The following is a 57,671-nucleotide window of genomic DNA, read 5'->3' as shown; positions in this document are numbered from 1 at the left end:
AATCCTTTACTTCCTTATTTTTAAAAGAATCTTCGTCGACCTTTTTCTTTCGGTAATGCCATAACAGGTGCAATTGTCCAAGGCTATACAAAAAAATAAAGAATAGTACCGTAAGGTATACTCCTAAGATAATCCAATCCATGTTTGTTGTTAGTGATTAGTGTTTTGTGATTAGTGAATAGTAGTGATATCCACAATCCCCCAGTACTTATTTCAGCGCTTATGTTATCGCAAACTGTATTTAAAAATAGTCCAAAGAATTTTGTATCCCGCCATAATCGTCCCTTTCACTGTACCTGAAACCTTAGAATAGCCAATACGTTGTCGGTAGGTAACAGGAACTTCTGTACTTTTCATTCCTAGTTTGGCTGCCTTTACCTGCATTTCTACCGTCCATCCATACGTTTTATCAATCATATTCATCGCTAGTAATTTCTCATAACGGATTGCTCGAAATGGTCCCAAGTCAGAGAAGCGAACCCCATAGAACCACCGCAATAAAGTAGTTGCTAGCCAATTCCCAAAGATTTGAGGGATTGTCATAGAGCCAGCTTCCCGCTGCCCCAAAGCACGGGAACCTATCACCATATCCACTCCATTCTCTATAATAGGCGCAATCACTTTGGGTAGTTCTTCCGGATAATCCGAATAATCTCCATCCATAAATACAATAATATCTGGATGAGTATCTTGTGCTTTTACGTACTCAATCCCTTTCAAACAGGCATACCCATATCCAGCACGATCTTCCTGCAGTACTGTAGCTCCTGCTTTTTTTGCTTCAGCAGCCGTATGGTCTGTCGATCGGTTGTTCACCACAATCACCTCCTTTACCATAGAAGGGATATCCTTTACTACCTTTCCAATTGATTTTTCCTCATTCATCGCAGGGATAATCACCTTGATGATGGGAGATTCTTTAGCGTTCATTCGTTTATGTTTTTCTCTTCGTTGATGGTGTTCATGGTGTTTAGGTGAGCTTCGCTCGTTCATAGTGTTTAGGTGTTTGCAAGAGTCTACAGTCAACAACTAAACATCATGAACGAGCGAAGCTCACCTAAACAATATGAACAAAACCCAAACGGGATATTTTTCCTTAGAGGTCATGTACCACAGTAAAAACTTCCTTGAGAGCAAAATAATATAGTTATTTCACATAATCCTTGTTTTTCGTCCTTGAATAATCCTACCAAAGAAGTAATTTCACATATTGACAACAAGCAAACGCCTACAAATTCATCCTAAAAATCTTAGCACAGGACATGACTAAACTAAAAGAAAAAATTATCCAAAAAACGGGGAATATCTTACTTTATGGACTGACTCCCCCAAAAAAGACCAATACTCCTGAACGCATACAAGAGATTGCCCAAAGACAGCTTCAGCAGGTAGAAGATTTACCCTTGGACGGTATTATTCTTTATGACATCCAAGACGAAGCAGACCGCACAGATGAGAAACGCCCTTTTCCCTTTATGGAGTCTGTAGATCCTAGAGTATATGCCGATGAGTACCTAAAAGACAGCACCTTACCTAAGGTGGTTTACCGTTGTGTTGGTAAGTATACTCCAGATGATTTTCATACTATTCTATCAGACCGAAAAGGACTTGATACATTCAATGTATTTGTAGGAGCTGCCTCTCAAAACCAGATTGTCAACATCAAGCTTCCGGAAGCTTATACCATGAGAAAAAAGGTGAACCCTGAGGTAATTCTAGGTGGTGTAGCCATTCCTGAGCGCCATTTGAGCAAACATAATGAGCACTTGCGTATTGTAGAAAAAATGGAGCAGGGTTGTTCTTATTTTGTTTCCCAGGCAGTGTATAATGTAGGAGCTTCCAAGGATTTCTTATCCGACTATTATTATCACTGCAAGAAGAATAATATTTCATTAGCCCCTATCATCTTTACCTTTGCACCTTGCGGCTCAGAGAAGACCCTGAACTTTATGAAATGGTTGGGAGTGAATATTCCAAAGTGGCTAGAAAATGACCTGTTGCACTCGGAAAACATCTTGGAGGAATCTGTAGCCTTCTGTATCCGCAATGCAAAATTACTTCATAATTATGCTCGTGAAAAAGGTATTCCAATTGGGTTTAATGTGGAGAGTGTTTCTATTCGAAAAGCGGAGATTGAAGCTTCTCTGGAACTGGTCAAAGAATTTGATAAAATATTAAACTCATAAATGGAAAAAATTCAAGCCACCCTAAAAACAACAACTGGGTATTGCTTACTTACCACTGAGCGTATCTATTGCAGTAAAGGAGCATCCTTACAAGATGCTCCCGACACTCAGTCGTATCGCCTTACACGCAAGCGTATTGCCCTTATAGTCCTTGCACTTACATTTATGTGTGTAGGCTTCAATAGTATTGTATGGGTAAGTATTCCCTCTTTTCTACTGTTTTTAGGTTGTCTTTTACTATTAGGGTATTACTATACTTTTCAAGCAGCATACACTATTCCTCTATCAGCTATATATAAAATTGAGAAAGGTATTGGTCAGCACCGTGTGGTGATTTATTTCCAGTCACCTAAGCGCCCTACTAAATGTGAGGTATTTCTCAGTAGCCAGTCTGATGAAGAACAACTCTGTAGCTTAAACCCATTCTCTGTTTAAAGATCAACTTTTTTGTCCTGTCTCGGGAACCCTTCAAATGACAATCATCCATCATGTTTCTTTTTTTTAAGTTCTTCTACCTTTTCTAATGACAGATGAAACAACTCTGCAATCTGTTGCTCATTCATTCCTGCCTGAAGGCATTGGTGAACAACTTTAATCATCCTCCTTTCTTCTCCAATCTCAATTCCTTCTTCTCTTGCAGTATCCAAACTGTTCTTCAGGTCTCTATATTGTTTTAAACTATCTTCATACATGATATATTCTTCTTTTAACATCTTTGCAATCTCCAATACCTCAAAGACTTCTTCAAATACCCTTTCTCTTAATGAAACAGGTATTCTATCCAATCGGTTTAGGTTTTTGAGCAAATACATCCACTTGTCGAAATGCGTTTGTAACTCCTCTAATGCTTTAGTAAACTTAGGCATTTCCAAGAAAATATAAGAGAGCTTACGGTAAAAGACTTTGCCAGTTTTTACATTACAAAGGGCTATTTCATGATAATAATCCTCTTTGGGTAAATCTGTATCATTCAATTCAAAATCAAGGATAGCAATAGAGTACACTGCTTTCAATTGATAATCCCAATTTCCTTTTTTGGCTTGTGCTTGAATAGGAAACGTAGAGTAATACACCATACGGCCCTTAAAATAAGTCTGCTTTGCCTTCTGTAATTCTACAATAAAACGTTCTCCCTCTTCATTTTCGCAAAAAATGTCAAAAATAGCTTTTCGATCCTCCTCTCCTGCACCCTCTTGTTCATTCTTCAAATAAGTAATGTCCTTGATGTTAGACTCCTTACCTATCAGTAATTCATTAAGAAAATCGATCAGGAGGTTTTTATGTCGCTCTGAAGCAAATAGCTTTTTAAAGCCATAATCTGTGAATGGGTTAATATACTTTCCTATATCCATAAGGTTTTAAGTTGATTGGACCTCAAAGGAAAAGGCTGAAAAGCTTATATATTGGAACCCTTGTCAATAACATTTAATACCTATCAAAAAAAGGGATCCATTTCTGGACCCCTTCTTTAAAACCATTTCAATTACTCACTTATTTCAGACGTACTGTGATAGTTCCTGCATAGCCATCAGCCGCTAGGTCTACCTCTGCTTCATCAGTACCTCCTGTATAGTCTAAATAGTACACATCTAATGTTATTGTACCTTCTGTAAGATTATACGTTCCTGTACCTTCAATCCAATAATCATCTCCATCAGAAAGATAGATTTGCTTTGGAACACTAACGCTACCTGATGTTTCATCAATTTGAATATCAAATGCGCCACTTACCCAGTTCAAGGCATCACCAACAATACGCAATCCATCACAAGCAGCATCTGAAGGTTTCCCTACTGTACCGTCATTATCACCATCATAAGCACCATCTCTATACTCCAGTACTACGTCCTTTCCAAAGAACGCCGCTCCTACATCTCCACAAGGGTTAAACTCATCATCCAACACCATCAATCCCATTGTTTTGAATGACTCCGATCCACCCAATCCAATGATCGCATTTCCATTCGTAACCTCCGTTAGGTTTAAAGCAAACTCCTGGTCACCATCTTGGTCACTATTGTCCAACACTTTTAGGTTGATCGTAGCCAAGTATTCTCCCGCAGGAATAGTTACACTTCCTCCCGATAAATCCTGTACACGATTTTGCCAGCCTTCCCCTTCAATTGAATAGGCTACTGTAATATCCTCCTGTACTGCCTCGCCGGCAGTCAAACGTACCTCAATCGATACGTTTTGCTCTTCAGGACTTTCAGATAACTCAATACTACCTCCTTCTACCAGAGATACAGAAATTGGTCCAGTATAGATAGCATCCTGATGCTCCTCACAAGCAGCCAGTCCCACCATTAGGAACAAAGACGCTATGATATATTTCAAGTTTTTCATTGTATAGCTCACTTTAGTTTGTTTGAAAGATTTTGATTATTCCCAAACAGCCGATTGCTGTAAGTTAGGATTGACCACGATTTCTCTACGAGGAATCGGATAGATCCAACGTCTATCTCCTGCAGGCAAGGTTACCACCTCTACTTTTGGTTGGTCTGCCATTGCTGAACGATCCAAGTCCAATCCCAAACGCTTAAGGTCATAGAATCGCTGTCCTTCGAAAGCCAACTCTCTTCTACGCTCCTCTAACAAAGTAGCCTCAGTCAAAGCAGTCCATTCTGCCACTCCTCTGCTTGTTCTCAACGCATTCACTAGCTCCAGTGCACGTCCGGAGTTATTCGTGCGTAGGTAAGCTTCTGCCAGGTTAAGGTATATCTCTCCCATACGAATCACTTCGATAGAGCGAGACTCATTGCCATCATCCTTGAATTTCACGACAATCTCTCCCAAATCCGCATCCTGGCTGATATACGCCTCCTTACGGATATCACCATCCTCATATAGATTAAATAACTCTGGAGAAGGACGTTTCTTGATACTAGCAAACTCATTATTAAAATAACCAGAGAAGAACACAGTTCCTTCTTGAGCAAATACCTTTAGCAAAACATCTGCGTCCGTATTCGCTATCCATGTTTGTAAAAAGTCTGTTGGTGTTGCCAAAGCAGCTGACTTGATCACAGGATCAGCATAAGTCACTACGGCTGCATAGTCTCCAGCATAAAGTGCTACTCTGGATGCCAATGCACGAACACTGTTCACGTTAAAACGATATACATTATCAGCAGGAGCACCTTGCAGTAAAGTAATTGCCTTATCCAGATCAGCAAATACTTGATCGTAGACCTGTTTTACCGAAGCTCTCTCCGGGTAAGTCACTTCTGAAGTCAAAATAACCGGTACCCCTGAATGTGCCTCATCAAAATCTCTGTCCAATGATGTTCCAAAGTTTTTCAGAAGATCAAAGTGTGCCATGGCTCTCAATGCTAAGGCCTCTCCTTCGATTTGAGCCTCCAAAGCTGTATCTTCTCCTCTGAATTGCTCCAGCTGCTCCAACGTAAAATTGGCCCTATTGATCGTAATGTATCCATCTTGCCAAGTAGCAGTTAATCCTGCAGAAGTCACGGTGAATTGGAAATTTGCAAACTCTGTCAATGATCCTCCTCCCGTACTTGGTGTATTGAACAGGTTGTCACTCATCAACTCAGGAATTTCCATATTACGGAATAAGTAATCTCCCGCAGCCTCCGCTAAAGAGTTATATCCTCCGATCAATACAGTTTCCACATCATTGATTGAAGTAATGCTCAGTTCTGTTTGCACCTCTATAGGTTCTTCATCCAAAAAGCCTTCGCAACTTCCTAAGAATGGCGCTGCAGCCAACAGGGCAATAATTGTTTTATATCTTAGTCTCATGTTTATTCTCTTTTACTGGTTCTTAGAATGTCAAATCCAATCCAACGGTGAAAGTTTTGCTCAACGGATAAGCGTTACTCACTCCTCCAGAAGTAGACGCGTTGTTGGTCGACTGATAAGGTGCCGACATCTCCGGATCAATACCCGAGAATGACGTCCACGTCATCATGTTTTGTGCCATTGTATAAATTCTAGCCTTGCTAAGTCCTGCAGACTTAATCCAAGTCAACGGCAGCTCATACGCTAATGTCACGTTCTTCAAACGCAAGAAAGAGGCATCTTCCCAGTGGTCTGTAGTAGCAAAGAACGGTTGGAATGAACCTGCTTCAGGGTAAGCAGTGATATCTCCCGGTTCTTTCCAAGAATCCAATAGTTTCACGGAGTGGTTCTGATCGGCGTAATATACACGCTCAATCTCTACACGGTCCCAGTTCAGCTTCGTAGCACCTTGCTCCCAGTTAAACTGCGCAGACAATGAAAGACCTTTCCATGCAGCAGTAGCTCCAAAACCACCAAACCAAGGGGCTTCTGTAGTTCCTAGAATAATTTTATCTGCTTGCGTAAAGTCATCGACGATACTTCCATCTTCGTTACGGAAAAGGAAACGGCCTGTTGCTGGGTCAACACCAATTTTGTTGATGCTTTTAGCCAAGAACAACTGCTCTCCTTCAATATTTACCAATTCATCAATTTCCAGCTTTCCGTACCCTCTATTTTCTATACCTTCTTCATTTAGCTCTAGTGCTTTAGACTTATTGTAAGCAACATTGGCAAACAAATTCAGTCTAAACCCTGCCACAGTATTCCACTCACTATTCAAAGACAATTCGACCCCTTGGTTCTGTAGCTTGGCAGCATTTTGCGTTTGCCCTGAGAAACCTGAAGTATATGGAAGTGGCTTATAGATAAATGAATCCTCAGAAATATTATTATAGTAGTTAGCACTACCAGTCAGCTTACCATCAAAGAATCCAAAGTCCAAACCAGTATTCAACTGATAAGACGTTTCCCATTGCAAGTCAGGGTTTGCAGGCTTGTTGCTATATACCCCTGGCATTCCTGCGTAACTGATATTCGCCAACGTAGCCAATGAACCGTAGCGAGATACAGCCCCTTGGTTACCTACAGTACCATAAGAAGCTCTCAATTTTAGGTTATCGATTGCCGATGCATTGCTCAAGAACGCTTCATCCGAAATCACCCATCCAGCTCCTACCGTATAGAAGTTACCCCAACGCTTATTGGCACCAAACTTAGACGTTCCATCACGACGATAAGTAGCTCTCAAGATATATTTACCCAAGTAATCATAGTCCATACTCGTGAAGTAAGACAATTGTGTCTGTCTTCTATCATAGCTACCTCTCACTACAGGTACTTGTACATCTGGTGATGATAATGTTGGTGTTACGGCATCCGCAAAACCATAAGCGGTGAACCCTTGGTTATATCCATTTTCCAGAATATACTCTTGGTATACGCCCACATTTAGTCCGTGATCTCCAAACGCCTTATTGTATTGCAATGCGTTAGTTCCTACTACTCGATAATCCATATAGGTTGTCGTAGACAAGCTACCTTTGCCATCAGGCGTTAGATTTTTACCATACAATGAATTAGGAGAAACAATATCCTTTGTCAGTTCCTGATCATAGTTCGTCGATGTTCTTGACCATATTTTTAGACCATCTGCCAACTCATACTCCAAGCGTAAGCTTGCGATAATTCCTAACAACTGATTTGACAACTCTCCTTTATCGATACGCTCAAATGGGTTACTACCATTGTAATCCAATGGCAAGTACTCTCCGTTCTCATCTTGCATGCTGTAGTAAGGAAGCATGGTCAATACGTTATACGCATCGTTTTTATAAACATTGTCAATCTTTGCTGTTGAAAGGGACGTTTTCAGATCCATAGAGAAGCGATCGTATTTTTGAGAAAGGTTCGCTCTCAAGGTTCCTCTTTCCATTCCTGTCTTTCTTACAATACCATCTTCTTTATAGTAGTTTCCAGACACGTAAAACTTGCTGTTCTCGTTACCACCAGAAATACTTACCTGATGAGACTGTGTTACTCCTTGACGGAAAAACTCTCCAAACCAGTCTGAAGTAATATCTGTATTTGGCTCCTGCCCCATATAACCGTACCATTGTGGTTGGCTTGTAGGACCATCCTGAATCAAGTCTTCAAACTCCGCTCTCTGCTTAGAGTTCATCATATCAAAGCCTTTGAAGGTAGACTCTGAGATACCCATATAAGAGTTCACATTGATCACCGGCTTACCACTTTCTCCTGCTTTTGTCGTAATCACGACAACACCATTGGCACCTCTAGAACCATAAATGGCTACGGCAGAAGCATCTTTCAGTACTTGTATTGACGCAAAATCATTCGGGTTAAGCGTTGCAAAAGCACGTCCATCTACTGGCACACCGTCAACGATAAATAATGCTTGGTTAGCTCCTGCCAATGAACCTGTACCCCTGATTTTCACAGAAGCAGAGCTTCCTGGTGCCTTATTATTCAAACTAACCTGAACACCCGCTGCTTGCCCTTGTAATGCTTGATCAAATGTTGCCATCGGACGTTGCTGAAGATTAGCTGCATCGACTACTGCTACGGTAGAAGTCATCTTCTTCATATCCTGTGTAGAGTATCCATCCACTACAATTTCTTGTAGTTGTACGGCATCTTCTGACAAAGCAATAGAGAATTTCGTTTGTCCATTCAATGGAACCACTATAGTCTTATACCCCACAAATCTTGCCTCAATAGTTTTAGCATTCGCTGGAACTGTCAAGTTAAACTGTCCATCAATATTGGTCACTGTTCCTTGAGTTGTTCCTGTCACCAAAACTGTTACCCCAGGAAGTGGATTGCTCCCGTCGGTCACTGTCCCAGAGATCATTCGCTCCTGAGCGAACGTTGTTACCACTATGCATAACATAATAGCAACGAATGAGAGTAGCCTTTTCATCATAGAAAAATTAGAGTTGAAATAATTATAAATAATTGTGTAGGTCTTGTACAAACAATCTTTAGGCAATAGGGTAACACTTACAAAAACAGCCTTTTTCAAACTATTTTCGGATTTTTTTAAGACTCCACATATGACACCTCATCAAAATTTGCACCTTCACTAACGACAATACAAATCTGACACTACAGTGTTCAGTAGCGTAAATCCATGTTCCAGAAATTCCCTGTTAGAAGTTTGTATTATTTCTAAAGAATAGAGTAAATTGAATTATTCAAAGCAAAAGTTACACTGATTCTACCCGCCAAGATATCAGATCAGTGGTTTTAATCTTGAGTATTTCGTCTCCCTATCCCCCTATTGCCAGTGGCTAGCAATCGAAGATAGGCTGCAGTCCCATCAGTTGGAGTGATTTGCAGTCAGTACTTTGTAGTATCACAGCTATTTTCATCTTTAAACATTGATATTGTTTATTCGAATTACCCCAATATTAACGATCGTTTACAAAAAATGCAATAGGTGAACGAATTTTTTAATAAACGTCACATTAACACCTTGAATATTTAGCTTTTTACAAGCATATCAGAATATTCAATAAGTATATTGAAATATGAACAAATTTATCTCTTATATATTCCTATTTTCCATTTTGATGGGATGTCAAAATAAAGCTGAAAAAACCACATTACTACAAGCAGGTAAACAGCCTGAGGTACAAGGCAAATTATTTATTATTGGAGGAGGCAAGCGGCCTGTTTCACTTATACAATCACTCATCAAGGAAGCAAATATCTCCCAAGAAGACAGCATTGCTATTCTGCCGCTATCCAGTAGTGAGCCTGACACCGCATTCTTTTATGCCAAAAAGCAGTTTGTTGAACTAGGGATCACCAATGTTCATAACTTTTATGCTGGAGATACCTTACCAACAGCGGAAGTGCTTCAAACCCTCAAAAGTTATCCATTGATCTATTTATCAGGGGGAGACCAAAACCGTTTTATGGAACGTATCCAAGGGAGTAATCTGAAGAATATTTTACAGGAAGCCTACCAAAAAGGAAGTACTATTGCCGGAACTAGTGCGGGAGCTGCTTTGATGAGTGAGCAAATGATTACCGGTAATGAAAAAAATTATTCGGAGTATCGCTCTACCCCTGCTGCTATTGAAAAAGATAATATAGAACTAGCAGAAGGTCTGGGATTCTTGCCACAAGCCATCATTGATCAGCACTTTGTCGCCAGAAGCCGATACAACCGAATCATCAGTACTGCCATTGAGTACCCTCAGTTACATTCTATCGGTATTGATGAGTCCACTGCCATTTGTATTTCCAAGGGGAATCAAGCCAAAGTATACGGAAAAGCACAAGTAGTCTGTATCAGTAATCCCTCCAACGCAAAAGCAACGACAGGGAACAAACTTGGAGCAAGGGGGCTGAAATTAGATATTTATCTTCCAGGAGACACCTTTGAGTTGTTGAGGCAGCTTGTGCCGTTGGTTGAGTAGCACTGCGTGCTGTTGAGTGAAGCTTCGCTTCGTTGAGTTTCACCTTCGGTGAGTTGAGTTTTGTTGGATTGTTGATTGATTTTGACTGAAAATACAGCTATTGGATCGATTACTAAGTATTTTTATAGTTCAGTGTGTATTTGCTCTAAGAGCGTTTCGCCTTGCTCGTACGGGGTCACCCCAGACCTCACAGGCTACACTGAACTCTTAGAGCAGATACCTTTTTCTGTAAAGAAACTTAGCAATCAGTTCACTAGACAAACTCAACTCTCCAAAGGTGAAACTCAACAGCACGAAGTGCTCCTCAACCAGCCGCGCAAGTGGCCTCAACAAAACGTTGGTTATTCTTCATTACAAATGATTTATATATGAAATTTAAGTTACCTGAAACACTGGTGATTGTCAGCAGCATCCTGCTACTATTTATTGGATTGACATGGGTTGTTCCCGCCGGTGAATTTGATCGAACTATGGTGAATGGAAGGAGTCTACTGGTTCCAGGATCCTATCAGGAGGTGGCCCCTTCTCCCCAATCACTGCTTTCTTTTTTTACGGCTCCATTAAGAGGATTTGCTTCCGCTTCTGAGGTGATTGCCTTTATTTTTATTGTAGGCGGAGCCTTTGGAATGCTGAATGCCACAGGAGCAATTAACGCAGGTTTGCAGAAACTCGTACAGTTTAGCAGCCAACATCCGGTATATAAATGGATTATCATCCCTTTCATTATGCTTATTTTCTCCTTTGCAGGTGCAACATTTGGCATGAGTGAGGAGGTTTTAGTTTTTATTCTAATCACCATTCCGTTAGCCCATGCCATGCAATTGGATACGGTAGTAGGAGTAGCGATTCCTTTTGTAGGAGCTGGAGCTGGATTTGCCGGAGCCTTTTACAATCCATTTACGATAGGCATCGCCCAAGGAATTGCTGAGATTCCTACCTTTAGTGGTTTACAGTATCGCCTGGTCGTATGGACGGTGATGACCTTTCTTGCGATTAGCTTTGTGATGCTTTATGCCTTGCGCATCTCCAAATCTCCTTCCAAAAGCGTACTGTATGGTCAAGATGCTCTACTTCAGGAAGAAAATAGTAAGCTGAAAGCTGAGAATATCCCTTTGACGACATCACGTATCCTTATTTTATTTGGGTTTGGAGGCGCATTGCTACTTCTGGCTTGGGGCGTGAAAGTACATGGATGGTATATGGTAGAAATTGGCGCTTTGTTTCTTGGGTTGGGAATAATCTCTGCCCTTATCGGTCAGATGGGTAGCGGAGCGATGGTCAAAGCCTTCACCGAAGGTGCCAAGGAGATGATGACCGCCTGCCTGGTGGTCGCTTTCTGTAAGGGTATATTATTGATTGCCGAGGATGGAAAAATCATTGACAGTCTTTTGTATTATATTTCTGAGCCTGTCAAAAAAATGCCGAAAGGCTTATCCGTAGAGGTAATGTTTATGGTACAAAGTGCCCTAAACTTCTTCTTGCCCTCTGGCTCTGGACAAGCAGCATTAACGATGCCTATTATGGCCCCTTTGAGTGACTTGCTTGGTGTAAGCCGACAAACGGCTGTACTAGCCTTTCAATTGGGAGATGGTCTAACCAATATGATTATTCCTACGAGTGGCGTGACGATGGGAGTCTTAGCGATAGGTAAGATCCCTTATGATAAATGGTTGCGATTTATGCTTCCTCTGTTCGTTTTACTCACTGTGGCTGGAATGTTATTATTGCTAGGGCCTGTGCTATTCTTCGAGTGGCAATAACTGTTGAGGCGGCTTATTAAGAACCATTATACTGCCAAACAGCGTTGTTGAATCGTTGAATCGTTGAATTGAGCTTTGCTCGTTGATTCGAGTTGATTTGTTGACTGAGACATGTACTAGACTCATTCAACAAATCAACTCGAATCAACTCACCGAAGGTGAAATTCAACGATTCAACGATTCAACAACACTGTCACTGCTTCTTTTGGAAAGTAGACAACACTTGCTGTGCAATAGGAGACAGCATTTCACTTTCCTGATATTTGACAACACTTTGAGACCAATTATGCTCAATTTGCTTGGAAAGAAAATAGAAGCGATAATTATTCAAACCTATTACACTAAAATATTGAATAGGAGGCCACTCAAAAGGCAATGGCTCTCCCTCTTGTTTCAGGTTGGTCTTGATTCCTGTAGAGCCTATAAAGTGATTGCGGAGATGTTTAGCAATCTGTGTAGCCCTCGTTTCATTGGCGATTTGTGCCACTAAAGGGAAAATAGTTGCTGCAGTAAATCGATTTACCGGATACTGTTTATCAATATGAAAATCACTATAAATTTTAGCCACCTTGTTCCAGCAATAGACATTGATCGCTCTTCTTCTTTTCTTGGCAAGCCCTTGCAAATACTTCGCTTTTTCATAGGATTTTTGGTGCCAATACAAAGTCGCCAACGTTTTCTCCATCACATATAACAGGCAATTTAAATCTACGGGAACCAACCTACTTATTTCTAAACGTTCCGTCTCATCCTGTTCATCGGTCCAACGCCCTTGACTATGCCACCCAGAAAGTTGCATCGCTCGCTCATTTTGGATAGAATCCAACTCCCCTTCTATATAGTGTTTCCCTTCTTGTTCTACATTTTCCCAATAACGATTTAAAATACTACCATCGGGCATTCTCACCAAGCGTTTAAAACTAACTTTATCCTTAGGAAACTGTCCCATCCCTTCCATCCAGTAACGATACTCTTTTTCTAATAGAGGTAACCAATTCATCAGCTTTTCATGATGCTCCAGTGAAAACAATGGAAGTGTCAGTCCTAAATGAGGGAGCTGTTGAAGTAATACCTTTCTGGAAACACTGTCTTCCTGTAATTGCATCAATGCAAAAGTAGCTTCCCAATAGTTACCGGTAAACAACGGTTGTGATAGCGTCGGAGAAACTCCAATACACCTACTTTCCTTCACTACCTCCATGGATTGGGGAATACTGTCTAGCTGCTCCTCTTGTAAGTTTTGGGCATATACTCCCAACAAACAAGTAGTAGTCATCAAGAGCGTTAATAGATAGTTTTTCATGGCTTGAGATTATTTTTAGCATGGTTGAGCTGGAAAAGTAATAAACATTACATGCAGATGAAGCGGAGGATTTTCATAAAACATATGTAGGGAAGCTGTTTAGGATATATTATCACTTCTTCCTGAACTATTTATTGTTGAAGTATTAAAGAAAAGAAGGGGATTAGCACTCATCCGCAATTATTCAAACCAATCTTTTGTTCATACATTACTGAAAACTTATTCAATAGACTTTTACAGATTCTCTGAATGGATATAGATATTGCGTTACATAAGTGGATTGTACTATTCACCTTAGCCATTGCGATTCTTTTGTTGATATGGGGAAAACGGAGGCCTTCTCATATCTTTATAGGAGCGGTAGCGCTACTGCTTTCTTTACATATTATCTCTTTTGAAACCGTGGTGGCAGGTTTAGCCAATGAACAGTTGCTTACCGTATTTATGGTCATTATGCTTTCAGCAGTCGTCCAAAAAAAGTTCAATCCCTATCAATCGCTGGATAAGTGTTTTAAAAGCTGTATGACACCCCGTTCCTTTCTTCTTCGGTTGAGCGGAATTGTCTCTGTATTCTCTTCCTGCTTCAACAACACTCCCATTGTAGCTATGCTTATGCCTTATGTATATGAAAAAGCAAAAGACTACAATGTGGCTCCTTCCAAGTTTCTGATGCCGCTCTCTTTTGTTGCGATTATGGGGGGGATGATTACCCTTATTGGCACCTCCACCAACCTGGTTCTCAATGGACTGATGGAAAGCAACGGCGTAGAGGTATTGAAATTCACTGACTTCTTATTCCCTGGAATATTGGTCACCCTGGTAGGAATTGCCTATTTCTATTTTATAGGCTATGACCTGCTCGACAGTAATACGATGATACTGGAAAAGGCAGAAATGAAAGTTCGTGCTTATTTTATAGAAACTATCCTCACAGAGGAGTCACACTATATTGGTCGGACGATGCGAGAGATGGGGCTTCGTGATATTAAGGGAGTAAACCCTGTACGAATTATCCGAAGAGGTGAAAGCATTAACGTCGTAATGAATACCTCTATACGACTAGAGAAGGAGGATCGTATTATTTTCTCCGGACAAAAGGAGGATATTATCACCCTATTGGAAAACAATGAGGATCTTCGGGTAGCCAAACATCCACAGTTCCAACTGAAAAGGGCCTCTAATATCTTAGAGATCAGTATTCCTGTTAATTCAGAATTTGAGCGTATACAGGTAAGGGATATTGATTTCAAAACCACCTATAACTCTACCATTATTGCTATACATCGAAATGGAGCAACCTTTAAGGGACGTATAGGAGATATCGTACTGAGGAGTGGTGATGTATTGCTTATTGCCTCCAGTGACCTGGTTTCTATCACCCAGTTGCGTAGGGATTTTTATCTTCTATCCCATGATAACTATGAGGAAATTGTTCGAAGAGGACCTGATAACTGGTTCATCGGCTCTGTGGCCATTATTTTAGGAATGACGATCATTGGACACCTGAGCCTTTTCAAGGGATTATTTCTCACGGTATTGATGTCCTTATTTTTCCGATTGATCACCTTGAGGGAATTACAAAAAACCATCGATCGGGAATTATTCTTTGTTCTAGTACTCGCCTTGGCCATTGGGAATGTATTTATTACTTCTGGAGCCTCCCAAATGATTTCTGAGTATACCCTGGAATGGCTGTTGCCTTTAGGGACTATAGGTATATTAATTGGTTTAATGCTTCTTACCATATTCCTTACCTCTTTTGTCACCAACGTAGCCGCCGTATCTGTCGCTTTCCCCTTGGCCTATACCATTTCCCAGCAAGCCGGAATTGATGGGGAAGTGTTATACCTGGGAGTAGCCTATGCTGCTTCTGCCGCTTTCCTCACTCCTATCAGTTACCAAACAAATATGATTGTGGCCAGCCCCGGTGGGTATACCATCAAAGATTTTCTTAAAGTAGGGTCTCCTTTGTTGGTACTATACCTGATCACAATCATAACATATCTGATTATCCGTTACGAGTTATTTTAACCTAGCCAAGGTTTTGTTCATGATGTTTAATTGAGCTTGGCTCGTTCATGATGTTTAGTTGTTGAATCGTTGAATCGTTGAATTGAGCTTCGCTCGTTGATTCGAGTTGATATGTTCTATGAGTCTCAACTCAAACTTCAATCAACAATTAATTCAAATCAAGACGCCATGCAATAGAGCGAAGCTCAATTAAACATCATGAACAACCGCTTTATTTGTGTAGCCTGTCCCAACAACTTCCTGCTATGAACAATATTGAAAAAGGAAAAAAGCAGGAAGAGCTCGCCTCTCAATACCTAGAGCAAAAAGGGCATGAAATTATTGATAAAAACTATCGCTTTGGCCGAAATGAAATTGACCTAATCACCCACTTGAATGATATTCTAATCTTCGTAGAGGTAAAAAGTAGGAAGTCTGCTATCTATGGCTACCCAGAGTCCAGTGTAACCAAACGAAAGCAAAAAGGAATACAACGTGCTGCCGATGCCTACCTACAGCAATCCGATTATCAAGGAAGGGTTCGATTTGACATTATTGCCATTATTGATACAGGAAAGTCTGTGGCCATTGAGCATTTTGAAGATGCCTTCTGATGGGAGTGTGGAGTGTGGAGTGTGGAGTGTGGAGTGTGGAGTGTGGAAAATTATTTTGGTTCTAGAGGAGAAGCAACTATCATCCATAAACATTTTTTAAACGATAGGCAATCAACAAAGTAATTGTACGGCTTGGACGTGTTCGTAGGACATTTCTACCCAACAAAATATACCGCTGGATCCTGTACCTTTAATGTTTCTTGCAAAAAGTGTTTCATCAGCTTCATATCTCCCGTAGTATAAAACTCTCGTCTAAGCTTGGGGGATACATACTGAGGGAGTTGCTGATACAAGGTAATGACTCTTTTGGCTACAGAAGGAGCTGGATCTACCAACTGTACCGTAGGGCCTACTATAGACTCCAATACAGGAATCAAAAAAGGATAATGGGTACACCCTAAAACGATATGATCTGCTCTAGCATCCAGCATAGGGGCGATATAACTGTGAATCAAGGCATGTGCTTTAGGCGTATAAATTTCCTGCTGCTCTACCAACTCTACCAAGCCATCCCCTGCCCTGGTAATCACCGTAACTCCTTCAGCATATTGCTCTTTGGTCTTTTTGAAATGTCCCCCCTGAAAGGTTCCTCTGGTCGCTAGCACTCCAATCGTTCCTGTTTTCGTTGCAATAGCAGCAGGCTTGACGGCAGGTTCCATGCCTACAAAGGGAATATGAGGGTACTTCTCTCTTAGATAATGGATTGCTGCTGCCGTAGCCGTATTACAAGCGATCACAATCAATCGACAACCTTTTTCCAATAAAAAATCAACGGCTGTACTTGTCAACGCTCGAACCTCTTCCTCTGTCTTCCCACCATATGGACAATGGGCAGAATCGGCATAATATAGTATGGACTCATGCTGGATTTCTTTAGCCAACACTCTCCAAACCGATAATCCTCCTAAGCCAGAATCAAATACACCCACCATGGTTTTATCTAATTTATGTTCATGTTGTTTAGTTGAGCTTCGCTCGTTCATGGTGTTTAGTTGTTGAGTCCATTACATGATATTCGAATTTCAATACTTCGTATTGAGTTGAATTGTCTATTGCTATCAGTCAATAAACTAATGCTATTCGAGATGCTGTATAATGGAGCGAAGCTCAACTCAGAGATTCAACAACTAAACATTATGAACGAGCGAAGCTCAACTAAACATTATGAACAACTTATCTATTTCCTTTTTCAACTGTGGCATCAAACAGCGACGGTACCACTAAAACATCTTGCATTTGCTGGAAATTCACTTCCATTACCTGACCTTTTTCCTCTTCCCAGACATATACTTCCTGAGGTCCCATAGGATAAACCTTTAAGGTTCTTTTTCCAGAATATAAGTCTTCTAAGTATAAGGTGCTGAAAGGGGTGTAATTCCTTAAAGAATCCTTAAGAGAGGTACGTTCCACCGCTTTTTCATACTCTAGTAACTGCAACCCCCTCACATATTCATAAAGCATTAAGGAGTCCAACTGCTCTACCTGTTTTACCTGATAAAAACGGCTTTCTGGGTTATAGGCGATATGGTAATCATTTTGACTGGCTGCTCCCGAATACCTTACGGCAAGTTCTTTCATGCTACCCCAGTTAGTGGGTAGTACTCTTCGATCCTGCCAATAATGTGCTGAGGTACTAAAGATCTGTTCCAGCTTCAACTGATTGCCCCCTATACTGATTTCTTTGACAGCAGTATCATTTTTTCCGAGCCATAAGGTACGCTCATCCTTTTGCACCACCTGATAAGTCTCTGTTCCTTTTTCTCCCTTGATCGAGACTGTCAGTCCATTTTGTTGCAGGCGAGTCAAAGCCTCTTCCTTATGCTCTGGAGAAAGCAAACGTTCCTGCCATTGTGTAAGGATATATAAGGTACTATTAATCTTCAATGGGTTGATCGCTTGCTGAGTAGCTTCTAATATCCATCCACTTTTTTGATGCTGTAACGTAACACCTTCGATTTGAATAGACTGTATCGCACTCGTATCCCTTGGCATCCAGCGTTCCAAATCACTCACCTCGGTAGTATTGGTAGATACAGGTCCATCCCATAACGATAGCCCTATTGCCACTACCAAGAATATATTTAATAGGATTAATCCTTTCAGTTTCATTGCTGTTTTGATTTTATGTTGATCTCATACCCCAACGTATCTCGGACGCGTTTGTAGCGCGTCCCTACAGATTAATGGCGACGTTGTCCGTACTGTTTACGTCTCCAATACGTACGTCCAATTCCAAAAATAATTACAAGCATCACCGGCCCTGCAATATTCAATAACTGCCAGAAAAGCTTATCCTCTGTTACTTTGAAGGGATCCAATGGTCTCAACGTAACCTGTCTACTTCGAGCACTAATCAGGCCACTATCGTCCGTCAGGTAAGCCAAGGAGTTCATAAAGAACTCTGTATTGGACAAGCGCTGCTGACGATAAGGATCAAAATCAATCGGATCTAATTTTCCTGTTCTCCAGTTTCGCTCGTTACGAATAATATCGGCATCTCCTACCACAATTAGTTTTGTTTGAGGACTCTTTCCGATCACCTTTCGGTCAGTCAAGCCCAATGGAGGGTAACGATTGGCGTATAAGGAAGTAAACGCTCCTTCCAGCAAATAGGCTACCGGCAAATGAGACTGATCAAATAATTCCTTATCCCTATCCCTTCTGATCTCATCCAAGGAAACCATCCCCGGCATTTGCTTTATCCTACTATACTGGGACGAAAACATCAATGGTGTTTTCTTAATCTCCTTCGTTTTTACCGTGTCCAACGTAGTGACAAACTTTCCGTAGACCACATCCAGATTACGCACGATAGGGTGCTTACCAAACTTATTCAAATAAATATAATAAGGCCATGGCAGGGGTTGTACCTGCTGCTGGTTTCCTACATTTCCGGTCACCACTTCCAATACTCCGGCCTGCTGATCTTGTACTAAATTAGTATTTAGACGGATGCCATATCGAAAAATCAATTCTTCCCATCTCAAGTCATACCCAAAACCATAGGTCCCTCCCATCGGGATACTATCCTTATTCATCTGAATAGGATCGGCCATCAGAATGGCTTTTCCTCCTTGCATCAGGTACTGATCCAGAAAGAATTTATCCGACGGAGAAAAGGTTGTTTTAGGCTGAGCCACAACTATTGCATCATACTCCTTCATTTTTTCTGGAGGAAGAATAGGAACATAATCCAACAAATAGGTTTCACGTATTTCTGCCGCTATTCCTTGTGTTTCTTCAGGAGTTAACTCTCCGTGTCCTTGTATAAACGCTATTCGCTTTTTGTCAGTAGCTGTTAACGTATGTAACGTACTTGCCAACTCATACTCAATCCCCTCAATAGATTGGTTAATCTGCTCTTGGGCCGAACTGCCTTTATTTCCTTTCAGTAAAAGCACCCCTTTTTCTTTTCCCGCATATCGAATAATCGCTCCCGGAAAAATCATTTTCTGGATACGTTCTCCACTTTCGGTAATGTCAAAAAGATTGGTTTGTGGAATACCGCTATTGACCAAATAGGTGATCAGCTCCTGCTTTTCTCGTCCTTTCGTCGCATTAGGGTCGACAAAGCGATAGGAAAGTTTCCCGGCAGAATGCATACGAAACTGCTCCAAGGTCTCCCGAATACCCTCTTGCAATCGCTTGAAATCGGCATTCATCTCTCCATCCAAATATACTTCTATGCTTGCCTCCTGTGGCAGTTCTTCAAGCATCTGCTGCGTCGCCTGACGCATTGTAAATCGCTTTTCCTCGGTGAGATCCCAACGAACAATCCATCGGTGGGCATGCATATTCAGCAAAACTGCTGTAAGCACCAACGCCGAAAAAGCGAGTAAGTCTTCCCATTTTTTGTTTGACATAACTGAAATGATTACATGAAACCTCCCAAAATTACAAATTTCACGCAAAACTCCTTTGAATGGGAAAAGTTAATCAGGAAAAGGTACTGATCATATAAAAACAAGCCGATCTAACAATGAAACCTCCCAAGCACCGACATACCTCCTTTAAATAGCGAAAAAGTTTTACTACTTTTGCCGGAATATTGGCATAGGCTTTTCCATTTTTAAGGACCAAAGCCATTTATAATCTGTTTACTAGGGTAAACAAAGGATCAAACCGCCGGATAATGAATTTTGCAGATACACTGAAAGAAAACGATATATTTGAACGAATAGGCCGAAGCGCAAAACAGCTTCAGGTGCCTGCGTATGTGGTAGGAGGATATGTGAGAGACCTTATTTTAGAAAGACCTTCTAAAGATATTGATGTCGTTTGTGTAGGCAGCGGTATTGCGCTAGCTGAAGAGGTTGCCGGCAGTCTTGGAGACCATGTACAAGTGAACTCCTTTAAAAACTTTGGCACAGCAATGATCAAGGTAGGAGAATGGGAAGTAGAGTTCGTAGGTGCCCGCAAAGAATCCTATAGAAGAGATTCCCGCAAGCCTATCGTAGAAGATGGCACTTTGGAGGACGATCAAAATCGCAGAGATTTTACCATCAATGCCATGGCCATTGATCTTTCGGAGGAAAACTTCGGGAAAGTAGTCGATCCTTTTGGAGGAATCGATGACCTGAAAAGTAAAACCATTCGTACGCCTCTGGATCCTGATATTACCTTCTCAGACGATCCACTAAGAATGATGCGTGCCATACGATTTGCTTCTCAACTGGACTTCGATATAGAGCCTGATACTTATGACGCTATTAACCGTAATAAGGAGCGTATCGGCATTGTCAGCAAAGAGCGTATCATGGATGAGTTGAACAAAATCATCCTGTCTAAAAAGCCCTCTTACGGCTTCCTACTGTTGGAGCAATCCGGTTTACTGGAATATATCTTCCCTGAAATGGTTCGCCTTAAAGGAGTAGATGTAAAGAATGGGAAAAAGCACAAAGACAACTTCTACCATACCCTAAAGGTACTGGACAATACGGCAGAGCGTTCGGACGACCTATGGCTTCGTTGGGCCGCGATCTTACACGATATCGCCAAACCTGCGACCAAGCGCTTTAACAACAAAGTAGGTTGGACCTTCCACGGACACGAAGAAAAAGGAGCCAGAATGGTCCCGGGTATCTTCCGTCGTCTAAAACTACCAATGAATGAGAAGATGAAGTTCGTACAAAAGCTGGTACGTCTACACCTTCGTCCTATCGCATTAGTCAAAAGAGAAATTACGGATTCAGCGATTCGTCGTCTGCTTTTTGAAGCCGGGGATGATATTGAAGCCCTAATGATTCTTTGCCGGGCAGATATTACCTCCAAGGATCATAAAAGAGTCGCTCGATACCTTCACAACTTTGATATTGTCGAAGAGAAAATGGCCATTGTGGAAGAAAAGGATAAGCTCCGCAACTTCCAACCGGTGATTACCGGGGAGATTATTATGAAGACCTTTGACCTCAAGCCATCCAGAGAAGTGGGGGATATCAAGGTGCGTATTCGTGAAGCTATTCTTGATGGCAAGATCAGAAATGAATATGAAGAAGCACACGCCTATATGGTGGAGATCGCCAAAGAAATGGGGATAGAAGGTAATAAGTAAGAGGTAAAAGGTAGGGGCGACCCTTGTGGTCGCCCTAACCAAAGTTTATGATAATAGGTAGGAATGATCCCACGTGATCGCCCTTATATATCCAAAATTTATACAAACAATGAAAAATGATTTGATTCTGCGGGCTGCCAGAGGCGAAGAAACTGAGCGCACCCCGGTATGGTTAATGCGTCAAGCGGGCCGTATTCTTCCTGAATATAGAGCGGTAAGAAATAGTCTTAGCGGATTTATTGAACTGTGTACCACTCCTGAACTTGCAGCCGAGGTTACTATACAGCCTGTTGATCTACTGGACGTAGATGCAGCGATTATCTTTTCTGACATCTTAGTAGTACCAGAGGCTATGGGCCTTCCTTACGAGATGATCGAGAAAAGAGGTCCCCTTTTCCCAGAAACGGTAAAGAGCGCCGCAGATATCGAAAAATTGCGTGTTGCAGATCCACACGAGCATTTGCAGTATGTGATGGATGCTATCAGCATTACCAAAAAAGAACTGAATGACCGAGTACCTTTGATCGGCTTTGCAGGGGCACCTTTTACGATCCTTTGTTATATGGTAGAGGGAAGTGGTTCTAAGACCTTCTCTAAAGCGAAAAAAATGCTTTATACAGAGCCTGCCCTAGCACACAAGCTATTGCAAAAAATCACCGACACTACGATCGCTTACCTGAAAGCACAAATTGCTACAGGAGCGGATATGATTCAGGTATTCGATTCTTGGGCAGGAATTCTTTCTCCAGCACAGTACTCAGAATTTGCCACTCCTTATATCGGACAAATCTGTGATGCGATTACAGAAGTACCAAAAACGGTATTTGCAAAAGGTGCCTTCTATGCTCGTAAAGAGTTGGCAGCGTTGAACTGTAACACCATCGGTCTAGACTGGAACATGGATGCCAAAGAATCCAGAGAGATTATCGGATGGGATCGCACCCTTCAAGGAAACCTTGACCCTTGTGCGCTGTACGGCTCTCATGAGGAAGTAGAAGCCGCTACGAAAGCCATGCTAGACTCCTTCGGAAAGAAACGTCACATTGCCAACCTTGGACACGGGGTATACCCGGATATTGATCCTGATAAGGTGAGAACTTTTGTGAAAACGGTGAAGGAATATTCTTCGACACTATAGCCTTTGAGATGAAGGATGAAGGATGAAGGATGAAGGATGAAGGATGAAGGATGAAGGAAAGTAAATCTTTTTCTTCATCCTTTTTTCTTTTGTTTATTAATTTGGTTGTCACAAGATTTTTTAATCTAATATCCTATAACCATGGAAATAACTGTTCTCATATTACTCATCATAGCCTACATTTTTCTAAACATATATGTTACCAAAAGAATTAATAAAGCTGTTTACTATAAAGAAGAGCGAAAGAAAATTCATAAAACCCTATTATGGGCCATACCTTTTCTAGGAGCCTGGATGAGTCGCTATTTTTGGAAGACCAATAATGAAACACTCGAAGTAATGACAAAAGGTAAGCGAACAGTAAAAACAGGTTCTTTTTATGAAAGTAATATTGGGATGGATACAGAGGATTAATCTTTTCTCTCCTAATCCCCTATTTGATGAATAAGAGCTTGTTTGGAATCCAGATTTTTAGAATAAAACTTCTATAAATTGACTGAAAGATGTGGTTCCAAACAAGCTCTAATACGTAAAGCTGCTTTTTATTACCAAATAACCATTTAATAATATTTACATTGTTATGATTAAAATATACTGAGTATTACCGCTAAGGCGATTAACGCTACTCATTATGCATCATAACAAAAGACATTTACACCTCAACGAAGTGTATGCTTACTGTACACTTCTGTTACTATTGTTGGGAATTGTCAGTTGTTCTCCCTCTAATAAGGAAACCACTAGCAATACTCCTCCCACAAATAAAATTGACAGAACAGTACTGCCCATTCAACCCCCTACTCAACCATCTATCACCACAATGGATGCCCGAGATGCACAAAAACCTGAAGCATTTAAAGTAAACGCTCCCGAAAACGCGCCCAATGTCGTGATTGTATTAATTGATGATATTGGTTTTGGGGCTACCAGTACTTTTGGCGGGGCTATCAATACACCTACCTTTGATAAACTTGCGGAAAATGGATTGCGTTTTAACCGTTTCCACACCACAGCCCTGTGCTCTCCTACCCGAGCATCCCTTTTGTCGGGGCGTAATCATCATAATGTAAATGTCGGTTCCGTGATGGAAATTGCCACTGGGTTTTATGGCAATCAGGGAATACGTCCTGACAATGCTAAATACTTTGCAGAAACGCTACGTCAGAATGGTTATAGTACGGCAGCCTTCGGGAAGTGGCATGAGACAGCTACTTGGGAAGTCTCTGTTTCCGGTCCTTATGATCGATGGCCCACCAGCTCTGGGTTTGATAAGTTTTATGGCTTTATCGGAGGGGAAACGAATCAATGGGATCCTGTTATTTTTGATGGTGTTACGAAGGTCAGTAAAAAAGATCATTCCGACTATCATTTTACTACGGACATGACTGATGAAGCTATTGAGTGGGTCAAGTTCCAACAAGCAATGACGCCAGATAAGCCTTTCATGATTTATTATGCCACAGGTGCTGTACACGCTCCTCACCACGCTCCCAAAGAATGGATTCAGAAATACAAAGGTAAATTTGATAAAGGATGGTTGAAACTAAGAGAAGAGACCTTTAAAAGACAAAAAGAGATGGGGGTAATTCCTAAAAATGCTCAATTGGCTCCAATGCCTGAAGACATTCAAGATTGGGAGAAACTCAGTGAGGAAGAAAAACAGCTCTTTGCCCTTCAAATGGAAACCTATGCTGGCTTTGCTGAGCATACCGACCATGAAGTCGGTCGATTGGTCGATGCCATTGAGGAAATAGGTCAACTGGACAATACTTTATTTATCTATATTATGGGGGATAATGGCTCCAGTGCAGAAGGAGGACTGGAGGGAACGTACAATGAACTCATTCATCTCAATGGCATTTTTGACGAGGAAACAATCGAAAATATGCTAAGCAAAGCCGAGGATTGGGGAGGCCCTAACTCTTTCCCACACATGGCCGCTGCCTGGGCAGTAGCTACTGACGCTCCTTTTAAATGGACCAAGCAAATGGCTGCAGACTTTGGAGGAACCCGCAACGGTATGGTGATGCACTGGCCCAAAGGTTTTAAAGCCAGAGGAGAGATTCGATCACAATGGCATCATGTCAATGATGTTGCTGCTACGGTATTAGAAGCGGCCAGCTTACCTGCCCCAACATCCATCAATGGCGTAAAACAGATCCCTATGGACGGGGTCAGTATGCTTTATGCAACCGAAAATAAGGAAGCTAAAGACCAGCATACTGTACAATATTTCGAAATGTTCGGGAACCGAGCTATTTATAAAGATGGTTGGCTAGCTCGCGTAGTACATATCATCCCATGGCAAGGAAAACCATTAGGTAAGTTTGACGAAGAGGAATGGGAACTATATAATATTGAGGAAGACTTCAGCCTTGTCAACAACATCGCATCAGAGTACCCTGAAAAGCTACAGGAACTTAAAGAACTTTTTGAGGTAGAAGCAATCAACAATAATGTTTATCCATTAGATGATCGCATCTATGAACGGTTTAATGCCAAAAATGCCGGAAGACCCGACCTGATAGGAGATCGAAAAACTCTCACTTTAGCTGACGGCATGGAAGGAATTATGGAAAATACCTTCTTAAATATTAAAAACACTTCTAAGGAAATCGTTGCCAATGTATCCTTAAATGGCAAGGGACATGGAATCATCCTTTGTCAGGGTGGTAAATTTGGCGGATGGGCCTTATACATGAATAATGGGAAGCCCGCCTATACCTACAATTACTTTGGACTACAGAACTATACCATTCAAGCCCCCAAGGCCCTAAAAGCTACGCAAGCGGAAATCAAATTGGTCTTCGACTATGATGGAAACGGCGCAGGGAAAGGTGGTACGGCCACACTATACGTCGATGGCAACAAGGTTGCAGAAGGACGTGTGGATAAAACACAACCCTCTGTTTTTTCGGCTGATGAAACAGCCGATGTAGGTAAGGATGATGCTACACAAGTTGTGGAAAAGGTTTTCAAGGATGTTGAAGAGTCTGAGTTTACTGGTTTTGTCAATAAAGTTCGTATCAGTATCCCTAAATAAATGATAAAAATCAATTATACTTTTTTTCTACAAAACCCTAATACTATATAAGTTATCAGTATTGAGATAAGTTCTTTTTCAAGAACGGGAGTAGGTGAATCTATCGTTTTTTTATTGTAGGCAGAATATAATTATTCATCAGCAAACAATAAGGTTATGGTAGACACATCACATTTAGAAGGATTACATGCTGCGTTTAGAGGAAATCTTATTCAACGAAACGATAGTAGTTATGAAAGTGCTCGTCAGTTATACAATGGTATGATTGACAAGTACCCTGATTTAATAGCACAGTGCAGTAATGTAGCCGATGTTATTACTGCCGTAAATTTTGCTAGAGATAATGAGCTGTTATTGGCTATTCGTGGTGGGGGACATAATGGACCCGGGTTAGCGAGCTGTGATGACGGTATGATGCTAGACCTCTCCCAAATGAAAGGAATCCATGTCAACCCCAAAGCCAAGACTGTCAGAGTAGAGCCTGGCTGTACGCAAGGAGATGTGGATCACGCCACCCATGCTTTTGGCTTGGCTGTACCTGCCGGTATCGTTTCTACAACAGGAATTGCAGGCCTGACACTTGGAGGAGGACATGGATACCTATCCAGAAAATATGGCCTAACCATCGACAATCTACTGGAAGTGGATATGGTCTTGGCTGATGGTCGTTTAGTCACAGCTAGTGAAGAGGAACATCCCGATTTATTTTGGGCAATACGTGGTGGTGGCGGTAATTTTGGCGTTGTCGTAAGTTTTCTTTTTAAAGCCCACCCGGTCGATATGGTATATGCTGGACCTATTTTTTGGGATATTTCTCATACCAAAGAAATCATGCAATGGTACCGTGATTTTCTTCCTAACTGCCGAGAAGATCTTTGTCCTTTTGTAGGAGTAAAAACAGTCCCTTCTACTGCTCCATTCCCGGAAGCCATTTGGAATAAGAAAGTTTGTGCCATCATCTCTTGTTTCTCTGGTCCTTTGGAAGAAGCAGAAGAAGCCCTAAAACCCATTCGGGAATCCCTTCCTGCCCCTCTTATGGATGGTATGCAAGAAATGCCATTTACGGTTATACAATCACTATTTGATGGACTGCTCCCAAAAGGATTACAATGGTACTGGAAAGGGGACTTTGTTAAAGAATTGACTGATGAGGCAATTGATGCTCATATTGAATATATCATGAAATCTCCTAGTCAACTATCCCTAATGCACATGTACCCCATTGATGGAGCAGTGAATCGAGTGGGACCTGAGGAAACCGCCTGGTGTTGTAGGGATGCACGCTGGTCTATGGTCATTGCCGCCATTTCTCCAGACGCCTCCCAAAAAGATGAATTAAAAGAATGGGGGAAACACTATTGGGAAGCAGTACATCCCTACAGCATGGGCGCTGCTTATGTGAATTTCATGATGGAAGAAGGACAAGATCGTATACGAGCCACTTACGGTGACAATTATGATCGATTGGTTGAGGTTAAAAGAAAGTATGATCCTGAAAATCTATTTTGTATCAATCAGAATATTGATCCCAAATAGAATTGTTAGCAAACATAATCCTTAACACTTCGTTACCTGAAAAAAATCACTATGAAGCTAAGCGAAGTAGAAAAAGACAGAGTTATTCAGATGGCCTGGGAAGACCGCACACCTTTCGAGGCCATCGACTATCAATTTGGCCTTAAAGAAGCCGACGTAATCAAACTTATGCGTGCTACACTCAAAGAGAGTAGTTTCAAGCTGTGGCGTAAAAGAGTGAATAGCGGTCCAAGTCAAAAGCATTTACATAAGCGATCTTCCGATATTAAACGCTTTAAATGTAGCCGCCAACGGCCTATTTCCATGAACAAGATTGCCAAAAGGTAATTGCCTTTAACCTTTCCAATAACACTATTACTTCAACATATCACTATGTATTTTTCCAAAGAAGCTATCGAAGCCATGCCGCGTATTCGTCGGCTAAACATGATCAATTGTATTACTGGGATTAAACCAGGGAATCTCATTGGTACCCAATCAGACAGAGGACAAAGCAATGTCGCTATATTCAGTAATATCGTGCATTTAGGTAGTGACCCGGCCCTATTGGGTATTATCTTTCGTCCTCAACATGAAAAGCCCAGAGATACCTATCTCAATATTAAATCCTCTGGTGCCTTTACCGTAAATGCAATTCCCACTAATCTTATTGAGCATGCACATTATACCTCTGCCAAGTTTCCCCAAGAAGTGTCTGAGTTCGATCGCTGTGGATTGACGAAAGAGTATCTACATGATTTTAGCGCCCCTTTCGTGAAAGAAAGTCCCTTGAAAATAGGTCTTGAACTGGTAGAAGAAATTCCTATCACTACCAATAATACCATCATGCTTGTCGGCCGTATATTGCACCTACAGTTTCCTGATGATATGATGGAAGAGGAAGGACATTTAAACCTGGAAACGATCAATACCGTGGGAATCGGTGGCCTGAATCAATACTATCGTTTGCAAAAAATCGCTCAATTTCCTTATGCACACCTAAAGGATGTGCCCGACTTTAATAAATAGGGTATACTCACGAATCCCAAATCCCCAATAACCTCCGTAACATGGCCAACTGTCCGACATGATAGGCATTATGATCAGCCACAAGTAATAGCTCCCTATAATAGGTCTGCCCATCTCCATGAGGAATCTCAGAAGTTAAATCTACTTGAGGATCTACTGCCAGCTGTTTCAGCGCTTCTCTATCGGCAAGTACTTGACGTATACTTTCATCCCAGGCTTGAGAGGAAGGAGGGGTAGGGCTAGTAGGCCAGTAATCCTTGGGCCATTCCATCTCCTGATACTCTGGATTAATGCAGAAATCCAATATATCCCATTGACAAATGCGGATGTGCTCTAATAACTGCCATAAAGAGTGTGGGAAATTTTCTACAGTTTTCCCTCTAAGTTCTTCTGGAATATCCTCTATTGTGGATTCAAAGCCTACGTGTGCTTCTTCCCAGCTCAACAGGCGTACAATATGCTCTCTAATCACTTGATGATCCATAGTCTAATACAGTAATTGGTTTATTTCAACTGATCAGCCCTCCCTTTGAAGGTCTTGTACTCAAAATATGGATTTCAAGCAAGCATACAATAAATAGTTAAAAGGATGTTAATTAACTTGTCTCACACATGTGACATTTATACTTTTGTTACACAATTGAGACATTATGAAAAATACTAAGGAAAAAATAGTCAAAGGAGCAATTGAATTGCTCAGTCATACTCCCTCTGCCTCTATGGAAGAAATTGGGACGGCCATCAATTTAAGTAGAAGAACATTGCACCGGTACTTTGGTAGTAAAGCTGAGTTAATCGAAGAGATCACTCGTTATGCAAGCCACCTTTGGTTAGAAAAAACAAGAGAGGCAGTTGTCTCTTTCAATACGCCCATAGAACAGCTTAAGGCAATGTTTAGGAATGACATCAACAGTGGCTATCAATTCCGATTTCTATATCATTATAAGGATAGTATTCAGACGAAAGAAGAGGAAGCTTCGGATCTTAAAGAGATGATGAAATTATTCAGGGAGTTGTTGAAAACTCTTCAGGAAGAAAAAGTCTTGTCTTCTGCTTATTCTCTTGTATGGGTAGAGCGTTTTTACCTTTCTACGGTAGATGCTGCCACAAGTCTGATTCACGAAGATCAATCCAATAAAGAGGAGGTTCTGCAAATGGCATGGACTTCATTCCTGAATGGCATTACCGTATAGCGATATAAAAGAAAGTAGTAGATAAACTCTTGAATTAATAAAACAAACAATCAACACTATGGAAAATACAATCAACTTTGAATTAGCATTAATGGGATTAGCCATTCATATATTGATATGGAATAAGCTTCCGGAATGGGGAACATGGTTCAACAAAATTATTGAAGCACTACCTACTCCCTTACAGAAGTTATACGAAGGGTGGCATTGCCCTTATTGCTTTGGCTTCTGGATTGCGCTAGTGCTCCATGCCTTTACTGGCATTGAAACGTTGCCGGCCTTGTCGTATATGCCTGATTGGGGAATCATTGGTCATATAGGGGCATGGTTTCTGGATGCTTTAGCAACCGCTACGTTAATCTATGCAGCAAGTCATTTGCTATGGACCTTAAGTTTTGGGGCTGCGAAAGGTTATGCGGCGACTCAGGAATTTAAGGCAAGTTTTGAGGAAGAAGAGACTGAAAATAAGTGAGGCTTGTTGAATCGTTGAATTGTTATCTGATCATATTTGTAATATTTCAATAAACAGTTCAACTCACACTAAGTACTAGTCCTAGCGTCCTCGCTCATGTAACCGGAGCGAGGACGCTCCCATTATGCTTTGGTCTTTGCGAGGACGCAAAGACCAGTCTCTACCCAATCTCTACCCAGTTTCTACCTTTTTACTTTCAGCTTATGTTGACAACATTGAGCAAGGGCCTACATCAATCTACAATTCCGCCTGTCAATCGTAATAAAGCCGCATTACTCTGAATTAAATCATACTGTGCCGACAAATGTCGAAAAGCAGCATTCAGGTAACGTGTTTGTACCTGACGATAATCAAAGGAATTGATAGTGCCCTGTTCCAGTTGTTCTTTACTGAGGCGTAAGTTAATATCTGCGGCCGCAACACTTTTCTCCGTCAACTCCACCAGTTCCCTACGGTTAAGGTATTGCTCATAGGTTTTATTGAGTTCATTCATCAACGTTTGTAATACCTTCGTGGTATTCACTTGTTCTTGCTCATAAGCCAGGCGAGCCGATTGTATTGCCCTGCGATTTCTTCCCCCTGTATAAATCGGAATATTAATATTCAGTTGGGCAAAAGGGCCATAGCTATACCCTGCATTGGTCTGACGTTCTGTTAAGGTCTCTCCTTCCTCCACGTCACTACCTCCAAATAGATTAACAAAATCAGCCCAAGTGACCGGATCAGTAGGACCTACTCCCGCAGGAATCTGCACTTCACTTTCGGTACGTATAGGGAAATCTGCCGTAAACCAGTTTTGGGTGCCACTATACCCAGCATTTAATCTGACATCAGGAGATCTCAATGTTTTCTGCGCTCTAATCTCAAGTTGTCTTAAAGCCAAGGTCGTATACTGTCGCTGCAGATTACTATTCTGCGATTGCATCCTTTCCAATAGATCCTCATAAGCATAATCCTGAGGTTTATAACTCAACTTATCAGTCAATTGGTACGTCTGATTCAACTGCTTCTCTCCCATTAATAGGTTAAGATCCCGATACGCATTCGCCACCACCAACTCCTGATTCACAAAATTAGAGGAATCATTATAGAACGTGGTTTCTTCCTGAGAAACGTCAAAAGTAGTTCCACTCCCCAACTCTCTTTGTAGGCGTACCAGCTCCACCCTATCTTTTGAGAGATCCAATACCGTTTTAAAAACCTTCAGGTTTTCTTCTTGTAACTGCACATTGTAATAAGCCAAAATCGTTTGCTCCACAGCACTTTCAATCACCATCTGCGCCTGTTGATTGGATTGCGCCTCCATTTTCTCTAGTTGCTCTTTAGAAATATTGACCCGAAACCCATTGAATAGTGTCCACTCTGCATTCAATGCTGCGTTAATACTATTGCTGATGTTATTTCCTGCCAGAGCAAAAGGGTTCGCTGGCTTATTATCGATGTAATTACTTTGCCCTCCTCCCTGAAAAGCAACAGTAGGATACCGCCCTGCCTGCCCCCAGCTATTCAACTGCTCAGCATCTTCTTGTCGTTTTTGCTCAATTAAGATATCATAGTTATTCTTTAAGCTTTTTGAAATCGCCTCAGACATACTCAAGGTCGGAACGCTATTTTGAGTAGACTGCGCAACACCAATGTGTGCCATCAGCAAGCAACCAATATATAGCAAATGTTTGTACATAGATCATTAGGGTTTTGTTTGCTGGAAAGTAATGATGGTAACTACTTTTTTATCGCAGGCAAATTACTTTATATCGTTTTTGTTCATGTTGTTTAATGGAGCTTCGCTCGTTCATATTGTTTAGTTGAGTCAATACATTTCACCTTCGGTGAAATTAGGGAAGTCTTGTGATTGTTCAACTAAACAATATGAACGAGCGAAGCTCAATTAAACATTATGAACCAGAAGGGGTATCCGGATAGTGATCGAACAAACGATCCTTATGTTGATCGATAATTACCCGTTCCACTTCTTCTGCAGACGGTTTCTGCCCTGTCCATAGGTATTTGGCCCATTGGCGTATATCATTAAAAGCCATCATCAGTGGGGGTAGAAAAAGCAGAATCACCAAGGTACCCACCAATACTCCCCAGGCTACTGCTATCGCCATCGGAATTAAGAATTGTGCCTGAAAACTTTTCTCTTGAATTAATGGAGACAACCCCGCAATTGTGGTAATCGACGTTAGCATAATGGGGCGAAAACGGGAAATTCCTGCATCATAAACAGCTTCCATCACAAACATTCCATTGGTAAGGTTACGGTTATAGCGATCTATAAACACGACTGCATCATTAATCAAGATTCCTGAAAGGGCAATCATTCCCCAGGCACTTAGGATAGAAATAGGAATACCATGAATGCCGTGTCCCCAGGCTGCCCCTACCCATCCCATCGGAATCATGGAAATCACGAGTACTGCCTGATAGAAAGAGCGGAAATTCAACATAATCACCACAAACATCATGAACATCGCTCCCCCAAAGAGGGTCACGATCTCATTAAGGGATTGAGCACTTTCCTTGGCTTGTCCACTTTCCTCTACTCTTACGGTAGGGTAGTTTGCCAATACTTTCGGTAAAATATCTCTATTGATTTTTTCTAATATGGGCGGAACTTCCATCTCTGGATCTACCAAATCAGCCTCTACCGTAATCGTCCGACTACCCATATAATGCTTAATATCTGAGATACCCCTAACGATCTTATAGTCCACCAACTCACTCACGGGGTATTCGTTCCCATTGACCTTCACCTTCATCTGTTCCAGTTGTGTCAAGCTCATTCGCCCTGACAAAGGGTAACGCACCCATACCCTGAGTTCATCCCTGCCTTTCTGTATTCGTTGTACTTGTTCCCCAAAAAAACCTTGTCGTACCTGCTGTACGATATCATCCCGATCCAAATTGAGATAATGTGCCTGAGGCTTTAAGAATAGCTCTAATTCTCTTTTCCCAATATTACTGTCATCAATCACTTCCTTTAGTACCGAAAGGTTTTCCAGTTCTCTCTTCAGTTCCTCGGCAGCTAAGCGTAACGTCTCCCCTTCTTTCCCCATCAACATAATAGAAACAGGTTTCCCAAAGCGCCCTTCATTCCCCACCTTTAACTTATCCGCTTCGGGTACTTTTCCTATCTTCTTGTTAATCCGCTTGATCAGCCCTATATCATTTACCGGAGCATCATCCAGCTCTTTGAAAAAGATATTCACATTTCCAGTATGCCCTCCTACTCCAAAAGTACTCTGTCCCACATTGGCAAAGGTGTAATTGATCCAGTTAGTCGTATCATTAAACTCTTTTTTAAGATCTTCATTCACCTCCCATACCAGACTATCAAAGCGCATAATATATTCCTTGGTCAAGGTCTCTCGTGTCCCAGCTTGAAAGGCGATATCAATATTGATACTATTGAACGGTATACGGGGGAAAAAGGTCGCTCGAATTACGCCACCACCCAAAAATCCAAAGGTTACAATCAGCATTCCCACCATTACCGTAATGGATACCCATTGGTATTTCAAGGTCTTCTGAAGAAACCTTCCATACCAATCGCTACGTACCATATCCAAAAAGTTATTGATACGGGTTCTTATCCGCCCTCCAACCGAATTGGGAGATTTGGCTCTCAATACACTAGGGCTAGATAAATGAGCAGGAAGAACAAAAAACGCTTCCAACAAAGAAAAGCCCAGAGAAAAAATCACCACCAGCCCCATATCTTTCAAGAAATTCAACTCTCCCTCAATCAATAATAAAGGCGTAAAAGCAATAATGGTCGTAGTGACCGAAGTAAAAACGGCAGGTAATACCTCTATCGTCCCATCCACTGCAGAATGATAAGGCGACTTTCCTCTCTCAAAATGAGCATAAATATTTTCGGCAATCACAATCCCATCATCCACCAGGATACCAACCACCAGAATCATCCCAAACAAAGAGATCATATTAATGGTAAACCCGACAAATGAGCCTAAAATGAATAATCCCAAAAAAGACGACGGGATACCCCAGGCTACCCAGAAAGACAATCGTAAGCTCAGGAATAACCCCAACGCGACACATACCAACACTAATCCCACGACTCCATTCTCGATCAACATGGTCAATCGTTGCTTAAGCAAATCCCAAAACTTAAACGTCACTTGCAGCTTCATATGTGGGTTCTCCTCATTAAACTCCTCTATATACCCTTCCACATAATTAGTGATGTCCAGTAAGTCTTCTGACAATAGTTTCTGTACTAACATATATACCGACAACTTTCCGTTCAAGAAGCTCTCATCAGGGGTGTCAGCAAATTGTTCTTTGATATCGGCTACATCGCGTAAATAGAGCGTTCCTCCATTGGGTAGTGCCAGTAAGACAATCTTACCGATGAAATCAGCATCTGTTCTCTTCCCTCGGGAACGAATCAGGATCTCCTCGTCTGTGGTTTTGATTGCCCCTCCTGACAAGTCCCTATTATTTCTACGAACGATATTGGCCACTTGAGTAATTGTCAGTCCATACCGTAACAAAGTGGTTTCATCTACCTCTATAGAAATCTCCCGGTCAGGGTATCCCATTGGCATGACCTGTGTGATAATTCCTGAGCGAAGGAAATCATCTTCTATTTTTTGGAGGGTAATTTTCAGGTCATTAAGAGACACCTGATCTGTTTCTCCGGTCAATCCTATCCACATCACCGAACTACGGTTCTTTTGCTTAAAGATGATCGGACGTTCTGCTCCTGTTGGAAAGGCACTGATCCCATCCACTGCATTTTTAACATCCGTATAAGCTTCATCGATATCATAGCCATGAAAAATCTCCACGGTGATGGTCGCCATATTCTCTGTGGAGCTGGATAAGATTTCCTCTATCCCTACGATTCCTCTCAACGCTTCTTCTATACGCTGCGTAACCCCCTCCTCCATTTCTTCCGGAGAAGCTCCCTGATACAGTACTGAGATATTAATAATTCGAGACTCTCGCTCCGGGAAGAAAGAAAATTCCGTATGATAAAGGGTATACCCTCCCAGGATGATGGTAAGCGCAATGATGGTATTGGAAAGAATGCCATACTTGACAAAGTTTTCGATAATGGATCTCATGGGCGCTTCAGGTTATCATTTAATATTTTGACCTGCATGCCTTCATAAGCATTGATCAAAGGCTCACTCACTACTTTTTCTCCTTCTGGAATACCCGAAACAATTGCATTCTCTTCTGATATCTTATGAATTTTGACTGGATAAAGCTGTAGGACACTATCTTTTACGATATACACCAACCGCTGATCAATCAAAGCATTCCGAGGAATCCTCATCGCGTTCGGAATATCAATCCCCCTGATGATAGCTTTCAGATACATTCCCTCATATACTGTATGTTCTTTATCAGGAATAATATGAATATAGATACTCAACGATTGGGTATTAGGATTCACCACATCGGCAATTCTACTGATTTCTCCTTGCCATTGCTTACCGCCATCTTCTGTAGATACACTGACCTTCTTTCCGACTTGCAACCACTGTATATTCTCAGGAGGGAGGGCTACATTCAGTTCCAGGGATTCTGTTTTATGAATGCGAGCAATACGTGTACCTGGGTTTACAAAAGACCCAATTTGCAGGTATACTTCAGAAATAGCCCCCTCAAAAGGGGCTTTATAATAATGCTTATAAAGATTGGTCTCACTACTTTTAATCTGGTAATAGTTCGTAAATATGTTCCGGGTTGCTAGAAAGGTCTTTTCTTTTCCTGACTGATGTTTCGGTAGCGCTGGCAAAGGTTTACTCACATCCAAACTTTCAAAAAAAGCATTCCATATAGGGTAACTATTCGGGTAATCGATCTTCATATCCGGAAGAATACCGGCTACATCTCTCAAAAAACTAGCCTTTTGTGCTTGTAGTTGGTAACGGGTTATAGTGTCGTCAATCTTAAACAAAGTCTGCCCTTTCTTGAAGTTCGTCCCTTCTTTTAGGTGAATACTCCCTTCTTCCATTTTGCCTTGCACTTCAGAAGTAATATCCAAGGGCATAGTCGTACTCACCCTTCCATATCCTTCCATAGTGGTATGAATGTACTGGTAGGCTACCGTTTCTGTAGTAACATATCGTACACGAGCAGCCTTAGGGGTTTGTTCGGGTTCTTCCTTTAGTGAATAGAAAAAAGCAGCAGCCCCTATTACGATAATTAAAATAGCGACACTGATGATCAGTTGTCTTATTCTCATAGAAAAATGACGCTAATAAGTAATGGGTTTTTAATTTGACTGTGGTAGAAGGTATTGGGTTATCGTTTGTGGTTTATAACCGACAAACATACATCATGCGACAACATCAACCTAATGACCGTATTTATAAGTTAAGGGTTATTTTTAAATATTTAATAATATCCTTACATCAATTATGTCTTACGGAATATAGCTTATTCTTTATTTCATATTCCCACCCCATCTCCATAGATTTTGAGTTTGTAAAAATGCGTTAACATTAACATTATTCTATCAAAATATGGTGAGAAGCAAGGGCTTACCTTCTTGGATTAACACAAAAAAATATAAGAATTGTAAAGAAAACATGGTCTCAATTTGGGAAGTAAAAAAAATGTGGTTTCTTTTGCGGCATCAACCATAACACTGGATTAATACTCTTCTGATGAGCGACTTTATCAAACACGAGTGTGGAATTGCGATGGTAAGACTACGCAAACCACTTTCATATTATATAGACAAGTATCAAACACCTGCCTATGCTATTAGTAAGATGTACTTACTAATGGAGAAGCAGCATAACAGAGGGCAAGACGGGGTAGGCTTTGCTTCCGTAAAGATTGACATGAAACCGGGCAAGCCATTTATCGATCGTGTGCGTTCGATCGACTCTCAGCCAATTATGGATGTCTTCAAGAAAGTTGGAAAGAAACTGAACAAGATCAGTGGTAACCCCAACAAGTATTTCAATGAAGAATACCTGAGAGAAAATGTACCATTCGTAGGTGATCTTTACATGGGACACTTGCGTTACGGGACACACGGCAAGAACTCCATTGAAACTTGTCACCCGTTTATGAGACGCAACAATTGGAGAAGCCGTCAGCTTGTGATGGCAGGTAACTTCAATATGACCAACGTAGACGAGTTATTTGACCGTTTGGTAGAGCTAGGGCAACACCCTAAGGAAAAGGTCGACACCGTAACCGTTATGGAGAAGATCGGACACTTCCTTGATCTAGAAGTACAAGAGCTTTTCGCTAAGTATAAAGATGCCGGGTTAGACAATAAAGAGATCACTAGCAAGATTGAATCAACGCTGAACCTGGAGAACGTACTATCCAGAGCTTGTAAAGATTTTGACGGTGGATATGCCATGATGGGTATGACAGGATACGGTGCTGCCTTTGTAGCTCGCGATGTCAACGGTATCCGTCCGGCTTATTACTATGCGGATGACGAAGTAGTCGTAGTTGCTTCTGAGAAGCCTGCGATTAAAACAGCATTCAACACCGATTACGATAAGATCCAAGAGGTAAAACCAGGACATGCCTTGATTATCGACAAGGATGGTTCTTACAGAGAAGTCCCTTACCTGGAGCCAGGAGAAAAGCTTTCTTGTAGCTTTGAGCGTATCTACTTCTCAAGAGGTTCTGATCCTCAGATCTACCAGGAGCGTAAAATGCTAGGAAAACTATTGATTCCTACCATTCTGGAGAAAATCAACTATGACTTGGAGAACACGGTATTCTCTTACATTCCAAATACTGCTGAGACTTCTTTCCTTGGAATGATCGAAGGTCTAGACCGTTACTTGGTAGAGAAACGTCTGGAAGCTATCAAGAATGGCGTAAATGGAGAAGAACTGGATCACCTGTTAAGCTTCCGTCCTCGCGTAGAGAAAATGGTTATTAAGGATGCCAAAGCGCGTACCTTTATTGCCGATGACAATATGCGTGACGATATGGTCGCACACGTTTATGATACGACCTATGAGGTGATCAAGAAAAACGTGGATACACTAGTCGTGATTGATGACTCTATTGTAAGAGGAACAACCCTACAAAAGAGTATCATCAATATGCTTGATAGATTATCTCCTAAAAAGATTATCGTTGTTTCTTCTGCTCCACAGATTCGTTACCCTGATTGCTACGGCATCAACATGTCTCGTATGAACGAGTTTGTCGCTTTCCGTGCAGCCATGAATCTATTAAAACGCAACAATATGACTGACCTAATTGACGAGGTATACTATCGTTGTAAGAAGGAGTTGCGTAAATCCTTGGAGGAGCCAATGGAGAACCACGTGAAGAAAATCTATGAGCCGTTTACTGATCAGCAAATCGCTAACGAGATTGCTGACATCGTAAAACAAGAAACGGTTGGTGCAGAAGTAGATGTGATTTTCCAAACGGTAGACGGACTACACGAAGCATGTCCAGAGCATAAAGGAGACTGGTATTTCACTGGTGACTTCCCTACCAATGGAGGTATGAGAGTGGTGAATAAATCATTCGTCAACTTCATGGAAGGTAAAAACGCTAGAGCATACTAAGCATATATTCTGGTAATATTATATGATCGTAAAAGCCATCTTGGGAAACTGAGATGGCTTTTTTGTTCATATTGTTTAATTGAGCTTCGCTCGTTCATATTGTTTAGTTGAGAACATTCCATCCGTTTTGCTCAAAAGGCAAAATGTGCCTTGCTCTTAATCGATGGAGATCATCGTTTGCAACCCTCCATGCCGGAGATTATTCCTATTTTTGAGCATTTTCTGGAGAGGGTATTAAATTGATATCGTTGACTATTTATCGTTTATTTTTTTCATTAAGAGTATTCAAGCAAAGCAATAAGCGACCACAAACACTCGTAAAATTTAATTATTTCCAGAATCCTCCCTATATTTATGCACCCGCCAAGAACTTTCCTGTTTATTATAGAATTATTATATGATGGAGATCATGTATGTTCTACTTTTTGTCTGCCTGGAAAGGAGTATAAATATGAATAATCAAATAAACGTATGAAAAAATATGCTTTAGCCATTCATGGTGGTGCCGGTACCATATTGCCTTCCATGATGACGCCCGCATTAGAAGCCGCCTATACTGAAGCCCTTACAAACGCATTAACAGCAGGTCAAGAAATTCTTTGTCAAGGAGGATCAGCCTTAAAAGCCGTAGAAGCTGCCGTAAAAGTCATGGAAGATAGCCCCTTGTTCAATGCAGGAAAAGGTGCTGTATTCTCGAATAAGGGCACTAACGAAATGGAGGCTTCCATTATGTGTGGTAAGCGTCGTATCGCAGGGGCCGTTGCTGAAGTAAAAACCATAAAAAATCCGATCTCCTTAGCTCAGAAAGTACTGGAAGACGATCGCTTTGTATTTCTCAATGGAGAAGGAGCCGAAAACTATGCCCTTCAATTTGAAGAACTAGAGAAAGTAACAGCAGATTATTTCTATACGGAAGAACGCTACCAACAATGGCAAGCAGTAAAGGATGAAGATCGTGCACTACTGGACCATGACGGTGCCTCTGAGATGGAGACAGAATCCCCTATCGCCAACCATGATGCCAAAGGTGGAGATTATAAGTTTGGTACAGTAGGAGCCGTTGCTTTGGATATGGATGGCAATCTGGCCGCAGCCACATCTACTGGCGGATTGACCAATAAAAAGTACGGACGACTAGGAGATAGTGCCTTGATCGGTTGTGGTACCTACGCCGATAATCAATCCTGTGCCGTTTCCTGTACTGGATATGGAGAGCACTTTATCCAAAATACGGTTGCCCGGGATATTTCAGCAAGAATGGAATTTGGAGGAATGTCCTTAAAAGAGGCTTCCGATAAAGTCGTGATGGACCAGTTGGTAAAATGCAATGGCGAAGGAGGTATCATAGCAATTGATAAAGAAGGAAATATTGAATTGGTATTTAACTCTGAAGGGATGTACCGAGGGCAAGTAAGCTCGGAGCGAGCTACGCCATCCATTGCCATCTACCGATAACGTTTCAGTTTTGTTGACGATGTTTAATTGAGCTTCGCTCGTTCATGATGTTTAATTGTTTCATCTCTATATTTCAATGCTTTACATTGGGTTGAATTGAGTTGATTTGTTAATCGAACCATATTAATCAAAAAGCAGCGTAAGCTGCCTCAACGATACAGCAACTAAACATCATGAACGAGCGAAGCTCAATTAAACATCATGAACATATCGTCTATGCCTACTCCAACCTATATCAACATCCACACACATCACCCCTCCCCTCAAGGAATTACCGTCCTCAATACCTTTTTACAGGAGTTCCAAGAAAATGATAGCCAACAGTATCAATCTGTTGGCTTACACCCTTGGCATATCGAAGAGCATCAGGGGGTACTCAATAATCTGACGAAAGCTGCTGATCGCAAACATGTTCTTTTTATTGGAGAGACGGGCTTGGATAGGGCTATTGACACGCCCTTTGAACTACAAAAAGAGGTATTTGTCCAACATATCCAATGTGCCGAGCAATTGAGTAAACCTATGATTATCCATGCAGTCAGAAGTTACCCGGATCTCTTGCAAATGCGTAAGCAATCCAAAGCACAACAACCTTGGGTCATTCATGGATTTCAAGGGAATCTACAAATTGCGCAACAGCTATTGAAAACGGGGTGCTACCTTTCTTACGGAGAGGTTCTTTTTAAAAACAGACCCAAGGTTATCGAAGCCTTTCTGCAGACTCCTATAGATCGCCTTTTCTTGGAAACCGATGATAAAAAAGAACTGTCTATTCAGCAGGTTTATGAGCAAGCAGCACAGCTCAAAGAAATTCCTATCTTCACTTTAATCGAGCGTATTTCCTCAAACTTTCGTAAACTTGCACTTTTTGAAGGATAAGTAGAGAATACTTGTTCTTATATTAGGTCAAATTGTAAACACAGATAAAGGAAATACTATGTCCTGGCAAGAGAGAACGGAGCTTTTACTTGGAGATGAAAAAGTACAACAACTGAAAAATGCCCACGTACTGGTCGTAGGACTAGGTGGTGTGGGTGGATTTGCCGCCGAAGCAATCGCACGTGCAGGGGTAGGTAAAATGACGATTGTTGATGGAGACACGGTAGACCCTAGTAACCGTAACCGTCAAATCATTGCACTAAGCAGTACGCACGGAGAGAACAAAACAGATGTTTTTGTCAAAAGGTTATTGGATATCAATCCTGAGTTGGAGCTAAAGGCCATTACCAAATACCTGGAGGAAGAAGAAATTAAGGAGTTATTAGATGCGGAGCCTTACGATTACGTGATGGAATGTATCGATACTCTTGCGCCTAAGATTACCCTCCTAAAAGAAGCCAAAGAGCGTAATTTGAAGATTATTAGTGCAATGGGAGCTGGTGGTAAGGTTGACCCTTCCAAAACTCAGATTGCTGATATCTCCAAGACCTATAACTGTATGTTGGCTCGTAAAGTCCGAAAAGGACTAAAGCCATTCAGAATTCGTAAAGGGATCAAGGTGGTATTCTCTCCAGAAGATATTGACAAGAGTAAAGTAATTCCTGTAGAAGGGATGAGAAACAAAAAATCAGTCATCGGGACAATCTCCTATATGCCTGCCATTTTTGGGTTGACTTGTGCCTCTGTCGTGATCAGAGACTTAGTGGAAGGTAAGAGGTAAAAAGTAAAAGGTAAGAGGTGATATAAACCTTTTACCTCTTACCTTTTACTTTTTACTTTTTACCTCTTACCTTCCCTATCTTACTCTTAGCTTCCTACCTACTCTCAAGGTCGTTCTTCTGGAAATGCCATTTAGGCGACAGATCTTGTTGATGGAAGTTCTATATCGACGGCTAATGGTCCAAAGACTATCCCCACGACGAATACGGTGGTACACACTCTCACTCATCTTCTTGAGCAAGGCATAATCTTCCGGTGCTAGCTCCATATTGGCTGCCAGAGGGGTATGCCCATCAAAATCGAATAACTTGGCGGGATCAAAACCATGTCCTTGGTAACGCACTTCAAAGTGCAAGTGAGGACCTGAACTTCTACCGGTGTTTCCTCCAAGGCCAATCAATTGCCCTGCCTTTACTTCGTCTCCTGGACGTACAAGGTACTCCGTCAAGTGTCCATAAAGTGTTTCCAGTCCATTTTTGTGACGTATCATCACGTAGTAACCATAACCTCCTCGGTCATATTTAGCGATACGTACCACCCCATCAAAAGTCGCTCTCACGGAGTCTCCTATATTCAACTTAAGGTCTATACCGTGGTGAAAACGCCATCTTCTGAAACCGTACTTGGAGGTCGTTCTGGAAGGGTCAATAGGATAAGCCCAAGCTTCTTCTGCCAAAGCTTCGTCAAATAACTGTAAAGCTACCGTATCCTTAAATTCTTTAATGGGAATATGATAAGGGTCCACATTGTACTGATCCCATATATAGTAATGTGCCGTTGCATCCAGGTAATCCTGATCAATCAACTTGCCATTACCCAAATCAAACTGGGTATGACAGTTTCCATGAGCAAGGTTATCCTCATTATTAATCCCTTCTGCTAAGGACTCCAACAGCGCCTCTTCTTCACAAACAGATGCTTCTGTTTGATAGACAAAAGCATCTTCCAATGCTTTCAATCGCTGTCTTTCCTGCTCGCGCTCGGCTTCTTCCGCACGAAAAATTTCTTTCTTTTCTTTGCTCCACCACCATTTCGGGTTTTTCATTTGTGCCGTAGCACTTTCTGAGGTGAGCAAAAAAGTTCCTATTGTTAGTAGTAGTAATACACGCATTGTTCGAGAAAAATTGCTCATCACGCTGCTCCTGTCTGATCTTTCTATCAGTCTATTACTGGATCATAAACACATGACGACGGTTTGCTTGTTAATATGTAGAACCAAGGTATTTTTAGATACCTTGACCTGATTGTTTAGTTTATCTTGAACGCATTCAGTGTGCACTAAAGGGATATGCCCTCCCTTCCACTTATATACGCTTGCAAAAACAACTGTCAGTAATCAAAAATCATAAGAGCTTATTTAGAACACTGATCTAGAGAGAAAATTACTCTAATCACTGTTCAAATCAATCCATATTTTCATCAAATAGAACCACTATTATCTTCAAATCTGACTTGATTTGAACAGGTTATAGAAATTTTCTCTATCTAAATCAGTATTCTAAATAAGCTCTGACAGTTGCTAAAGTTAAAATTTTTCACGGAAAAATCACACTTCTACTTCTTTCGCTGCCAAGTATCTTTCTGCTTCCAAAGCCGCCATACATCCTGTACCTGCAGCTGTGATCGCTTGTCTAAATACGTGGTCCTGCGCATCTCCTGAAGCAAATACCCCTGGGATGTTAGTCGCTGTGCTATCTGCCGCTGTGATCAAGTAACCGTTGCTATCCATATCCAACTGTCCCTCGAAGATATCTGTGTTCGGCTTGTGTCCAATCGCTACAAAGAAACCAGTCACATCTAATGTGCGCTCTTCCTTGGTTACGTTGTTCACTACTTTTACACCTGTTACAGCATCATCACCAACTACCTCTACAGTAGAAGTATTCCAAAGTACTTCCAGGTTTTTTGCTTTATCTACACGTTGCTGCATAATCTGAGAAGCACGCATCTCATCTCTTCTTACCAACAAGTATACTTTATTACAAATGTTAGCCAGGTAAGTAGCCTCTTCAGCAGCCGTATCACCACCACCAACAACGACAACATCTTGTCCACGGTAGAAGAAACCATCACAAACGGCACAAGCAGAAACTCCTTTACCATTCAGGCGTTGCTCTGACTCCAAGCCCAACCATTTGGCTGATGCTCCTGTAGAGATTATCACAGTATCTGCCTCGATCTCGTGCTTACCATCTACAATAGCCAGGTGCTTACCACCGTCTTTACTCAACTCTACTTTTGTCACAAGACCATGGCGAATATCTGTACCGAAACGCTCCGCCTGCTTCTGAAGATCCATCATCATTTGTGGTCCCACAACACCTTCTGGATAACCAGGGAAGTTCTCTACATCATTCGTGATCGTCAATTGTCCTCCTGGCTGGTCTCCCTGGTACATTACCGGAGAAAGATTCGCTCTTGAAGTATAAATAGCAGCAGTATAACCTGCTGGTCCGGAACCGATGATTAAACATCTTACTTGTTCTCTTGCCATTGTCTTAATATATATCGCGATTTAACTATTTGATTTTTTGCTTTTACAAATGTAATAAATGGTTCAATTATAGCCCCATTAATTTCACATGAAGATACGTTCATATAACCAAAAATAGTCATAATGGTTCATGAAAAACTCTTATCAATTGTGAAGGTTCTCTTAAAAGATATAAGAATAGTACTTCCGTTGTCCATTTCTATTCAAGACTTCCAAGATTACCCGGCCACGAATCTGTTCCAAAATCTCCGAGAAATCTTTCGCTTCATTGATAGGGAATCGATTAATACTTACAATAATTTCTCCCTTATATAAGTCCATACGATCAATCAATCCACCACGATCAACCCCTAGGATACGGATACCACTATCGATTCCCAAACGAGTTCTTTCTAGTTTGGGAACTGTTTCAAACTTCGCCCCAATATTACTCGCATTATAGATTTTCTTACGAGCAATTCCTGTTCCTCCCTCTACATTCGTCAAGGTTAGTTTAGCAGATGCCAACGCTCCCTTTCTGAGATAGTTTACGGTCACCTGATCTCCAGGGGCATAAAAACTTAGCTGCTCCGCATAATCGGCTTCAGTAAGAATGGTATAGTTATCAATCTTTTTGATAACGTCTCCTTTCTTCAAGCCAGCCTTGGCAGCTCCACCTCCTTCTTCAACCTCAAATATGACTACTCCTTCCAAGCTCTTCAACTGCAACTGTCGAGAAATATTCTCATCGATCTCTGCCACTTCTGCCCCCAAGAAAGCCTTTTGTACTGCACCATATTGAATAATATCATTGACCACTTTCACCATAATATCTGAAGGAACGGCAAAACCGTACCCGGCATAAGAACCGGTTTTGGATAAGATGGCCGTATTGATTCCTACCAAGTCTCCATCAGTATTTACCAAAGCACCTCCACTATTTCCGGGGTTAATTGCCGCATCCGTTTGTATAAAAGACTCTATGGGAAATAAATCTTTCAGGATATTGATTTTCCGTCCTTTAGCACTCACTATACCAGCCGTTACGGTTGTCGCCAAATTAAATGGATTTCCTACGGCCAACACCCAGTCTCCTACACTCACTGCCCTGGAGCTAGCCACTCTTATGGATGGTAAATTATCAGCCTCAATCTTCAATAAGGCCAAGTCCGTTGATGGGTCGATACCTTTCAGCTCTGCCGAATAGGTTCGCTTCTGGTAAACCACCTCTATACGATCAGCCCCTTTCACTACGTGGTTGTTGGTCACTACATAGCCATCTGCGGAATAGATCACTCCTGAACCAGATCCCAGTTGCCCTCTTCCGGAGCTTCTTCGATCAAAAAATAAATCCAACCACGTTCCTCCTCCAGAATAAGAAGATCGATCTGTAAACGTCTTAATATACACCACCGAACGGGTCGCATTTTCTGCCGCCTCCACAAAGGATACTGGAATATTCTTAGTCGACTCACCTTCTTTCACCCTATTCCAATCCCGATCACTCGAATACGTCAATGGAACAACATCCGCTCCCGTCATATTGTGATTAGAAAGATAAGCTTGTACTTCTTTTTCCTGAGCAGATTCAGACCATACCTCATAAAGATATGCTCCCAAAAGTCCCATAGAAAGACTCAAGAATACCGTCATAAAGAATTGTCTCATATGCCTCATATTATTTTGTCGTTAGTGATTAGTTTTTGTGTGCCATAAAAATAATAAAAGGTTTAAAGAGATAGGAATCAGGAGTGATCTTCATAAACGATATGAATGAATAAATTACTTCATTCCCCTGTTTCCTTCTACTTTAAACCTTCCTTATAAAATCGGAATATTACTTCACCTGAAATTGCTCCCAGGCACTTTTTGCAATTTTCTCTGTTAGGCTTTCAATATAATATGATCCTGCTGCAGGGTCCTCCACCCTATCGAGGTAAGCTTCTTTTTTCAAGATATTAGAGACATTTCTGGCGATACGCTCTGAAAAAGGAGTCACTTCCTGCTTGCCCCATACGTGAGGTTTCACAGATAAAGTGGTACAGCCACCCAATATGGCTGACATCGCCTGTGTCGTATTGCTCAAAAGGTTATGATTGAGATCTGCCCCCTCATTAACTTGATTGAGAGAGGTAAAAGTATGAATCCTGGCTTCCAGTAACTCTGGATGTTGTACACCTACTTTTTCTCCTACCTTAGAATGTAAAAATCTCAAAGCTCTTAGCCCTGCCAATTCAAAAAAGTAGTTATTCTTGACATCCAGAACATACTCCGTATGTTTAAAAATATCCTCTACGGCAATTCCTTTTTCTGTAAAATAATTAATGCGCTCAACCAAAACGTCTATCAGTTCTGAAATCCTCTTCGTTACCTTTATTTCATCAAGGTTACCAATAATATTGAGCTTTAACGATGGAAAAACAGAAGTTTGTATTCCTAAGGCAATTTCATCACTATCAGAAAATAAAGATCGAACAGTTCCTCTAATTTGATCAAAAGAAACTTGTCTGGCCTTCACTAATTCCTGATAACACTTCAAGAAGCCCATCAACTCCTCTTTAATAATGAAATTGACCTTACAGTGTTGTAACAAAATATCATTTAAAAGAACCGGAAGGTCAAAGTCCTCCAATACAAATGCAGAAAGGTCAAAAGTGACTGAATCAGCTCCATTACTCAGGGCTTCTAGAGCTTTTTTATTTGCTTCCCCAAAGTGTAACACATCAACATGCTGACAGTTATCCCAGGCATTATCTTGTTGATATACGGTTTGTAATAGTCCTTTTAAAGAAGATCTCTCTTCTGCGGTATAGATTGGTTCTACAAAAAAATCTTCCTTCTCTGGGTACCAGCAAATACGCTCATAGTCACCTCCTTTCAGGCTCTTCACCGCGACGTCTTTCCATTCGTTTTTCGTCGTTTCAGAGAATTCATTAAATAAATTTACGCTATTCATCAGCTTATTTTCGATTTAGGGTTAAAGTGTCTATTCTATATTCAACGTTACTGTAATCATTAATATTGGGCTTACTATTCAGTGTTTTAGCTTAAGAGCTTTTTGACATGCATATATATGCCGCCTATAGGTTATTATTTATTAAACACTAAGTGATAAGCGCTAAACAAAAAATCTATGCCTCATTCAATGTGAATAAAACTATTGCAGTTGATATTCTACTGGATGCAATAAACCTATCCTTTCAACCTTCTCGTATGAAGAAGTTTGCAGCAAATGCTTATGCCTGCAGTACAGCTTTACTTCCATATAATCTTTTACCCACTCCTTGACCTTATGATAATGATCTGGGTGAGCCTCAGGTGAAAGAACTACTTGGTCAACTCCCATATCTCTACATATGCTTACGGCATCCCTAAATAAATCCCCAGAAAGGAATAAGGGATTCATCGATACATGTAGTAAGGTTTCACTACGATGTAATAGCTTCGAAAATCGGGCCAACTCAAACTTTGCCCACCCTTTAGGGTTCGTTAAAAAAGCACTGGTATTTAATGCAACCTCTACCGCCTGGACTCCCTCGTCCATCGCTATTTGTATTTCGGTTAGCTTTGGTTCTGTCCTTGAGTACCCATAGGGGTATCCTATAGGAGTAATCAATTGCATCCCAGGAAGCGTCATGTCCCTTTTTATCTTCTTTACCCAAAAAGACGGAACTACAATACCTTGGTAATGTTGTTGTTCTGCAATAGTCAATGCCTCCACCATATGTTTTTCTGTAGCAGCAGGGTGTAAGCAAGCATAGGTAATTATGTGTTTATGGTGTATTGTCATTGGTAATTGTTGAATCCATTGCATAGTGTATTGAACCGTTGAGTGGAGCTTCACCCCATTCAACGGTTCAACAAACATACTCCGTTATTTCTCCAACTGTCGTCTGTAAAGACGAATGGTATTTTCCAAACCATAGTACAAAGCGTCACAAATGAGTGCATGCCCAATGGACACTTCATCCAGGCCTTCAATGTGCTCACTGAAGTAGCGTAGGTTTTCCAAATCAAGATCATGACCTGCATTCAGCCCCAAGCCCAGCGCTTTCGCTCTCTTGGCTGCCTTTTGATAAGCCGCAATAGCTTCAGCTGGATTCTGTTTAAAGTTTACCGCATAAGGCTCTGTATAAAGCTCCACTCGGTCTGCCCCTACTGCAGCAGCTCCTTCTACCATTTCTTCTATAGGATCTACAAAGATCGATGTTCTTATCCCTTCCTTTTTCAAGGTAGCAATGACCTCTGTTAAATAATCCTTATGAGCTATCGTATTCCAACCTGCATTAGAGGTAATGGCATCTATAGCATCAGGAACCAGTGTCGCCTGATCTGGTTTTACTTCCAGTACCAGGTTCATAAAACCATCTACTGGGTTTCCTTCAATATTAAATTCTGTAGTGACCACTTGCTTCAATGCTCGTACATCCGCATAACGAATATGTCTCTCATCAGGGCGAGGATGCACAGTAATCCCCTCTGCACCAAAGCGCTCACAATCCTGTGCTACCTTAATCACATCGGGATTGTTCCCTCCTCTAGCATTTCGAATCGTAGCTACTTTATTGATGTTCACGCTAAGTCTTGTCATCGTACTCCTAATCGTTTTGTTTTGCTTAAAAGATGTTTGTAATATTGATTGTCATATTCTTATAAAGAAGTATAGAATATGAATGTAATGTAATAACATATTTTATAATAAATATATTTTAAAACAAGTAATTCCATAGACCATGAGCTTAAAAGCTAAAATTCAAGAGGAAATGAAAGTGGCCATGAAAGCCAAAGATAAAACAACCCTCACGGCCTTGAAATCCATTAAAGCAAAGATTCAATTAGCTGAAACCGCTGATGGCAATCAAGGAGAACTAAGCGAAGAAGAAGAAGTAAAGTTATTAACAAAAGAAGCGAAACAACGCAAAGATGCGGCGGTCGTTTACCAAGATGCAGGCAGAGAAGAACTAGCCGCTACAGAGTTGGCTGAGCTAGCAGTAATCGAGCGTTTTCTTCCTAAACAATTAACAGAAGAAGAGCTGAATGCAGCAATCGCTGAAATCATTGCTTCTGTAGGCGCATCATCTCCTAAGGATATGGGAAAAGTAATGGGAGTAGCTTCCAAGCAATTGGCGGGTAAGGCTGATGGCAAAGCTGTCGCTAATGCCGTAAAAGCAGCGCTAAATCAATAATTGTTGAGGCGGCATAAGCCGCTGGTTGAGCGCTTCGCTGTTGAGGAGCCCTTCGGGCTGTTGAGTGGAGCTTCGCTCGTTGAGTTTTCTGAACTCAATATGGCGCTTACATGCCATACAAGACTCAACTCACCGAAGGTGAATCTCAACAGCACGCAGTGCTACTCAACTAGCGGCGTAAGCTGCCTCAACCTTACGGCTTTTCTTTAAATTTTGATGGCTGCGCAACGAATAAATCTTTTTTTCGTACTATCTTGATAGGCTTAAAGCACAACTTTATAAACGATCAATCCACATAGAACGTAACAATCACACTTTAATCGTCCATGTTTGATTTACCATCTACCCTATTGGGGTTCGCATCAGGCTCTGTAGAAATTGTGGATATCCTATTGGGAGGTATCATTATTTTTGGAGCATACAAGGGATTCAAAAGGGGCTTTCTCCTTGAAATCATCTCTTCTTCTGTATTCATTATCGGGGTACTTTTAGTGTTCTGGGGAATCTCTATTTTATTTACCAGCACAGAGGGAACTGACTTCGAAACACCTCGATCACTCGTATTTTTCTTATTTATTGTCTTTTATATTGTAGGAACTATCGGGCTCAATATTATGGGCAGAAAACTACAAAAGATTATCGATTACTCCGTATTGGACGATCTGGATAATGTCGCTGCCCTGGCAGTAGGAGGATTCAAATATGCGCTATCACTAGCTATCATTATTGGGTTGCTACGCTCCGTCCACATCGACCTTCCCAAAGAAAACTATGAAAACTCTATTGTTTACCCTAAGTTAATTGCACTTAATGAAAAAGCGGTTGTCGTAGCCAGTCAACTATCCGACAACTTCAAGGATCAGGTAGAACAACTTAGCGAGCACCTCAATGACAAAGAGTTGATGGAGCAATATGAAAAGTACAAGAAACAAGGAGAGGAATTAAAAAAGAATGCTGATCAATTAAAGGAACTGAAAGACCTGATCGATCAGCAACAATGATTTTCAAAAAATTCATACCTTTGTAGAAGAGAAATGCTCTCATAACTGAGGAGAAAAGCTAATAACACTCAAAATATATTCAGAAAAGTTGAAGGAGAAAGATTGGAGGAATAAAAGCCACCTTAAGAAGTGCTTTTCCTTCATCCTTTCTCCTTTATCCTTTCAGTTATGAGATAACCTCTTTTTTATCTTTATAGATACTAACAACCATCGCTATGATTCTTCTTCTAGATAATTTTGATTCATTTACCTACAACCTGGTAGATTACTTCGGGCAGTTAGGTGAAACATGCCATGTTGTTCGCAACCATACTCCCTTGGAAGATATCTGTCAGCAAGAATACAATGCGGTTGTTTTATCACCTGGCCCTTCTACTCCAGAGTTGTCTGGTAATCTGATGCAGGTGCTTGACTATTACCATGACAAGCTTCCTATTCTAGGTATTTGTCTAGGTCACCAAGCCATAGGAAGTTACTTTGGCGCTTCATTAGTCAAAGCCCAACGCCCTATGCATGGAAAGTGCTCTTTGATTACTCATGATCATTCTTTTCTTTTTGAGGACATCCCTTCTCCTTACAATGTAGTTCGCTACCATTCTCTGGTTTTGGAAAAGGTTTCTGCGCCTTTAGTAGTCAATGCTTACACCAAAGCCCAAGAAGTTATGGCTATTTCCCATAACAGTCTCCCCATATACGGCATCCAATTTCATCCAGAAGCAATCATGACTGATTTTGGACTTAAACTATTAAACAATTGGATAAATAGTTGGAAAAGTGACGATTAGGGTACTTTTTAGAGAAAAGGTTTTCTCCTTTCTAAAAATTAACCAATATTATATAACGCAAAGTCAAGGTGGAATACCCTTCATGCAGCTATAACCTAATATTTCCTTTCCAAAGTGGACAGGAAACCTACTTGTTGAAGGAGACTTAGAAACCTCATTATTCATGAAAAAAACTATACACACCCATTGTAACAAAATCCCTGTATTTATTACTTCTTTAGAGCTTCAACCAGCGACTCTAACTGTTTTACAGGATTCCCTTCCTCTCTTTTCATCTCCCAGAGACTTATCGATAAGCTCCTTCTCCTCTCCCTAACGCTTATACATGTACCTTTTATTAGAAAAGCCTAAAAGTCCCCCTTAAAGACATGGCTTTTACTTAGAAAAGTACGTCTTTTAATAAAAAGAATATTCTTACAACCTTCAATAACATTGTAAATTTCTAGAAATAAATAGCACCACAAAAGGATTTATTACAAGTAAATAGGATTAGTAATGTTTAAATTATATTTTTAAATATTAAATAAGCCTTATATAATTTCCTTAAAAACTATTTCTAGGATTCTAGCGCTTAAAAGGAAAAATATAGATTTATAATCTCCCCTTTCCTTAAAAAACCCTATTAAAAATGAGATGCCCCCAACAGGATTGCATCCAGAACAACTCAAAATATTACTACTAGAATCTGATTTTAACTCGTTGACTTATGGCAAAGTTAAAAAACATCATTAAACAGCTTTCAATTCAGGATTTTGATGCAATTTACCACAACCTAGCTAATAGTAATGCCGATAAATCTGCTTTCTTATTGAAAGCTATGCGTGAGCGTAATATGTCCGACTCCCAAATTATGGACACCCTACAAGTAAATACCAACGCTTATTACACGTTGCGTTCACGCCTCAACCAGAAAATTGAAGAGTATCTTTTACAGCAAATGGAAAGTCCACGTACGGACTTGCTCAAAAAAGTAGCCAATATCAATGAAATGATTTTCTCTAAAAAGAAAGCCATCTCTATTGCTACTCTAAAGAAATTAGAAAAAGAACTCCTCGACTATGATCTTTCTAATGAGCTGACCATGGTTTATAAGGCATTAAAAAAGCTAAATGTCAATTCTCCAGAATACTTCAGCTATACACAGCTCTACAACCAGCATATCTCTTATATGCTTGCGGTTGATGAGATTGAAGATGCCGTAGCTAACTATTTCAAGATCTTTAGCGAATACACCCTCAGTGGCTCTCAGGATGAAGTAGAAAAGCTAAACCTGACCCGTGATCGTATCAATGAAAAATGTGATAGCTACGAGTCACATCGCCCTTATGTATATAAAAGCTGTGTAAACATTTTCCACCGACTATTCATTGACACTAACGCTGGTGATATGGTCAACAATGAGGGGGAAGCCATCGAAGACACTTTTGAGAATATTGATAAGATTCTCGAGCTATACCATAGAGATGCTATTTACGCACATCTACAGCTAGTCTTTGACTACCTAAAACTAGAATATTACCACCACTATAAAGTTTACTACAAGGCAGGAAGTTTCTACGAAAACGTGAATAAGGCAGCGCCAGTCATGCTGACCTTCTGTAATATATTTACCTATCCGTCACAGTTCCTATATACCAAAATTGACAGACATCTTCGTCTGGAAACGGAAAAGGAAATGTACCAAGAAAACATAGAACTGTACGACGATTATCTACCGGATATCGAAGATACCCCTAACTATATCAACTATATCCTATATCGAGCTATCTCTTGCTACTATGCCAAAAAGTACGATGAAGCTGCTCGTTGGATCAATAACCTGCTCAATGAACTCAGCATGAAAAAATTCCCTCATGCCATGCTGGAAATCAAGACACTTCTAGCCCTACAGTACTGCTGTATGAGAGATTTTGAGCTATTCAACCAGTTAACTAACAGTATACAGAGACAAATACGTATCTTAGGAAAAGAAAACTGCGAAGACATTGTCCTATTTGTCAAAATGCTGAAAACAGGCATCAGTGATGTCAAAAGGGACAAGTACATTAAGATTAGTGGTATGATTGAAAAGTACCAACAACTCAAACAGGAAAGAGGATTCTCTCCTACTCGTTATATCCGTATGGATGAAAATTTCAAGCTAACCATTGCACAACAAGACCCTGCCGTTTTGCATATGTAAGCTCTTCACAGCATTCAATACTATACAGTTCAAGGAGAAAGGATGAAGGAAAATAATCATTTAACTTCTCCTTTCTCCTTTCTTCTTTAAGCTTTCCAGCTCAAGATATTATGGAAATCATAATATGCTGGATCTGCCAAATAAGCCTTTGCTGCTTCGTAATCCTCTTCAGTAAGGTAATGTAATCCATGATTCATTACTGCTTGTGTATTCGCTCCATTGATATTCACCAGACGCGCCTTCACTCTACCATTCTCATCTTCTACATCTTTCAAGAACAACGGATTTACTTTCCCGTTGATATCTACCGATACCATACAGCCTGAATGACCTTCCTGGAAAAGTTGATAAACCCCGAACCCTAACAACGTACAATAGGTCAAGTCATATCCGATAGGTTGGGTACAACGCAACTCAAATCCTAGCTCTACTGGACGCATTTTCGAATTCAAATCCAACTCATTCAAACGCTTTTGCACCATAGAAGCAAATAAGTGAGATTTGCTGATACTGTGAAGCTCAGGGTGCCCATGGGCATCAAACGTAAACTGAATATCAGAATTCTTAATCTCCTCTTCATCAATAAAATGGAATACTCCTTCGCTAATAATAGCCGCTCCATATTTCATTCCTAAAAGACGTCTCTTGACAATGGAGCTCACCACCAAGCGAATAATTGCCTCAAACGTCACTGGAACTTTATTAAACATCTCAGGAATAATGATCATCGGATAATGACAAGCGGAGCCAATACCAATTGCCAAATGTCCAGCCTCTCTACCCATAGCAGAAACTACAAACCAGTTTTGGCTTGTTCTCGCATCCTCCAATACCGTAGACGCAATACTTACTCCTTCATTTTTGGCTGAGTTATATCCAAAAGTCGGAATACCTTCTGGTAATGGTAAGTCATTATCAATCGTTTTAGGTACGTGGATATTCTGGATAGAAATATCTTGATCCTGTAAGTATTTGCTGATTCTATTGGCTGTAGATGCAGTATCATCACCTCCAATAGTAATTAACAACTTCACGTTATTGTCCTTAAAGAAAGAGGTATTCAAGGTCGACAAATCTGGCTTGAATCGACTCATCCTCAAAGCTGAACCACCTCGATTATAGATATCGTCTGCAAACTGATAATCGATCTCATCGACCACCGTTTCTTGACTGAAAAGCCCTTTGTACCCTTCATGCAAACCAATGACTCTATAACCATGATTTAAAAATACTTTGGCAACACTTCCTACTACAGTGTTAATTCCTGGAGCTGGTCCACCTCCACACAATATTGCTACTGATTCTTTCATTCGTCTTATTGATGTTGATTTGATGCTACAAAGTTCTTAAAAATCCGGACAAATTCCTTTAGAGTAGGTTTGAAATACTTCTTTAGAAGGAAAAATCCTCTGTTCCTCCCGTCAAAAACAACAAAAAACATGAATCATCCCATATTAACAAATGGCTTAGTTTTCTGAGAATTCATCACTTTACAGCTATCTCACAAGCCCTGTATGAGCTTCTTCATTTTTTCCTTGATGAAAAAACGAAGCAAAAAAATCAAGGCTTTGAAGAATTTGCCTAATTTTTAAATACATAAAGGTACTTTTTAAATAAAAAACATGAGTTACCCCCTTAAATGTTAATATGGGATAACTCATGTTACTTTTAATATTTTTTTTTGCAGAGTAGAACAATAAGTAATCAAGACAAGAAGATGAATACTCTTAGAAGTCTAGCTCTACAATTATTTGTTGCGTCAAGGGCTTATTCAAATAGCGTTTAATATGCTGATAGCTCTGTGCTCGTTCTACATCTCTTGGATTTACGGAAGAAGTCAACATCACGATCTTACATGATGCCTTGGTAGTCTCAGAAAGCTTATTGAACAAATCAAGAAACTGAAAGCCATCCATCAATGGCATATCAATATCCAAAAAGATCAATCCCGGCAATAAATCCTTAGCATAAGACTCCGGTAACTTCTCTATATTCTTCAAAAATTCAATCGCACTCTTCGCTCCTGTATGCACCAATACATTGTCTGCAATATTGGATGCTTCCAGCATCTTACGGTTGATCAAGTTGTCGATTTCATTGTCATCGATAAGCATGATGGTATTATACTTTTTCTGCATAGTTTTGATGGGTTAATTCTGGTTGGGTAATTCTAATTGAGCACCTATTGCACTCATCTCATTCTGACAATTTCACAAAAGTAATTTATAGAGATCACCTAGATCTAAAAACCACAAACCTACTTTTGTCTTACTCATGTAATCTTATTTTCGGTTCTCACACAAAAAAAAGCAACCTACTCAACCTAATTATACAATATTTTTAAGTAGGTGACAACAAGATTAAATAAACCTCCATTTACTCATATTTATTATCGCATACAGGATCTAATCGGATAAAAAAAGAAGACCCCAAATCGTAAATTTGAGATCTCCTTCTCGTAAGATAAATACCAAAGGTATAACCTACTCCAATTAAACCGTTCAGATATTATCGGCGACTACATATTAGCGTATAAAACCTAACCTCACAGATAAAATCCTAGCTTTTAGAGTAGTTTAAACCTTAAAGATCAAACTTGATTCCCTGTGCCAATGGCAAAGTAGCCCCATAGTTAATCGTATTGGTTTGTCTTCTCATATATGCTTTCCATGCATCAGAACCTGACTCTCTACCTCCACCAGTTTCTTTCTCTCCACCGAAGGCTCCTCCGATTTCAGCACCTGAAGTACCGATATTCACGTTAGCAATACCACAATCTGAACCCAAAGCAGACAAGAATGCCTCCGCCTCTCTCATATGATCCGTGAAGATCGCTGAAGAAAGTCCTTGCTTCACATTGTTTTGGATTGCAATAGCATCTTCTACCGTACCACTGTACTTAATTAAGTATAGGATAGGTGCAAATGTCTCTTCTTGTACAATCTCAAAGTGGTTTTGAGCTTCTACTAAAGCAGGTTTTACATAAGTACCTGTCTCATATCCTTCTCCTTCCAATACTTCACCACCAACAAGTACATTGCCTCCTTCTTCTTTGGCTTTGCTCAATGCATTTTGGAAAGCAACTACCGCATCTTTATCGATCAACGGACCTACCAAGTTAGCTTGCTCCAATGGATTACCGATCGACAACGTTGGGTAAATTTTTACCAAACGCTCTTTTACTTCCTCGTAGCGAGACTCGTGAATAATCAAACGACGTGTCGACGTACAGCGCTGACCACAAGTACCTACAGCACCAAATACTGTTGCACGGATAGCCATCTCCATATCGGCATTTTCAGTGATAATCACCGCATTGTTCCCTCCAAGCTCTAATAATGACTTTCCTAGGCGTGCCCCTACAGCCTCTCCAACTTTCTTACCCATACGTGTAGAACCTGTTGCAGAAATCAATGGGAAACGACTGTCATGAGACATGGATGATCCAATGGTTGCATCTCCTACGATATACGAGAAAATTCCTTCAGGAAGACCTTCCTCTTTCAATACTTCTTTTACAATATTTTGACAAGCAACTGCTGTCAATGGTGTTTTCTCAGATGGCTTCCAGATGTTTACATCACCACATACCCCGGCGATCATCGCATTCCATGACCATACGGCTACTGGGAAGTTAAACGCGGAAATAATTCCTACCAATCCAATTGGATGCCATTGCTCATACATTCTATGCTCAGGTCTTTCTGAGTGCATCGTCAAGCCATAAAGCTGTCTAGACAAACCTACTGCAAAGTCACAGATATCGATCATTTCCTGTACCTCGCCCAAACCTTCCTGATAGATCTTACCCATCTCCAAGGTCACTAGTTTTCCTAGAGGATCTTTATATTTTCTTAAAGCTTCTCCAATCTTACGGATCACCTCTCCTCTCTGTGGAGCAGGTACTTTTCTCCACACTTTAAATGCCTCCTCAGCAGTGACGATAACTTTCTCCAAATCCTCTTGCGTTGCCATCTCCACCTTTCCAATCAAAGTTCCATCAACCGGAGAGTAAACCTCTCTGATTTCACGTCCTCCAACAGGAGCGTCTTCTAATCCAGTACTGTAAGCAGGAGCAACTTCAGGAATATTCAGTTGCTCAAGAAGTGTTGCATGTTTCATAGTAAGCGTTGCTTGTTCCATTATGTTTGTTGTGTTTTTTTACCCGTTAACTACTTCTGACAGTGAAAAGAGTGTACAGGTATGGTCTTGTAACCCCCTTATTCAATTATCAATTTTCAATTATTAATTTTTAATGATTAATGGCTTTGTTGCAACGAGTCTATACTCTCTAAGGCTCGTTGCTTATTTTTAAATTTTGAAC

The 57,671-nt window shown here is 40.8% G+C and carries 46 protein-coding genes (1 of these 46 running past the window's edge); 23 read left to right on the top strand and 23 right to left on the bottom strand.

Features of this window, described 5'->3' with window-relative positions:
* Together ABD985_RS09410 and ABD985_RS09405 are read right to left on the bottom strand one after the other, a co-directional pair.
* Positions 1-142: the beginning of a cellulose synthase family protein gene (locus tag ABD985_RS09410; protein WP_345371189.1), read on the bottom strand. It extends 1,313 nt beyond the left edge of the window; only the first 142 of its 1,455 coding nucleotides appear in the window; it begins with the start codon at positions 140-142; its stop codon lies beyond the left edge, outside the window.
* A gap of 83 nt (positions 143-225) precedes the next feature.
* On the bottom strand, positions 226-930 hold the full coding sequence (locus ABD985_RS09405) for a glycosyltransferase family 2 protein (protein WP_345371187.1): 705 nt from the start codon (positions 928-930) through the stop codon (positions 226-228).
* Between the two features lie 332 nt (positions 931-1,262).
* Here ABD985_RS09405 and ABD985_RS09400 point away from each other — a divergent pair, with 332 nt between their 5' ends.
* A complete protein-coding gene (locus ABD985_RS09400) occupies positions 1,263-2,186 on the top strand; it encodes a methylenetetrahydrofolate reductase (protein WP_345371185.1) in 924 nt (307 codons plus the stop codon).
* A complete protein-coding gene (locus tag ABD985_RS09395) occupies positions 2,187-2,621 on the top strand; it encodes a hypothetical protein (RefSeq protein WP_345371183.1) in 435 nt (144 codons plus the stop codon). It begins immediately after the preceding gene.
* Positions 2,622-2,665: 44 nt separating this feature from the next.
* Here ABD985_RS09395 and ABD985_RS09390 read toward each other — a convergent pair whose 3' ends face one another.
* The 4 genes from ABD985_RS09390 to ABD985_RS09375 all read right to left on the bottom strand — a co-directional run bounded on the left by ABD985_RS09390 (position 2,666) and on the right by ABD985_RS09375 (position 8,931).
* Complete coding sequence (locus tag ABD985_RS09390; RefSeq protein WP_345371181.1) at positions 2,666-3,538, bottom strand: Rpn family recombination-promoting nuclease/putative transposase; 873 nt, start codon at positions 3,536-3,538, stop codon at positions 2,666-2,668.
* A gap of 139 nt (positions 3,539-3,677) precedes the next feature.
* Positions 3,678-4,523: a hypothetical protein gene (locus tag ABD985_RS09385; RefSeq protein WP_345371179.1), complete on the bottom strand. Its 846-nt coding sequence runs from the start codon at positions 4,521-4,523 to the stop codon at positions 3,678-3,680.
* Positions 4,524-4,568: 45 nt separating this feature from the next.
* A complete protein-coding gene (locus tag ABD985_RS09380; RefSeq protein ID WP_345371177.1) occupies positions 4,569-5,948 on the bottom strand; it encodes a RagB/SusD family nutrient uptake outer membrane protein in 1,380 nt (459 codons plus the stop codon).
* Between the two features lie 22 nt (positions 5,949-5,970).
* Complete coding sequence (locus ABD985_RS09375; protein WP_345371175.1) at positions 5,971-8,931, bottom strand: SusC/RagA family TonB-linked outer membrane protein; 2,961 nt, start codon at positions 8,929-8,931, stop codon at positions 5,971-5,973.
* Between the two features lie 607 nt (positions 8,932-9,538).
* On the opposite strand from ABD985_RS09375, the gene ABD985_RS09370 reads away from it, so the two are divergent.
* Positions 9,539-10,435, top strand: a complete 897-nt coding sequence (locus tag ABD985_RS09370; protein ID WP_345371174.1) for a cyanophycinase — start codon at positions 9,539-9,541, stop codon at positions 10,433-10,435.
* Between the two features lie 368 nt (positions 10,436-10,803).
* Positions 10,804-12,195: a YfcC family protein gene (locus ABD985_RS09365; RefSeq protein WP_345371173.1), complete on the top strand. Its 1,392-nt coding sequence runs from the start codon at positions 10,804-10,806 to the stop codon at positions 12,193-12,195.
* A gap of 193 nt (positions 12,196-12,388) precedes the next feature.
* On the opposite strand, the gene ABD985_RS09360 is transcribed toward ABD985_RS09365, so the two are convergent.
* The gene (locus ABD985_RS09360) at positions 12,389-13,498 is read right to left on the bottom strand and encodes a trehalase family glycosidase (RefSeq protein ID WP_345371171.1); all 1,110 of its coding nucleotides are present in this window, start codon (positions 13,496-13,498) and stop codon (positions 12,389-12,391) included.
* A 249-nt stretch (positions 13,499-13,747) separates the two neighbouring features.
* On the opposite strand from ABD985_RS09360, the gene ABD985_RS09355 reads away from it, so the two are divergent.
* Positions 13,748-15,529, top strand: coding sequence for an SLC13 family permease (locus ABD985_RS09355; protein ID WP_345371169.1), 1,782 nt, complete (start codon positions 13,748-13,750; stop codon positions 15,527-15,529).
* A gap of 245 nt (positions 15,530-15,774) precedes the next feature.
* Positions 15,775-16,122 (top strand): YraN family protein, encoded by a 348-nt coding sequence (locus ABD985_RS09350; RefSeq protein WP_345371168.1) that lies wholly within the window; start codon positions 15,775-15,777, stop codon positions 16,120-16,122.
* 155 nt (positions 16,123-16,277) lie between these two features.
* Here ABD985_RS09350 and murI read toward each other — a convergent pair whose 3' ends face one another.
* From murI to gldG, 3 genes are all read right to left on the bottom strand, one after another.
* The gene (gene murI, locus ABD985_RS09345) at positions 16,278-17,105 is read right to left on the bottom strand and encodes a glutamate racemase (protein WP_345371167.1); all 828 of its coding nucleotides are present in this window, start codon (positions 17,103-17,105) and stop codon (positions 16,278-16,280) included.
* A gap of 190 nt (positions 17,106-17,295) precedes the next feature.
* Positions 17,296-18,231 (bottom strand): hypothetical protein, encoded by a 936-nt coding sequence (locus tag ABD985_RS09340; RefSeq protein WP_345371166.1) that lies wholly within the window; start codon positions 18,229-18,231, stop codon positions 17,296-17,298.
* A gap of 71 nt (positions 18,232-18,302) precedes the next feature.
* Complete coding sequence (gene gldG / locus ABD985_RS09335) at positions 18,303-19,985, bottom strand: gliding motility-associated ABC transporter substrate-binding protein GldG (RefSeq protein WP_345371165.1); 1,683 nt, start codon at positions 19,983-19,985, stop codon at positions 18,303-18,305.
* A 269-nt stretch (positions 19,986-20,254) separates the two neighbouring features.
* Between gldG and ABD985_RS09330 the strand changes: the two genes are divergently transcribed.
* The 7 genes from ABD985_RS09330 (at position 20,255) to ABD985_RS09300 (ending at position 28,398) form a co-directional block, all read left to right on the top strand.
* Positions 20,255-21,673 carry a CCA tRNA nucleotidyltransferase gene (locus ABD985_RS09330; RefSeq protein ID WP_345371164.1) on the top strand — a complete coding sequence of 473 codons (1,419 nt, stop codon included), beginning with the start codon at positions 20,255-20,257 and terminating at the stop codon, positions 21,671-21,673.
* Between the two features lie 109 nt (positions 21,674-21,782).
* Positions 21,783-22,811: a uroporphyrinogen decarboxylase gene (gene hemE / locus ABD985_RS09325; RefSeq protein WP_345371163.1), complete on the top strand. Its 1,029-nt coding sequence runs from the start codon at positions 21,783-21,785 to the stop codon at positions 22,809-22,811.
* A gap of 141 nt (positions 22,812-22,952) precedes the next feature.
* Positions 22,953-23,225 carry a hypothetical protein gene (locus ABD985_RS09320; RefSeq protein WP_345371162.1) on the top strand — a complete coding sequence of 91 codons (273 nt, stop codon included), beginning with the start codon at positions 22,953-22,955 and terminating at the stop codon, positions 23,223-23,225.
* Positions 23,226-23,442: 217 nt separating this feature from the next.
* Positions 23,443-25,854 carry an arylsulfatase gene (locus ABD985_RS09315; RefSeq protein WP_345371161.1) on the top strand — a complete coding sequence of 804 codons (2,412 nt, stop codon included), beginning with the start codon at positions 23,443-23,445 and terminating at the stop codon, positions 25,852-25,854.
* Between the two features lie 156 nt (positions 25,855-26,010).
* On the top strand, positions 26,011-27,390 hold the full coding sequence (locus ABD985_RS09310) for an FAD-binding oxidoreductase (protein ID WP_345371160.1): 1,380 nt from the start codon (positions 26,011-26,013) through the stop codon (positions 27,388-27,390).
* A gap of 51 nt (positions 27,391-27,441) precedes the next feature.
* Positions 27,442-27,717: a TIGR03643 family protein gene (locus tag ABD985_RS09305; RefSeq protein WP_345371159.1), complete on the top strand. Its 276-nt coding sequence runs from the start codon at positions 27,442-27,444 to the stop codon at positions 27,715-27,717.
* 45 nt (positions 27,718-27,762) lie between these two features.
* Entirely contained in the window at positions 27,763-28,398 is a 636-nt protein-coding gene (locus tag ABD985_RS09300; protein WP_345371158.1) for a flavin reductase family protein, read from the top strand.
* Positions 28,399-28,405: 7 nt separating this feature from the next.
* Here ABD985_RS09300 and ABD985_RS09295 read toward each other — a convergent pair whose 3' ends face one another.
* Positions 28,406-28,882 (bottom strand): DinB family protein, encoded by a 477-nt coding sequence (locus ABD985_RS09295; protein WP_345371157.1) that lies wholly within the window; start codon positions 28,880-28,882, stop codon positions 28,406-28,408.
* A 166-nt stretch (positions 28,883-29,048) separates the two neighbouring features.
* Here ABD985_RS09295 and ABD985_RS09290 point away from each other — a divergent pair, with 166 nt between their 5' ends.
* Complete coding sequence (locus ABD985_RS09290; protein WP_345371155.1) at positions 29,049-29,591, top strand: TetR/AcrR family transcriptional regulator; 543 nt, start codon at positions 29,049-29,051, stop codon at positions 29,589-29,591.
* Positions 29,592-29,649: 58 nt separating this feature from the next.
* Entirely contained in the window at positions 29,650-30,063 is a 414-nt protein-coding gene (locus ABD985_RS09285) for a hypothetical protein (RefSeq protein ID WP_345371154.1), read from the top strand.
* Between the two features lie 232 nt (positions 30,064-30,295).
* Here ABD985_RS09285 and ABD985_RS09280 read toward each other — a convergent pair whose 3' ends face one another.
* The 3 genes from ABD985_RS09280 to ABD985_RS09270 form a co-directional block, all read right to left on the bottom strand.
* Positions 30,296-31,744 (bottom strand): TolC family protein, encoded by a 1,449-nt coding sequence (locus tag ABD985_RS09280; RefSeq protein WP_345371153.1) that lies wholly within the window; start codon positions 31,742-31,744, stop codon positions 30,296-30,298.
* 214 nt (positions 31,745-31,958) lie between these two features.
* Complete coding sequence (locus ABD985_RS09275; RefSeq protein ID WP_345371152.1) at positions 31,959-35,159, bottom strand: efflux RND transporter permease subunit; 3,201 nt, start codon at positions 35,157-35,159, stop codon at positions 31,959-31,961.
* The gene (locus tag ABD985_RS09270) at positions 35,156-36,289 is read right to left on the bottom strand and encodes an efflux RND transporter periplasmic adaptor subunit (protein ID WP_345371151.1); all 1,134 of its coding nucleotides are present in this window, start codon (positions 36,287-36,289) and stop codon (positions 35,156-35,158) included. The genes ABD985_RS09275 and ABD985_RS09270 overlap by 4 nt, the downstream gene beginning before the upstream one ends.
* Positions 36,290-36,713: 424 nt before the next feature.
* On the opposite strand from ABD985_RS09270, the gene ABD985_RS09265 reads away from it, so the two are divergent.
* From ABD985_RS09265 to ABD985_RS09250, 4 genes are all read left to right on the top strand, one after another.
* Positions 36,714-38,606 carry an amidophosphoribosyltransferase gene (locus ABD985_RS09265; protein WP_345371149.1) on the top strand — a complete coding sequence of 631 codons (1,893 nt, stop codon included), beginning with the start codon at positions 36,714-36,716 and terminating at the stop codon, positions 38,604-38,606.
* Positions 38,607-39,077: 471 nt separating this feature from the next.
* Positions 39,078-40,061: an isoaspartyl peptidase/L-asparaginase family protein gene (locus ABD985_RS09260; RefSeq protein ID WP_345371147.1), complete on the top strand. Its 984-nt coding sequence runs from the start codon at positions 39,078-39,080 to the stop codon at positions 40,059-40,061.
* A gap of 201 nt (positions 40,062-40,262) precedes the next feature.
* Positions 40,263-40,940 carry a TatD family hydrolase gene (locus ABD985_RS09255; RefSeq protein ID WP_345371146.1) on the top strand — a complete coding sequence of 226 codons (678 nt, stop codon included), beginning with the start codon at positions 40,263-40,265 and terminating at the stop codon, positions 40,938-40,940.
* A gap of 58 nt (positions 40,941-40,998) precedes the next feature.
* Complete coding sequence (locus ABD985_RS09250) at positions 40,999-41,721, top strand: tRNA threonylcarbamoyladenosine dehydratase (protein ID WP_345371144.1); 723 nt, start codon at positions 40,999-41,001, stop codon at positions 41,719-41,721.
* 75 nt (positions 41,722-41,796) lie between these two features.
* On the opposite strand, the gene ABD985_RS09245 is transcribed toward ABD985_RS09250, so the two are convergent.
* From ABD985_RS09245 to ABD985_RS09220, 6 genes are all read right to left on the bottom strand, one after another.
* On the bottom strand, positions 41,797-42,831 hold the full coding sequence (locus tag ABD985_RS09245; RefSeq protein WP_345371143.1) for a peptidoglycan DD-metalloendopeptidase family protein: 1,035 nt from the start codon (positions 42,829-42,831) through the stop codon (positions 41,797-41,799).
* A 435-nt stretch (positions 42,832-43,266) separates the two neighbouring features.
* Complete coding sequence (trxB, locus tag ABD985_RS09240; protein ID WP_345371142.1) at positions 43,267-44,214, bottom strand: thioredoxin-disulfide reductase; 948 nt, start codon at positions 44,212-44,214, stop codon at positions 43,267-43,269.
* Between the two features lie 162 nt (positions 44,215-44,376).
* Positions 44,377-45,861 (bottom strand): trypsin-like peptidase domain-containing protein, encoded by a 1,485-nt coding sequence (locus tag ABD985_RS09235; protein ID WP_345371140.1) that lies wholly within the window; start codon positions 45,859-45,861, stop codon positions 44,377-44,379.
* Between the two features lie 169 nt (positions 45,862-46,030).
* On the bottom strand, positions 46,031-47,149 hold the full coding sequence (locus tag ABD985_RS09230) for a methylmalonyl-CoA mutase family protein (protein ID WP_345371138.1): 1,119 nt from the start codon (positions 47,147-47,149) through the stop codon (positions 46,031-46,033).
* Between the two features lie 201 nt (positions 47,150-47,350).
* The gene (locus tag ABD985_RS09225) at positions 47,351-47,983 is read right to left on the bottom strand and encodes a beta/alpha barrel domain-containing protein (protein WP_345371137.1); all 633 of its coding nucleotides are present in this window, start codon (positions 47,981-47,983) and stop codon (positions 47,351-47,353) included.
* A gap of 84 nt (positions 47,984-48,067) precedes the next feature.
* Positions 48,068-48,784 carry a pyridoxine 5'-phosphate synthase gene (locus ABD985_RS09220; RefSeq protein WP_345371135.1) on the bottom strand — a complete coding sequence of 239 codons (717 nt, stop codon included), beginning with the start codon at positions 48,782-48,784 and terminating at the stop codon, positions 48,068-48,070.
* Between the two features lie 142 nt (positions 48,785-48,926).
* On the opposite strand from ABD985_RS09220, the gene ABD985_RS09215 reads away from it, so the two are divergent.
* The 4 genes from ABD985_RS09215 (at position 48,927) to ABD985_RS09200 (ending at position 53,347) form a co-directional block, all read left to right on the top strand.
* A complete protein-coding gene (locus tag ABD985_RS09215; protein WP_345371133.1) occupies positions 48,927-49,379 on the top strand; it encodes a GatB/YqeY domain-containing protein in 453 nt (150 codons plus the stop codon).
* Positions 49,380-49,705: 326 nt separating this feature from the next.
* Positions 49,706-50,380: a CvpA family protein gene (locus ABD985_RS09210; RefSeq protein WP_345371132.1), complete on the top strand. Its 675-nt coding sequence runs from the start codon at positions 49,706-49,708 to the stop codon at positions 50,378-50,380.
* 215 nt (positions 50,381-50,595) lie between these two features.
* Complete coding sequence (locus ABD985_RS09205) at positions 50,596-51,165, top strand: anthranilate synthase component II (protein ID WP_345371129.1); 570 nt, start codon at positions 50,596-50,598, stop codon at positions 51,163-51,165.
* 706 nt (positions 51,166-51,871) lie between these two features.
* Positions 51,872-53,347: a hypothetical protein gene (locus ABD985_RS09200; protein ID WP_345371128.1), complete on the top strand. Its 1,476-nt coding sequence runs from the start codon at positions 51,872-51,874 to the stop codon at positions 53,345-53,347.
* A gap of 86 nt (positions 53,348-53,433) precedes the next feature.
* On the opposite strand, the gene ABD985_RS09195 is transcribed toward ABD985_RS09200, so the two are convergent.
* From ABD985_RS09195 to amaB, 3 genes are all read right to left on the bottom strand, one after another.
* Positions 53,434-54,657: a 6-phosphofructokinase gene (locus ABD985_RS09195; protein WP_345371126.1), complete on the bottom strand. Its 1,224-nt coding sequence runs from the start codon at positions 54,655-54,657 to the stop codon at positions 53,434-53,436.
* Between the two features lie 417 nt (positions 54,658-55,074).
* Positions 55,075-55,485: a response regulator gene (locus tag ABD985_RS09190; protein ID WP_345371125.1), complete on the bottom strand. Its 411-nt coding sequence runs from the start codon at positions 55,483-55,485 to the stop codon at positions 55,075-55,077.
* Between the two features lie 445 nt (positions 55,486-55,930).
* A complete protein-coding gene (gene amaB, locus ABD985_RS09185; RefSeq protein ID WP_345371123.1) occupies positions 55,931-57,469 on the bottom strand; it encodes an L-piperidine-6-carboxylate dehydrogenase in 1,539 nt (512 codons plus the stop codon).
* Between the last annotated feature and the right edge of the window lie 202 nt (positions 57,470-57,671).

Origin of the sequence: Algivirga pacifica, from assembly GCF_039543525.1 — a bacterium.
Taxonomy (GTDB): Bacteria; Bacteroidota; Bacteroidia; order Cytophagales; family Flammeovirgaceae; genus Algivirga; species Algivirga pacifica.
The sequence above is the reverse complement of the archived record's forward strand: the minus strand, read 5'-3'. Positions and strand labels throughout refer to the sequence as shown.

Bases quoted from the DNA above. Each gene is read 5' to 3' on its own strand.
- ABD985_RS09280 (WP_345371153.1), bottom strand. From the start codon at position 31,744: ATGTACAAACATTTGCTATATATTGGTTGCTTGCTGATGGCACACATT.
- ABD985_RS09295 (WP_345371157.1), bottom strand. From the start codon at position 28,882: ATGGATCATCAAGTGATTAGAGAGCATATTGTACGCCTGTTGAGCTGG.
- ABD985_RS09350 (WP_345371168.1), top strand. From the start codon at position 15,775: ATGAACAATATTGAAAAAGGAAAAAAGCAGGAAGAGCTCGCCTCTCAA.
- ABD985_RS09370 (WP_345371174.1), top strand. From the start codon at position 9,539: ATGAACAAATTTATCTCTTATATATTCCTATTTTCCATTTTGATGGGA.
- ABD985_RS09260 (WP_345371147.1), top strand. From the start codon at position 39,078: ATGAAAAAATATGCTTTAGCCATTCATGGTGGTGCCGGTACCATATTG.
- ABD985_RS09205 (WP_345371129.1), top strand. From the start codon at position 50,596: ATGATTCTTCTTCTAGATAATTTTGATTCATTTACCTACAACCTGGTA.
- ABD985_RS09265 (WP_345371149.1), top strand. From the start codon at position 36,714: ATGAGCGACTTTATCAAACACGAGTGTGGAATTGCGATGGTAAGACTA.
- ABD985_RS09220 (WP_345371135.1), bottom strand. From the start codon at position 48,784: ATGACAAGACTTAGCGTGAACATCAATAAAGTAGCTACGATTCGAAAT.
- ABD985_RS09400 (WP_345371185.1), top strand. From the start codon at position 1,263: ATGACTAAACTAAAAGAAAAAATTATCCAAAAAACGGGGAATATCTTA.
- ABD985_RS09320 (WP_345371162.1), top strand. From the start codon at position 22,953: ATGGAAATAACTGTTCTCATATTACTCATCATAGCCTACATTTTTCTA.
- amaB (WP_345371123.1), bottom strand. From the start codon at position 57,469: ATGAAACATGCAACACTTCTTGAGCAACTGAATATTCCTGAAGTTGCT.
- ABD985_RS09195 (WP_345371126.1), bottom strand. From the start codon at position 54,657: ATGAAAGAATCAGTAGCAATATTGTGTGGAGGTGGACCAGCTCCAGGA.
- ABD985_RS09300 (WP_345371158.1), top strand. From the start codon at position 27,763: ATGTATTTTTCCAAAGAAGCTATCGAAGCCATGCCGCGTATTCGTCGG.
- ABD985_RS09380 (WP_345371177.1), bottom strand. From the start codon at position 5,948: ATGAGACTAAGATATAAAACAATTATTGCCCTGTTGGCTGCAGCGCCA.
- ABD985_RS09270 (WP_345371151.1), bottom strand. From the start codon at position 36,289: ATGAGAATAAGACAACTGATCATCAGTGTCGCTATTTTAATTATCGTA.
- ABD985_RS09330 (WP_345371164.1), top strand. From the start codon at position 20,255: ATGAATTTTGCAGATACACTGAAAGAAAACGATATATTTGAACGAATA.
- ABD985_RS09390 (WP_345371181.1), bottom strand. From the start codon at position 3,538: ATGGATATAGGAAAGTATATTAACCCATTCACAGATTATGGCTTTAAA.
- ABD985_RS09315 (WP_345371161.1), top strand. From the start codon at position 23,443: ATGCATCATAACAAAAGACATTTACACCTCAACGAAGTGTATGCTTAC.
- ABD985_RS09355 (WP_345371169.1), top strand. From the start codon at position 13,748: ATGGATATAGATATTGCGTTACATAAGTGGATTGTACTATTCACCTTA.
- ABD985_RS09395 (WP_345371183.1), top strand. From the start codon at position 2,187: ATGGAAAAAATTCAAGCCACCCTAAAAACAACAACTGGGTATTGCTTA.
- ABD985_RS09405 (WP_345371187.1), bottom strand. From the start codon at position 930: ATGAACGCTAAAGAATCTCCCATCATCAAGGTGATTATCCCTGCGATG.
- ABD985_RS09250 (WP_345371144.1), top strand. From the start codon at position 40,999: ATGTCCTGGCAAGAGAGAACGGAGCTTTTACTTGGAGATGAAAAAGTA.
- ABD985_RS09210 (WP_345371132.1), top strand. From the start codon at position 49,706: ATGTTTGATTTACCATCTACCCTATTGGGGTTCGCATCAGGCTCTGTA.
- ABD985_RS09375 (WP_345371175.1), bottom strand. From the start codon at position 8,931: ATGATGAAAAGGCTACTCTCATTCGTTGCTATTATGTTATGCATAGTG.
- ABD985_RS09275 (WP_345371152.1), bottom strand. From the start codon at position 35,159: ATGAGATCCATTATCGAAAACTTTGTCAAGTATGGCATTCTTTCCAAT.
- ABD985_RS09285 (WP_345371154.1), top strand. From the start codon at position 29,650: ATGGAAAATACAATCAACTTTGAATTAGCATTAATGGGATTAGCCATT.
- ABD985_RS09255 (WP_345371146.1), top strand. From the start codon at position 40,263: ATGAACATATCGTCTATGCCTACTCCAACCTATATCAACATCCACACA.
- ABD985_RS09230 (WP_345371138.1), bottom strand. From the start codon at position 47,149: ATGAATAGCGTAAATTTATTTAATGAATTCTCTGAAACGACGAAAAAC.
- ABD985_RS09200 (WP_345371128.1), top strand. From the start codon at position 51,872: ATGGCAAAGTTAAAAAACATCATTAAACAGCTTTCAATTCAGGATTTT.
- ABD985_RS09360 (WP_345371171.1), bottom strand. From the start codon at position 13,498: ATGAAAAACTATCTATTAACGCTCTTGATGACTACTACTTGTTTGTTG.
- ABD985_RS09290 (WP_345371155.1), top strand. From the start codon at position 29,049: ATGAAAAATACTAAGGAAAAAATAGTCAAAGGAGCAATTGAATTGCTC.
- ABD985_RS09235 (WP_345371140.1), bottom strand. From the start codon at position 45,861: ATGAGACAATTCTTTATGACGGTATTCTTGAGTCTTTCTATGGGACTT.
- ABD985_RS09225 (WP_345371137.1), bottom strand. From the start codon at position 47,983: ATGACAATACACCATAAACACATAATTACCTATGCTTGCTTACACCCT.
- ABD985_RS09190 (WP_345371125.1), bottom strand. From the start codon at position 55,485: ATGCAGAAAAAGTATAATACCATCATGCTTATCGATGACAATGAAATC.
- ABD985_RS09310 (WP_345371160.1), top strand. From the start codon at position 26,011: ATGGTAGACACATCACATTTAGAAGGATTACATGCTGCGTTTAGAGGA.
- ABD985_RS09365 (WP_345371173.1), top strand. From the start codon at position 10,804: ATGAAATTTAAGTTACCTGAAACACTGGTGATTGTCAGCAGCATCCTG.
- hemE (WP_345371163.1), top strand. From the start codon at position 21,783: ATGAAAAATGATTTGATTCTGCGGGCTGCCAGAGGCGAAGAAACTGAG.
- murI (WP_345371167.1), bottom strand. From the start codon at position 17,105: ATGAACGAGCGAAGCTCAACTAAACAACATGAACATAAATTAGATAAA.
- ABD985_RS09245 (WP_345371143.1), bottom strand. From the start codon at position 42,831: ATGCGTGTATTACTACTACTAACAATAGGAACTTTTTTGCTCACCTCA.
- ABD985_RS09340 (WP_345371166.1), bottom strand. From the start codon at position 18,231: ATGAAACTGAAAGGATTAATCCTATTAAATATATTCTTGGTAGTGGCA.
- trxB (WP_345371142.1), bottom strand. From the start codon at position 44,214: ATGGCAAGAGAACAAGTAAGATGTTTAATCATCGGTTCCGGACCAGCA.
- ABD985_RS09305 (WP_345371159.1), top strand. From the start codon at position 27,442: ATGAAGCTAAGCGAAGTAGAAAAAGACAGAGTTATTCAGATGGCCTGG.
- ABD985_RS09215 (WP_345371133.1), top strand. From the start codon at position 48,927: ATGAGCTTAAAAGCTAAAATTCAAGAGGAAATGAAAGTGGCCATGAAA.
- gldG (WP_345371165.1), bottom strand. From the start codon at position 19,985: ATGTCAAACAAAAAATGGGAAGACTTACTCGCTTTTTCGGCGTTGGTG.